Source organism: Variovorax sp. MHTC-1, from assembly GCF_003984645.1.
Classification (GTDB): domain Bacteria; phylum Pseudomonadota; class Gammaproteobacteria; order Burkholderiales; family Burkholderiaceae_C; genus Variovorax.
Genome location: NZ_RWKI01000013.1, coordinates 1 through 55,925 on the forward strand (window position 1 = coordinate 1; position 55,925 = coordinate 55,925).

Below are 55,925 nucleotides of genomic sequence, written 5' to 3' on the forward strand. Positions count from 1 at the left end.
CGCGTTCTATTCGAGGCTGGGCTCTGCCCGTTCTTCGGTCTCGACCGTCGCGGCCTCCGCAATCGCCAGCACCGCCGTGGCCGTGCGCTGCGCCGCGCCGCGGTTCGAATTGGCGAAAGCCAGCGCGGCCTCGGCCATCGCTTCGCGCCGCTCGGGTTTCTCGACCAGCTTGAGCGCGGCCGTCACCGCCTGCTCCATGCTGTCCACGCGCAGCGAGGCGCCGGCCGCGAGCGAAAGTTCGGCCGCCTCGGCGAAGTTGAAGGTCGACGGCCCCATGATCACCGGGCAACCGCAGGCCGCGGCCTCGATCAGGTTCTGGCCGCCCAGCGGCTCGAAGCTGCCGCCCAGCAGCGCTGCGTCGGCCAGGCCGTAGTAGAGCGCCATCTCGCCCAAGGAATCGCCGAGCCAGATCTCGCATTCCGCCGGCGCGCCGGCCGCGCTGCGCCGCGCCACCGCGAAGCCGTGCGATTCGACCAGCGCCGCGACCTCGTCGAAGCGTTGCGGATGGCGCGGCACGATCATCCATTGCACGTCGTGCACGCGCTTGGCGATCGAATGCACCGCATCCTGCGCCGGCGGCACCGGCGCCAGCGCACCGAAGCGCTTGAGCACTTCGAGCAGCTGCGCTTCCTCGCCGTCGCGCGAGCTTGCGAGCACCACCACCGGCCTCGGCAGCTGCTCGCGCAGGCGCGCGGCCGCGCCGAGCTGGCGCGCATCGGGCGTGGCGTCGAACTTGAGGTTGCCGAACACGCCCGCCACCTTGGCGCCGAGCGAAACCAGCCGGTGCGAATCGGCCTCGGTCTGCGCCCATACCGCGGCCAATGCCGAGTAAGCGGGCCGCGCGAGCCAGCCCAGGCGCTCGGCCGAGGCCAGCGAGTTCTCGTTCAGCCGCGCGTTGGCCAGCACCAGCGGAATGCCGCGTTCGGCGCAGGCTGCCGACATCTGGGGCCAGACCTCGGTTTCCATCAGCACGCCGATGCGCGGCTGGAAGCGATCGAGAAAGCGCGCCACCGGTTCGGGCGCATCCCAGGGCTGCCAGACCTGCAGATCGCCGGGCTCCAGCAGCTTGGCGCCCTCCTCGCGCCCGGTGGCCGTGCCGTTGGTCAGCAGGATCGGAATGCCCGGGTACTGACGCCGCAGCTCGGCGATCAGGATGCCGGCCGCACGCGCCTCGCCGAGCGAGACCGCATGGATCCAGCACCAGCCGGTGCCGCTCGCGGCCTCGTCATAGTGGCCGAAGCGCTCCTCGACTGCATGCGCATAGCCGGGCTCGGCCACGGCCCGGCGCCGCAGCTTGCGCCGCACCAGGGGTTCGGCCAGGGAAGTGAAGACGCCGTAGAGGCGCAGCAGCAACGAACGCACGCTTTGAGCTGGAGTTCAGTGTGCGGCTTCGGCCAGCGTGGCGTCGGGCTTCACGCTCTTCAGGAGCGCGAGCATCTCCTTCTGGATGCGATCCAGCGCCGCCTGCGTCTGGCCCTCGAAGCGCAGCACCAGCACCGGCGTGGTGTTGGAGGCGCGAATGAGGCCGAAGCCGTCGGGCCAGTCGACGCGCACGCCGTCGATGGTCGAGACCTTGGCCGGCGCATCGAACTTCGCGGTCTGCACGAGCTGGTCGACCACGGCGTGGGGCTCGCCCTCGGCGCACTTGACGTTGAGTTCCGGCGTCGAGAAGCTGGTCGGCAGTGCGTTGAGCGTGTCGCTCGCATTCGGCGTCTTGCTCAGGATCTCCAGCAGGCGGCAACCGGCATAGGTGCCGTCGTCGAAGCCGAACCAGCGCTCCTTGAAGAAGATGTGGCCGCTCATCTCGCCGCCCAAGGGCGATGCGATCTCCTTCATCTTGGCCTTGATGAGCGAGTGGCCGGTCTTGTAGATCAGCGGCTTGCCGCCGGCGGCCTCGATCGCGGGGCCGAGGCGCTGCGAACACTTGACGTCGTAGACGATGGTGCCGCCCGGCACGCGCGAGAGCACGTCCTGCGCGAACAGCATCATCTGGCGGTCAGGGTAGATGTTCTGCCCGTCCTTGGTGACGATGCCGAGGCGGTCGCCGTCGCCGTCGAAGGCCAGGCCCAGCTCGGCGTCGCCGGTTTGCAGCGCGGCGATCAGGTCCTTGAGGTTCTCGGGCTTGCTGGGATCGGGGTGGTGGTTCGGAAAATTGCCATCGACCTCGCTGAAGAGCTCGGTCACCTCGCAGCCGATGGCACGCAGGATCGCCGGAGCCGACGCGCCGGCGATGCCGTTGCCCGAATCGACCACGATCTTGAGCGGACGCGCCAGCTTGATGTCGCCGACGATGCGCTGCGTGTAGGCCTCGGTCACGTCCACCTTGCGCACGCTGCCGCCGGGGGCGAGCTTGGCGCTGCCGGCTTCCATCACCTTGTAGAGGCCCTGGATCTCGTCGCCGTAGATCGCGCGGCCGGCCAGTACCATCTTGAAACCGTTGTAGTCCTTCGGGTTGTGGCTCCCGGTGACCTGGATGCCGCTGTTCGACAGCGTGCTGGCCGCGAAATAGAGCATCGGCGTCGTGACCGCGCCGACATCGATCACCTCGATGCCGGTGGCCACCAGGCCGGCAACCAGCGCCTCGACGATGGCCGGGCCCGACAGGCGTCCGTCGCGCCCCACTGCCACCGACTTCTCGCCCGCTGCGCGCGCCGCGCTGCCGAAGGCCTTGCCGAGCGCCTCGGCAACCTCGGCGTCGAGCGTGGTGGGCACGACGCCGCGAATGTCATAGGCCTTGAAGATCGATGCACTGAGCTGCATGGGCTTCCTTTGAATTTGAAAGTTCACAAACTGAGGACCATTGTAGGCATGGCCCTCCTGAGCCAAATGTCCGGAAATGGCTACTCCTGCGCGCCGGGACACCTATCATTCCCCGCATGCTTGCCGCCACCGCACCCACCGCCGGACTCGAGAGCGACGCCTGCTACCTGGCCATGAAGGCTCACGATGCACGCTTCGACGGCTCCTTCTTCACCGGCGTGACTTCCACCGGCGTCTACTGCCGCCCGGTCTGCCGCGTGAAGCTGCCGCGGCGCGAGAACTGCCGCTTCTTCCGCCATGCGGCGCAGGCCGAGGCAGCGGGCTTTCGGCCTTGCCTGCGCTGCCGGCCCGAGCTCGCGCCGCGGGCCGCGAGTTGGTCGACCGAAGACGCATCGCGCATTCTTGCCTTGCAAGCCGCGCGCCTGATCGACGAACCCGATGCCTGGGACGAGGACGGGCCCGGCGCCGCGCGCATCGCCGCACGGCTCGGCGTGAGCGACCGCCACCTGCGCCGCATCTTCGAGACCCAGTTCGGCGTGTCGCCGCTGCAGTACCTGCAGACGCGCCGCCTGCTGGCAGCCAAGCAGCTGATCGCCGACACGCGGCTGCCGATGACGCAGGTCGCGCTGGCCAGCGGCTTCGCGAGCGTGCGCCGCTTCAATGCGGCCTTCGTGACGCACTACGGACTCAATCCGAGCGCGCTGCGGCGCGCCGGCCCTGCCGGCGATGGCCGCGAAGGCGAGGCCGTCAACGTGCGGCTGGGCTTTCGGCCGCCCTACGACGCGGCCGCGATGCTGGGCTTCTTCGCGCGCCGGGCCCTCGGCGGCGTCGAGTCGATCACCGACACCGGCGGCGTGCCGCAACTGGCGCGCACGCTGCGCGTCGTGCAGGGCGAGCACGTGCATGCGGGCTGGCTGCAGCTTCGCTTCGACGCAGAGCGCGAGCAGCTGCTGCTGCGCGTCGGCGATTCGCTGGCCGCGGTGCTGCCGATCGTGATCAGCCGCGTGCGCGCCATGCTCGACCTGGATGCCGAGCCGATGGCGATCAACGGCGCGCTGCATGCAGCCTTTCCGCACGGCGACGGGCTGCGCGTGCCGGGCACGGTCGATGGCTTCGAGCTCGCGGTGCGCGCCGTGCTCGGCCAGCAGATCACGGTGGCCGCAGCGCGCACCATGGGCACGCGGCTGGTGCAGGCCTTCGGCGCACCGGTCGCGACGCCGGTCGCCGGGCTGGACCGCCTGTTCCCCACGCCGGCGGCCATCGCAGCCGCGAGCGGCGACGCGCTGGGCCAGCTCGGCATCGTGCGGCAACGCCAGGCCGCGTTGAGCGCGCTCGCGCGCGAAGTGCAAGCGGGCCGGCTGGCATTGCATGCCGGCGCCGACGTCCCCGCCACCCTCGCGGCCCTGCAGGCCCTGCCCGGCATCGGCGACTGGACCGCGCAGTACATCGCGATGCGCGCACTGCGCTGGCCCGATGCCTTCCCGGCCGGCGACGTCGCGCTGCAGAAGGCGCTCCGCGTCTCCTCGGCACGCGCGGCGACCGAAGCCTCGCAAGCCTGGCGTCCGTGGCGCAGCTACGCTGTGCTGCGGGCCTGGCACAGTCTTCCCCCTGTTTCTCCCGCTGTCGATGCCGCGGCAGCCCTTTCTTCCGATCCGCCATGAAATTCAAGAACACCCCCATTCGCAGCAGCTGTATCGACAGCCCGCTCGGCGGCATCACGCTGGCCGCCACCGACGAAGGCCTGGCCGGCGCCTGGTTCGACCGGCAACGCCACTGGCCCGACACGGGCGGCTGGCAGCCCGATGCAGACCATCCGGTGCTGCGCGAGGCGGCCACGCAGCTCGCCGACTACTTCGCCGGCAGGCGCCGGCATTTCGACCTGCCGCTCGACCTCTCGCACGGCACCGGCTTCCAGCAGGCGGTGTGGCAGGCCCTGCTCGCCATTCCCGCGGGCCGCACCACCAGCTACGGCGCCTTGAGCGCCGGCATCGGCAAGCCGGCCGCCGTACGCGCGGTCGGCGCCGCCGTGGGCCGCAATCCGATCAGCGTGATCGTCCCTTGCCACCGTGTGCTGGGCACCAACGGCTCGCTGACCGGCTATGCAGGCGGACTCGAGCGCAAGAGCGCGCTGCTCGAACTGGAAGGTGCACTGTGAGCGAAGGCGACTGCACGACAACCTCTGCTGCGCTCCCGACCGCCGCGCGTCCCGCCAGCCGACGCTGGCTGGTCGATCTGGTGCTCTTGGGCATGCTCTGGGGCGCGTCCTTCCTGTTCATGCGCGTCGGCGCCGCCGAGTTCGGCGCGCTGCCGACGGCCGCGGTGCGCGTCGCGATCGCGATGTTGTTTCTGCTCCCGCTGCTGTTCATGCGCAGCCAATGGTCCAGCTTCACGCAGTACTGGAAGCCGGCGCTCGGCATCGGCGTGCTCAACTCCGGCCTGCCCTTCGCCTTCTTCTCCTTCGCACTGCTCACCATCAACAGTGGCCTCGCCGCCGTGATCAACGCGACGGTGCCGATGTTCGGCGCGCTGGTGGCCTGGGGCTTCTTCGGCGAGCGGCCCGATCGCTCGCGCACGCTCGGCCTCGTGATCGGCTTCGCCGGCGTCGCGATGTTGGCCGGCCGCAGCGCGGGCTTGCAGTCGGGCGCGGACGAGACTGCTGCACGCTGGGCCATCGGCGCCTGTCTCGCGGCCTGCATCTGCTATGCCTTCGCGGCCAGCCTGACGCGCAAGCACCTGGGCGGCGTGCCGGCGCTCGCCACCGCGACCGGCAGCCAGATCGGCGCCACGCTGGCGCTCGCGCTGCCGGCCCTTTGGTTCTGGCCGGCGACGATGCCGAGCCTGCAGGCCTGGCTCGCGCTGATCGTGCTCGGCACCGCCTGCACCGGCCTGGCCTACATCCTGTTCTTCCGCCTGATCGAGACCGCCGGCCCGGCGCGCGCGCTGACCGTGACTTTCCTGGTGCCGGTTTTCGCGCTGTTCTACGGCGCCGTCTTCCTCGGCGAGGAGATCACGCAGTGGATGCTGATCTGCGCGGTGGTGATCGTCTGCGGCGTGGCCTTGTCGACGGGGCTGGTCAAGCTGGGTCGCCGGCAGCGCGACGTTGCTATTGCATCGCCCCGGCCACCACGTTGATCGACAGCGCAAGCACCAGCATGTTGAAGGCGAAGGACAGCACGCTGTGCACCAGCGTGATGCGCCGCATTTCGCGCGAGCTGACCTGCACGTCGGACACCTGCGAGCACATGCCGACCACGAAGGCGTAGTAGAGAAAGTCGAAGTAGTCGGGGTCCAGCTTGCCGGGGAAATCCAGCCCCGGGTGCTCGCGCCCGCTTTCCACCTGGTAGTAGCGGTGCGCGTAGTGGAAACCGTAGATCGTGTGGATCATGAGCCAGGAGCCCGCCAGCGCGACCAGCCCGAGCGCGATGTGACCGGCGCGCTCCGTGCCGCCCATCTGCTTGACCTGCTGTAGCAGCATCGCGATCGCCACCACGCTGGCGCCGACCACGCCGAGCATGCTTGCGAGGATCAGCGCGCTGGGCTGGTCCAGCGACACCGCACGCAGCCGCGTGCTTTCTGCATCCGAACGCTCGGCCAGCCACCAGGCCGACAGCAGGTACACGGCGGCGCCGAAGCACCAGCCCAGCAGGCCGCGCGCAATGCCGTCCAGCGGCCAGGGCAGCAGGGCCGCCGCCAGGCCGATGATTGCGCAGCACAGCAGGCGCTGCCAGCCGACCATCCAGGAAAAAAGGATGCGCATGCGGGCACTGTAGCGCCCCGCGCCTGCAACTGGCCCGGTCGCCGGCGCGCACACTGAGCCTGTTCTACAGCCCACCATGCGGGGAGAATCGCGCGCAGCATGAACATCCCACGCTTCTGGCGAACCCTGCTGTTCGCCGCCTGCGGCCTCGTGACGCTGCCGCCTGCCACCGCTGCGACAGCCGCGCGCGTCCCCGACACCATCGAGCAGCGCGTGGCCGCCTGCATCGCCTGCCACGGCCGCGAAGGCGCCAGCACCAACGCGGGCTACTTCCCGCGGCTGGCCGGCAAGCCCGAGGGCTACCTCTACAACCAGCTGCTGAGCTTTCGCGACGGGCGGCGCTTCAACAGCGACATGGTCCACATGGTGCGTCACCTCTCGGATGCCTACCTGCGCGAGATCGCAGGCTACTTCGCCCAGCTCGACCTGCCCTACCCGCCCGTGCCCACCCGCACCGACGCGTCGGAGCAAAGCCTGCAGCACGGCAAGACCCTCGCCCTGCAGGGCGATGCGCGCCGCGGCATTCCGGCCTGCGCCCAATGCCATGGCGAAGCGCTCACCGGTGTCGCGCCCGCCATTCCCTCGCTGCTGGGCCTGCCGCGCCTCTACCTCGCGTCGCAGCTCGGCGACTGGCTCAACAACGGCCGCCATGCGCTGCCGCCCGATTGCATGGCGCAGGTAGGGCGCAAGCTGAACTCGGCCGACATCAACGCGGTGGCGAGCTGGCTGGCCGTGCAGCCGGTGCCGGCGAATCCCAAGCCTGCAGCCGCGCTGCCGGGACCGCTGCCGATGCCTTGCAGCGCGATGGGGCGATGAACGCCATGCGACGCTTTCTCTACGCGATCGTCATCGTGTTCGCGCTGCTGGCACTGGCCGCGCTCGCGATCGTCGCGCTCAACCTGCGCGGCGAAGACAAGCTGCCCGACACGCCGGCCGCCTTCACCGCCACGCCGGCCCTGGTCGAACGCGGCCGCTATCTCGCGCTGGCCGGCAACTGCGCCGGCTGCCACACGGCGCGCGGCGGCGCGCCCTATGCCGGTGGGCTTGGCATCGAGACGCCTTTCGGCACGGTGTACGCGAGCAATCTCACGCCGCACGACAACGCCGGCATCGGCCGCTGGAGCGCCGCGCATTTCTGGCGCGCGCTGCACAACGGCCGCTCGATGGACGGGCGCCTGCTCTACCCCGCCTTTCCCTATCCGAGCTTCACGCGCGTCACGCGCGAGGACTCCGACGCGATCTACGCCTACCTGCGCACCGTCCCGCCCGCGGCGACCCCGAACGCGCCGCACAAGCTGCGCTTTCCCTACGACACGCAGGCCGCCCTCGCCGTCTGGCGCGCGCTCTTCTTCACGCCGGGAATCTTCGTCGCCGATCCCGCCAAGCCGGCCGAGTGGAACCGGGGCGCCTACCTGGTCGACGGCCTGGGCCACTGCATCGCCTGCCACGGCACGCGCAACGTGCTGGGCGCCACCGAGGAGAAGCTGGGCCTCGCGGGCGGCCCGGTCGAGAACTGGTATGCGCCATCGCTCAACTCCAGGCGCGAGGCCAGCGTCGCGGACTGGGACACGCAACACGTGGTCGCGCTGCTCAAGAACGGCAGCTCGCCGCGCGGCTCGGTCATGGGGCCGATGGCCGACGTGGTCTACCGCAGCACCCAGCACCTGAGCGAGACAGATCTGCAGGCGATGGCGGTGTTCCTGAAGCAACTGCCAGAACGCGTGCCGACTGCTGCAGCGACAGCACCCGCGGGCCGCGACGCGCGCGTGATGGCGCGCGGCGCGCAGATCTATGACCAGCGCTGCGCGTACTGCCACGGCGACGCCGGCCAGGGCGCCGAGGGTGCCTACCCGCCGCTCGCGGGCAATCGCGTGGTCCGGATGGACTCGACCGTCAACCTGGTGCAGATAGTGCGCCACGGCGGTTTCCTGCCAGCCACGGCGGGCAATCCGCGCCCCTATGGCATGCCGCCTTTCGGCCATGTGCTCGACGACGACGGCATCGCCGCCGTGCTCACCTACATCCGTGGCTCGTGGGGCAACCATGCGCCGCCGGTCACGCGGCAGGAAACGATGCGCCGCTGAGAAGTCCCGCTCAGTACGAGCCCGGCGGCGGCGCCGTCGCCAGCTTGAAGCGCGCGGCCGGCCCGATCCTGCTGACGATCGAGGCGCGCGCCGCGCCGACAAGGCGGCCCATGGGCGCCTTGAGGGCGTCCAGGGCAGACGAATCGCCGGGGTAGGCAGGCGACAGCCCGCACCTGCGCAGGACCCGGTTCACCTGGTGAATGCGCGCGGTGTTGCGCGTGGCCGAGGTGTAGAAGGTCACGCCGACGGAGATCGACACCCGGTCGCCCGGCGAGGTCCAGGCGGTGTCGGAACTCGTCATGTGCGGCGAGGTGCTGGGGAAATAGACGCCGTCTCCCGGATGGGCGTTGAACTCGTGGCTGAGAGGCCGGAACTCCTCCTTGTAGCGCACCTTTCTGAGCGACTGGCTGACGATGAAATCCTCCACCGCCTCGGCCGGCACGATGCTGCGGTCCCTGTGATCCCAGACGTTGAGCGTCTTGCGCCCGTGCAGCTGCAGCCAGAGGTTGTTTTCGCGATCGATGTGGAAGGGGGTGACCGAGGGCGGCACCGTGATGAAGACGAAGCCGTTCACCCGGAAGATGCCGGGCTGCTCGCGCTCGATCTGTGCACGCATCGTGCCCACGATCTCATCGAGCAAGGCCTGGTAGCGTGGAATGACTTCGATGTTGTAGAGGGCGAGCCAGGCGTTCAGCTCTTCGATGCGCTCGAAACACTCGTCAATGCTGCGCCCGTCCGGATGCAGGCTGTCGTGTGCGATCTTGCAAGCCGGCGTGACGTCGCGCCGCATGAACCGGCACTGGCTGAAAGGCACGAGCTCCTTGGCGAGCTTGGCCAGTTCGTGCATCTGGAACAGGGGATGCTCGTGTATGTTGTGATGCAACGCGGCAATCCTGTAGGTGGAAAAGCGCGCAGCGTCGTCTGCCCACACCCGGTAGGTTGCAGGGGGCGCCACGGCAAACTGGCTGCAATCTCCCATTGCGAATCTCCCCGGCGCGCTTCATCGCGTCTAATACTTTCGTTTACTTTCCACAGGCAGATTAAACGGCAACCGGCGAGAACGGGCCACATGTAGACCGCGTACCAAGCAAGGTTGTCGCATGCGATCATTTGACACTCCCATCATGGGAAGGTTGAAGCTCCGTGCCAGCTGCACAACGTCTGGAAATGGGAGATTCGATGAACGACAGCCTGGCGATGCCGTCGCCCGCATCTGCGCTGAGCCTGCAGATCGAAGGCATGACCTGCGCGTCCTGCGTTTCGCGCGTCGAGAAGGCGCTGGCCAAGGTGCCGGGCGTGGCTTCCGCGGCCGTGAACCTGGCCACGGAGAAGGCCGAGGTCGAGCTCGCCGACCGCACGCTCGACGTGCACAGCCTGATCGCCGCCGTGCAGAAGGCAGGCTATGCCGCGCACGAAGCCGAGGAGGAAGCACCGATGGCGCCGGCCACCGCCGCCCGCCGCTGGCCCGACTGGTGGCCGGTCGCCGTGGCGGCCCTGCTCTCGGCGCCGCTCGTGCTGCCGATGTTCGGCTCGCTGTTCGGCAGGACCTGGATGCTCGACGGGTGGCTGCAGCTTGCGCTGGCGGCGCCGGTGCAATTCTGGCTCGGCGCCCGCTTCTACCGCGCCGGATGGAAGGCCTTGAAGGCCGGCACCGGCAACATGGATTTGCTGGTGGCTCTCGGCACCAGCGCCGGCTACGGGCTCAGCGCCTACCTGCTCTATACCCATGTGGACCACGGCATGCCGCCGCATTTGTACTTCGAGGCCTCGGCGGTGGTGATCACGCTGGTGCTGCTGGGCAAATGGCTCGAGACGCGCGCCAAGCGCCAGACCACCGAGGCGATCCGCGCCTTGAATGCGCTGCGCCCCGAGCGCGCGCGCCTGCGCCGCGACGGCGTGGACCGGGAGGTGGCGCTGGGGCAGGTCCAGGTCGGCGACCTGGTGGTGGTGCGGCCCGGCGAGCGCGTGCCGGTGGACGGCCACGTGGTCGAGGGTGCGAGCGAGGTCGACGAATCGCTGATCACCGGCGAGAGCCTGCCGGTCGCCAAGCAGGTGGACGACGCGGTGACCGGCGGCGCCGTCAACGGCCAGGGCCTGCTGGTGGTCCGGACCACCGCCGTGGGCGCGGAATCGACGCTCGCGCGCATCGTGCGGCTGGTCGAATCCGCGCAAGCGAAGAAGGCGCCGATCCAGCGCCTGGTCGACCGCGTCAGCAGCGTGTTCGTGCCGGTCGTCATCGGCATCGCGCTCGTGACCGTGCTCGGCTGGGGGTTCGGCACCGGCGACTGGGAGGCCGCGATCCTCAACGCGGTGGCCGTGCTGGTGATTGCCTGCCCCTGCGCGCTCGGCCTCGCGACGCCGACCGCGATCATGGCGGGCACCGGCGTGGCCGCGCGGCACGGGGTGCTGATCAAGGACGCCGAGGCGCTCGAAGTGGCGCACAGCGTGAAGGTCATCGCTTTCGACAAGACGGGGACGCTGACCGAAGGCCGGCCGGAGCTGGTCGCCTTCGAAGCGGCGGACGGCGACGCGGCCGCCCTGCTGCGCGCGAGCGCGGCGATCCAGGCGGGCAGCGAGCATCCGCTGGCCCGCGCGGTGCTCGCACGGGCCCACGAGATGGGCCTCGAGATCCCGCGCGCCGGCGAGATCCGCGCCGTCGCCGGGCGCGGCATGGCGGCGACTGTCGAGGGCCGCGCGCTGCGCCTGGGCAGCACGCGTTTCATGGGCGAGCTCTCGGTGCCGCTGGGCAAGCTCGATGCACGCGCGTCGCAGCTGCAGGCCGAGGGCCGCACGGTGTCCTGGCTGGCCGACGTGAGCGACCGCCCGAAGCTGATCGGCCTCCTGGCCTTCGGCGATGCACCCAAGCAGAGCGCCGCGGCGGCCATCGCGCAGCTGCACGCGCAAGGCATCCGCACCGCGCTGGTCACCGGCGACAACCGCGGCAGCGCCGAGATGGTGGCGAAGCTGCTGAAGATCGACACCGTGCGCGCCGAGGTGCTGCCCGAAGACAAGGCCGCAATGCTCGCGCAGCTGAAGGCCGAGGGCGGGCGCGTTGCGATGGTAGGCGACGGCATCAACGATGCGCCGGCGCTGGCCGCGGCCGATGTCGGCATCGCGATGTCCACCGGCACCGACGTCGCGATGCATGCGGCCGGCATCACGCTGATGCGCGGCGACCCGGCGTTGGTGAGCGACGCGATCGACATCTCGCGCCGCACCTACGCCAAGATCCGGCAGAACCTGTTCTGGGCCTTCGTCTACAACGTGGTCGGCATCCCGCTCGCGGCCTTCGGCCTGCTGAGCCCGGTGATGGCCGGCGCGGCGATGGCTCTCAGCAGCGTGAGCGTGGTGGGCAATGCGCTGCTCTTGCGGCGCTGGAAAGGAAACGCGCAATGAGCCGCAGCAACAGCCAGGCAGTGCTCGGCATGGAGCCCTTCAACATCGGCGAGGCGTCGGCCCGCTCCGGCGTCTCGGCCAAGATGGTGCGGCACTACGAGTCGCTCGGGCTGGTGCCCAAGGTGAACCGCACCGATGCCGGCTACCGGCAGTACACCGCCAACGACGTGCACACGCTGCGCTTCATCCGGCGCGCGCGCGACCTCGGCTTCAGCATGGCGGAGATCGCCGAGCTCTTGAAGCTGTGGCAAAACAAGCGCCGCGCGAGCGCGGACGTCAAGCGCATCGCGCTGGCCCACGCGGACGACCTGCGCCGGCGCATCGAGGAGATGGAAGCCATGAAGCGCACGCTGGAGCGCCTGGCCGAATGCTGCCACGGCGACCATCGGCCGGATTGCCCGATCCTCGACGAGCTGGCCGAAAAGTAGCGCGTCCGACAGTTCCAATGGATTTGTTCGAGAATCGAGTCTCTCCGGCTCTGGCCCCTCCATCTCCCGCCATTCATGTTTGCCAGTTCAGTCACCGCCCACCCGCTCGCCAGCGCATCTCGCGCTGGCGATGCGCTGCCGCTGGCTTGCCGGGCGGCTCTGGAGGCGAGTCCATGAAGCGCCGATGGCTGCACAGGGTCGGCCGCGCGCTGATCGGCGTGCTGCTCTTTGCGCAAATGGCCGTCGCGGCCTACGCCTGTCCCGGACTCCTTTCGGGTGCTTCGATCGAGATGCAGATGCTCTCGGGCACCGAGGCGGCGCTCGACGTCAGCAACGAAGCCATGCCGATGGCGGCTGACCAGGCCGCCGGTCCCTGCGCCGACATGGCCGGGGCGACGGACCCGTCACCCAATCTTTGCGCCGAACATTGCCGCTACGGCCAGCAGAGCGACCATGCCCCGACGCTGACGGTGCCCGCCGTACTGCTCACGACTCTTCCCATCACTCCCTACGCGACTGACGTCGCGATGCGGCCGCGCCCTGCGGCCGCTGCGTCGAGTGCATTGGCTTCGGTGGATCCGCCGCACGCCATCCTGCACTGCTGTTTCCGAACTTGATCTCTTAGACGACGTTGCGCTGACGACCCTCGACGGGGTCGGCTCGGTGCATCGGTCGTGCTCGCCTGCGCCGATGGGCTCCTGCTCGCCCGGCGCACCGGGCGCTACACGAAGCCGTTGTTTCGTTGTCTGGAGAGTTCATGTTCATCGTTTCATTCCTGGCTGCACCACGAGGAAGGCGAGCTCGCCTGTCGCTCGCCGCAACTGCGTTGTGCCTGGCCCTCGCAACCCTGAGCGCGCACGCCGAGCCCGCGCTGACGCTCGAGCGCGCAGTGGAGCTGGCGCAGCAACGCTCGCGCCAACTTACGGCGCAGGATGCGGCCGCGTCAGCCTCGCGCGAGATGGCAGTCGCCGCCGGGCAGTTGCCCGATCCGACGCTCAAGGCCGGAATCGACAACCTGCCCGTCAACGGCGCCGACCGCTTGAGCTTGACGCGCGACTTCATGACCATGCGCTCCATTGGCGTGATGCAGGAATTGACCCGCGCAGACAAGCGCCAGGCCAGGTCGGCCCGCTTCGAGCGCGAGGCAGAGGCGGCCGAGGCAGGACGTGCCGCGGCACTCGCCAGTCTGCAGCGGGACACTGCAGCCGCCTGGCTGGAGCGCCACTACCGGGAACGTGTGCGTGCCATTCTGGTCGCTCAGCGTGACGAGGCCGGCCTTCAGATCGAGGCTGCCGACGCCGCCTACCGCGGGGGGCGAGGCTCGCAGGCCGACGCGTTCGCCGCGCGCATGGCCGTCGCCCGGATCGACGACACCATCCGGCAGGCCGACAGGCAGATCGCGACGGCCAAGACGAAGCTTGCGCGCTGGCTCGGCGACGACGCCCATCAGGCATTGGGCGCACCACCGGAACTGTCCGATCTCCCCCTCGATGAACGCAATCTGGACGCTCGGATCGCGAACCACCCGCAGATCGCCATGTTGGCCAGGCAAGAGGAAGTCGCGCGCGCCGAGGCCGAGGTGGCCCGAAGCAACAAGCGCTCCGACTGGAGCGTGGAGCTGATGTACAGCCAGCGCGGCTCCGCCTACTCGAACATGGTCTCGCTCAATGTCTCGATCCCACTGCAAGTCGACCCGGCGAAACGACAGGATCGCGAGCTCGCCGCCAAGCTGGCCCTGGCGGATCAGGCACACGACCAGCGCGAGGAAGCCCTTCGCGAGCGCCTGGCAGAAGCGCGCAGCTGGCTGCAAGAGTGGCAGAGCAACCGGGACCGCCTGGCTCACTACGACAACACCTTGATCCCACTGGCCTCGGAGCGCACGCGCGCCGCGATGGCGGCGTATCGGGGAGGCGGGCTGCTCGGCAGCGTGCTCGAGGCCAGGCGCGTGGAGATCGACACGCGCATGGAACGGGTTCGTCTCGAGATGGAGACGGCGGGTCTCTGGGCGCAACTCAACTACCTGATTCCGATCGAGCGCCGATCGGCTCTGCAGGATCGAGCATCTGAAGCGACGGAGAAATGAACATGAAGCTCAAACCCCTCTTGATCGGATCGATCGCCGCCGGCGTCCTCGCCGCGGCGGGCTTCGGCTTGTACATCCTCGGCATGCAGCGCGGCATGGGCCTGGCTGCAGCGCCAGCGCCGGCTTCCGCGACACCGGGGACACCGGCGACACCGGCAGCCCCGAGCAACGAGACGGGCGAGGACGCCACTCGGCGCCATATGGCCGCCGGCCTCAAAGCCGGCGACACCGACCCCGCGAACGGCAAGAAGATCCTCTACTACCACGACCCCATGGTGCCGGGAAACAGGTTCGACAAGCCGGCCAAGTCGCCCTTCATGGACATGATGATGTCGCCGGTCTATGCCGGCGGCGACGGCGACCGGAACAGTGTGACCGTGAGCCCGCGCGTCCAGCAGAACCTGGGCGTGCGCACCGCAGTCGTGTCGGAAGGCACGCTGTCCCCGCAGGTCGCGGCGGTCGGCAGCATCGCTTTCAACGAACGCGACCAGGCCATCGTGCAGGCACGGGCGACCGGCTACGTCGAGCGCCTGCACGTGCGTGCCACGTTCGACCGGGTGGCCAAGGGGCAGGCTCTCGCCCAACTCTATGTTCCCGACTGGATTGCAGCGCAGGAGGAGTTCCTGTCGGTTCAGCGCATGCGTGGCACCGACCTGGCTCCATTGGTCGAGGGTGCCCGCCAGCGCATGCGGCAGGTGGGCATGAGCGAAGGACAGATCGAACTCGTGGCGCGCAGCGGCCGCACGCAGCCCCGCAGCACGCTGCTTGCGCCGATCGGTGGCGTCATCACCGAATTGACGACGAGAGAGGGGATGACGGTGATGCCGGGCGCCACGCTGTTTCGCATCAACGGTCTTTCCACTGTCTGGGCCAACGCCGAGGTGCCGGAAAGCCAAGCGGCGCTCGTGCGACCGGGCGCCAAAGTGCAGGCCAGGAGCCCGGCCGCACCCGGCGAAACCTTCGACGGCAAGGTGCAGGCCATCCTCCCCGACGTCGACCCGGCGACGCGCACCTTGAAGGCGCGGCTGGAGCTGGCGAACCCGGGCGGCCGGCTGGTGCCGGGCATGTTCGTGTCGATGCAATTCATGGACATGCGCGCCGACAAGATGCTGCTGATTCCGACCGAGGCCGTCATCCAGACAGGCAAGCGCACCGTGGTCATGCTGGCCGAGGAGAACGGCCGCTTCAGCCCGGTGGATGTCGAGATCGGCATCGAGAGCGCAGGCCAGACCGAGGTCAAGCGCGGGCTGCAGGCCGGACAGCGCGTTCTGGTGTCTTCCCAGTTCCTGATCGACTCGGAAGCCAGCCTCAAGGGTGTCGAGGCGCGCTTGAACAGCGTGCCCGCGGCGGGCGCTGCGCTTTCCGGCGCCGCGGCGACGAGCGCTCCGAGACATGTCGGCGAAGGCAAGGTGGAAAGCCTGAGCAAGGATGCGATGACCTTGTCCCACGACCCCATCGCCACGATGAAGTGGGGCCCGATGACCATGGACTTCAAGCTGCCCACAGGCGGCGCACCGCGCAATGTACGGACCGGCGACCGGGTGACCTTCGAGTTCTTCATGGACAAGGACGACCTGCCGCAGCTCACCCGAGTGACGCCGATGGCGCCCGAGCCCAAGGCGGCAGCGCCCGCTCCAACGGGAAGCAAGCAATGATCGCCGGGCTCATCCGATGGTCGATCGGCAATCGCTTCCTGGTGTTGCTGGCCACGCTGATGATCAGCGCCTGGGGCGTGTACTCGGTGTCGAAGGCGCCGCTCGACGCGCTGCCGGATCTGTCGGACGTGCAGGTCATCATCCGCACGAGCTATCCGGGGCAGGCGCCGCGCATTGTCGAGAACCAGATCACCTATCCGCTGACGACGACGATGCTGTCGGTGCCGGGCGCGAAGACGGTACGCGGCTATTCGTTCTTCGGCGACTCGTTCGTGTACGTGCTGTTCGACGACGGCACCGACCTGTACTGGGCGCGCTCGCGCGTGCTCGAATACCTGAACCAGGTGCAGTCGCGCCTGCCGGCCGGCGCCAAGGCTGCGCTCGGCCCCGACGCCACCGGCGTGGGCTGGATCTACCAGTACGCGCTGGTCGACCGCAGCGGCACGCAAGACGCCTCGCAGCTGCGCGCCCTGCAGGACTGGTTCCTGAAGTACGAGTTGAAGACCGTGCCCAACGTCGCCGAGGTGGCCTCGGTGGGAGGCATGGTGCGGCAATACCAGGTCGTTCTCGATCCCGACAAGCTCGCGGCCTACAGGATCGCGCACACGAAAGTCGTCGAAGCGATCCAGAAGGCCAACCAGGAAACCGGCGGGTCGGTGCTCGAGCTCGGCGAGGCGGAATACATGGTCCGCGCCTCGGGCTACCTCCAGAGCCTGGATGACTTCCGCAAGGTGCCGCTCATGACGACCGATGCCGGCGTGTCGGTGCGCCTGGGCGACGTGGCGCGCATCCAGGTCGGCCCCGAGATGCGCCGCGGCATCGGCGAGCTCGACGGCGAGGGCGAAGCCGCAGGCGGCGTGATCGTGATGCGCTCGGGCAAGAACGCGCTGGAGACCATTGCCGCGGTGAAGGAAAAGCTCAAGACACTGCAGGCAAGCCTGCCCCGGGGCGTGGAGATCGTGCCGACCTACGACCGGTCGAGCCTGATCGAGCGCGCGGTGCAGAACCTGAGTCACAAGCTGCTGGAGGAGTTCCTCGTCGTCGCGGTGGTGTGCTTCATTTTCCTGTTCCACCTGCGATCGGCCTTCGTTGCCATCGTGTCGCTCCCGATCGGCATCCTGACCGCCTTCATCGTGATGCACTACCAGGGCGTCAACGCCAACATCATGTCGCTCGGCGGCATCGCGATCGCCATCGGCGCGATGGTCGATGCGGCGGTCGTGATGATCGAGAACGCCCACAAGCACATCGAGCGCTGGAACCACGAACATCCGGGCCAGACATTGCGCGGCGAGCCACACTGGCGCGTGATCGCCGATTCGGCGGCCGAGGTGGGTCCCGCGCTGTTCTTCTCGCTGCTCATCATCACGCTGTCCTTCATTCCGGTGTTCACGCTGGAGGCGCAGGAAGGACGGCTGTTCTCGCCGCTGGCCTTCACCAAGACCTACGCGATGGCGGCGGCCGCCGGCCTTTCGGTGACCTTGATCCCGGTGCTGATGGGCTACCTGATCCGCGGCCGGATTCCCGACGAGAAGGCCAATCCCCTGAATCGCTTTCTCATCGCGGCCTATCGGCCGTTGCTGAACGCAGTGCTGCGCTGGCCGAAGCTGACGCTGGTGGGCGCGGCGATCGTGCTGGTGCTGAGCCTGTGGCCGCTGCAGCACATCGGCGGCGAGTTCATGCCGCAACTGGACGAAGGCGATCTGCTCTACATGCCGTCGGCGCTTCCGGGCTTGTCGGCCGGGAAGGCGAGCCAGCTCCTGCAGCAGACCGATCGCCTGATCAAGACCGTGCCCGAGGTGGCCAGCGTGTACGGAAAGGCCGGGCGTGCAGAGACGGCCACCGATCCGGCGCCGATGGAGATGTTCGAGACCACGATCCAGTTCAAGCCCCAGAACGAATGGCGGGCCGGCATGACGCAGGACAAGCTGGTCGAGGAACTCGACCGCATCGTCAAGGTGCCGGGCCTGACCAACATCTGGGTGCCGCCGATCCGCAACCGCATCGACATGCTGGCCACCGGCATCAAGAGTCCTGTCGGCGTGAAGGTCGCAGGCACCGACCTCGTCACCATCGACCGCCTGACGGGCGAGATCGAGCGTGCGCTCAAGGATGTTCCGGGCGTGTCGAGCGCGCTCGCCGAGCGGCTTACCGGCGGCCGCTACGTGGACGTGAACATCAAGCGCGACGAGGCCGCGCGCTTTGGCATGAACATCGCAGACGTGCAGTCGGTGATCGCCTCGGCGGTGGGTGGCGAGAACATCGGCGAGACGGTCGAAGGCCTGCAACGCTTCCCGATCAACATGCGCTACCCGCGCGAGATCCGCGATTCGCTGGAGAAGCTGCGAACCTTGCCGATCGTCACGGAGCGCGGCGCGCGGCTGCTGCTCTCCGACGTGGCGGATGTCCGCATCACCGACGGCCCGCCGATGCTGCGCAGCGAGAACGCGCGGCTGTCGGGCTGGGTGTATGTGGACATTCGTGGGCGCGACCTTCGCTCGGCGGTCCAGGACATGCAGCGCGTGGTCGTGAAAGAGGTGAGGCTGCCGCCGGGCTATTCGATCTCCTGGTCGGGGCAGTTCGAGTTCCTGGAGCGCGCCACTGCGAAGCTGAAAGTGGTCGTGCCCTTCACGCTGCTGATCATCTTCGTGCTGCTGTACCTGAGCTTCAAGCGCTTCGACGAGGCGCTGCTGATCATGGTCGCCCTGCCCTTTGCCCTGGTCGGTGGCATCTGGCTGCTGTACCTGCTCGGCTACAACCTGTCCGTCGCCGGCGCGGTCGGATTCATCGCGCTCGCCGGGGTGTCCGCAGAGTTCGGCGTGATCATGCTGCTGTACCTCAAACACGCCTGGCAAAACCGCATCGACGACGGACGCACCGGAGATGCCGATCTGCTGGACGCGATCCGCGAAGGCGCGGTGCTGCGCGTGCGGCCCAAGGCGATGACGGTCGCCGTCGTCCTGGCCGGCCTGTTCCCGATCATGTGGGGCAGCGGCACCGGCTCGGAGCTCATGCAGCGCATCGCCGCGCCGATGATTGGCGGGATGATCACTGCGCCGCTGCTGTCGATGTTCGTGATTCCGGCGGCGTACTTGCTGATGCGCCGGCCGCGTGAGCAACGCGCACCTGGGCTTGCGTTCTGGAGAAGGCGCCATGGCACGAGCTGAATGCCTCCGACGATGGCGTGCACGCTTTGGCGTTGCGCTGTTGCTGTGTCTGGCGCTGCTCGGCGTAAGAGCGCGGGCGTCGATCTCTGTGATGCAGGAGGCCGGGCCGCAAGCGATCTCGGTCATGGCCTCGGGGTCGATGCCGATGGCCTCCGAGCGCATGCCCTGCGCGCGCTGCTACGTCGCTCCGGCACCAGCGTCGCACGGGTTCAGTGGCGAGTGCAAGGAGCATGAAGCGCCGATTTGGCGGGTTCATGCTTCGCATACACGTCCAGCAGGGCTGCTTAACCCTGAAAGAAGGTGGGGTTCGTACATGCTGGATTGACCTTCCCATGATGGAAGAGTTGATATTTCCTGAATCGGAAATCTAAAGACAGGAGATGTCGATGAGCAACAGCATGCGACGCGGCGCTGGAGAGGAGGTGCGTGATGTGCAGCACCTTTGATGGGCCGTTCAATATCGGCGAGGCATCCGCCCGTTGCGGGGTCAATGCCAAGATGATCCGTCACTACGAATCGCTTGGACTGTTGCCCAAGGTCGGCCGCACGGATTCGGGCTACCGCCAGTACGCCGAGAAGGATGTGCATACGCTGCGGTTCATTCGGCGCGGACGCTCTCTCGGCTTCAATATGGCCGAGATTTCCGAGCTGTTGAAGCTGTGGCAGAACAAGCGCCGCGCAAGCTCCGACGTCAAACGCATTGCTCTGACGCATGCCGAGGACCTCAGCCGCCGCATCGAAGAGATGGAAAGCATGAAGCGCACGCTTGAGCGGCTGGCGGACTGCTGCCAGGGAGACCAGCGGCCGGATTGCCCCATCATCGACGAACTCGCCGAGCTCAGCGGGTTCGCAGACTGCCATCACACATCCAAGGCTCAAGTCCTTGAGACCTAGCCTGCGGCCGATACCAGAAACCTGTCGGCCTTCCCATGGTTGGAGGGTCAAGACTGGCGATACAGGAGATCTCAATGAATCCACATCCCTACCCTCCCGCCGCGCCCATCGCGACTCCCGAGAAAGCTTCGCAAGGACACGATCATCGAGATCACGGTGCTGCTGGCCGGGATGCCGGAGGTGGGCATGGTGGTGACCGCGGCGCCGCGGTAAAGACGGGCGGCGGTGCCAACGTCGAGTACACCTGCCCCATGCACCCACAGGTCCGCCAGATGGGGCCTGGAAGTTGCTCCATTTGTGGGATGGCGCTGGAGCCTGTCGTCGCGACCGAGGCGACCGGGGAGAGCGCGGAGTTGCGGGACATGAACCGCCGGTTCTGGATTGGATTGGCGCTCAGCCTGCCCGTGGTACTTCTTGAAATGGGTGGGCACCTCATCGACCTGCATGGCCTCCTGGGTCAGCAGACATCCAACTGGGTGCAGATGCTGTTCGGCACGCCCGTGGTCTTGTGGGCCGGTTGGCCCTTCTTCGTGCGAGGCTGGGTCTCGGTGAAAAATCGCAGCCTCAACATGTTCAGCCTCATTGCACTGGGTACAGGCGTCGCATGGGCGTACAGCATCGTGGCAACCGTGGCACCCGTTCTATTCCCCGCGGAACTGCGCACGACGGATGGCGCGGTCGCTGTCTACTTCGAGGCTGCGGCCGTCATCACCGTCCTGGTGCTGCTCGGGCAGGTCCTGGAGTTGCGCGCGCGCGAAAAGACATCGGGAGCGATCCGCGCCTTGCTCGATCTGGCGCCGAAGACCGCGGTACGGGTGAAGGACGGCGAATCCGACGAAACGGTCGAGCTCGACACGATCGGCGTGGGCGACAAGCTGCGCGTTCGACCGGGCGAAAAGGTGCCGGTTGACGGCGAGGTCGTGGAGGGCAAGGCCACGGTAGACGAATCGATGATCACCGGCGAGCCGATTCCCGTCGCCAAGGCGACCGGCTCCAAGGTGACGGCGGGAACTCTGAACCAGACCGGCGGCTTCGTGATGCGCGCCCAAAAGGTGGGTGCGGACACCTTGCTGGCGCAAATCGTCCATATGGTCGCGTCGGCGCAGCGCAGCCGTGCGCCGATTCAGCGCATGGCCGATCAGGTTGCCGGTTGGTTCGTCCCGGTGGTGGTGATCGTGGCGGTCCTGACCTTCGTTGCCTGGCTCGTCTGGGGGCCCAATCCGGCCTTGTCATACGCGCTGGTGTCGGCGGTGGCAGTCCTCATCATCGCCTGCCCCTGTGCCCTCGGCCTGGCCACTCCGATGTCGATCATGGTTGGGGTCGGCAAGGGGGCGCAGCACGGTGTTCTGATCCGCGACGCCGAGGCACTGGAACGCATGGAAAAGGTGGACACGCTGGTGGTCGACAAGACCGGTACATTGACCGAAGGCAAGCCGAAGGTCGTGCATGTCGAGGCAACGGAAGACTTTGACGCCGCTACCGTTCTTCAGAAGCTCGCCAGCGTGGAAAGAGCGAGCGAACATCCCCTGGCCGCCGCCATCGTTGCGGAAGCCCAGAATCGCCGGTTGCCGCTGCTGCCCATCACGGACTTCGACTCTCCCGTTGGCAAGGGCGTGGTGGGGACCGTGGAGGGCGCACGTGTGATCTCGGGCAGCGCGAAGTTCCTGGCCGAGCAAGGCATCGAAGCCGGGGCCATGCACGCGGTCGCCGAAGGCGTGCGGGCGAAGGCCGCGACGGTCATCTTCGTGGGCATCGATGGGCGCATCGCCGGCTTTGTCGGCATCGCGGACCCGATCAAGGACAGCACGCCCCAGGCCATCTCCGCATTGCGCAAGGAAGGCATCCGGGTCGTCATGCTTACCGGCGACGGGCGAACCACGGCACAGGCCGTCGGGCGTCAGCTCGGCATCGACGAGGTAATCGCCGAGGTGCTGCCGCAAGACAAGTCGTCGGTGGTCGAGAAGCTGAAGGCCGAAGGTCGCGTCGTGGCCATGGCCGGCGATGGCGTCAACGACGCCCCCGCCCTGGCTGCCGCGGACGTCGGCATCGCCATGGGAACCGGCACCGACGTGGCGATGGAGAGTTCAGGCGTGACGCTGCTGCACGGCGATCTCATGGGCATTGCGCGAGCTCGTCGCCTCTCCCAGGCTACGATGAAGAATATCCGAACGAATCTCTTCTTCGCCTTCGTCTACAACGCGGCGGGCATACCTCTGGCGGCGGGCGTGCTCTACCCGTTCTTCGGCATCCTGCTGTCGCCGGTGATTGCAGCGGCGGCTATGGCGCTTTCTTCTGTCAGCGTCATTGCCAACTCGCTGCGTCTGCGCACAAGCAGAGTGATCGACTGAACCGGTGGCGGCACCGAACAACACACTCGAAAGAGTCCACATGAAAAGACGTTCACTCCTCCTCGCGATCGCAGCGACTCCCATCCTGCACCCCGGCCTGTCCTATGCGGCTGCTCCGATCCATGTTTACAAGAATCCAGATTGCGGCTGCTGCAGCGCCTGGGTCGACCACCTGAAGGCTGCCGGCTTTGCCGTGCAAGTGACCGAAACTCCAGATACCTCGAGCGTACGCAAGCGCTTCGGGATGCCGGAACGCTTTGCAGGCTGCCACACCGCGACGCTGGAAGGCTATGTCCTGGAGGGTCATGTGCCTGCGGACGATATCAAGCGCTTGCTGGCCATGAAGCCGCAGGCCATCGGCCTTTCCGTACCTGGCATGCCGGTGGGTTCGCCAGGCATGGAGTACGGCGACCGCCGCGACCCTTACAAAGTGCTCCTCAACGATCGCCGCGGCGGGGAGCGTGTCTTTGCAAGTTATGCGGGCAGCTCGACCACCGGAGCAGCAAAGTGAGATGGCCTCGCGTGTTGATCGCGGGACTGGTTCTCGCGACCGCCGGCGCTCAGGCACAGACATCCCTGAATTCCCCCCCGGCGCCCAAGAAGTCCGCCAGAGCCGGCCAGGCGGCCTCGCTACCCCTGGCCGACGCAACGGTCGAGCGTGTCCTTCGTGAATCCGGTGAAATCGTCCTGGACCATGGGGATCTGCCCAATCTCGCGATGCCGGCGATGACCATGGCTTTCGACGTGGGAAACAAGAAGATGCTCGATGCGGTGAAGCCTGGCGACAAGATCCGGTTTCAAGCGGAAATCGTCAAAGGCAGGCCGACCATCACGCACCTGGAACGTGCTCGCTAGCGAGTGCCGGCGCGGTCGCAGCCGGTCTCTGGCGGAGGCGAATAGGCAAGGCCAAGTAAGCCCTCTACAATTTCGGCGATGGTCAGTCTTCGCGCAATGCTGCTGTGGCTCATGATGCTCGCGGTGCCCTTTCAGGGCTACGCGGCAGCGGCCATGGCGTTTTGCGCACCTGAGCCGGCGCAGATGAGTGCCGGCGCGGCGCACGATCACAGCCAGCACGATCACGCCTCGCCGAAGGGCGCCGCGCATCATCATGCGAATGTGAGCGGCGACGATGGCGAGGACCATCACGTCGCTCAGAACGCGCAGGACGACGCCTCCGACACGTTCCACAAATGTGGCAACTGCGCGGCCTGCCATTCGGTCGGGATGATGCCGACGCTCGTGACATCCCTTCTTCACGGTCTCCCGCAGGCCGACCTCGCAGAGCCCTTCCTCGCGATGGCGACCGTCTCGCCTCGCGTTCCTCACAAACCACCTCGCGCGTAACCGCGTCCAGCGTCCGGCAGCTCGGCTGCCGGCGCGCGGACGCCCATGCATCGCTCGTATCGTCATGCCCTTCTTGGGGCTCGCTGACGGCACGCCGTTCATGAACATCGCGAGGATCCCATGTTCACTTTCCTGCCCGCCCGTTGGCTGGCTACTTTGCCCGCCCTGGCTGCCTTGGCTGCCTTGGCAGCGGGCGCCCAGACCGGCCCTGCGCCGGCTCCCGCTGCCGCCGCCGAACCCGCGGCAACTCTTTCCTTCCGATCGGCGATGGACGGCTACAAGCCTTTCGCCGACGAAAAGCCCATTCCCTGGAAGGAGGCCATCGAGACCGTTCATCAGCGCGGCGGCTGGCGCGCCTATGCCAAGGAGAGCGCTGGCGAGGCCGATGACAAACCATCCGGCACCGCCGATCCGCATGCCGGCCATTCGATGTCCGCGCCGAAGGCGAAATCGCCAAAGGACAAGCCATGAGGCGGCCTCTGCAGATCGCCGCGATCGCGCTGGCCGCTGCATTCCTCGCCGGCTGTGCTTCCGTCGGGATCGACGATGCGTTGAAGCAGACGAATTCCTCCGCCTCGCAGTTCACCGGGGGGAAGCTCGAACTGAGCCGGACCACGGAGCAGAGAGATGCCCGCACGGCGCTTTCCGAGGCGCTGCTCGGCAAGCCGCTTTCCCGGGATGATGCAGTCCGGCTGGCGCTCGCGAACAGCCCTTCGGTCCAGGCGCTGATCGCGCAGAGCTGGGCCGACATTGCCGCGGCCAATCAGACGAGCCGGCTCACCAACCCCGTGTTCAGCTTCGAGCGCCTGCGCCTGGGCGACGAGCTGGAAGTGGGACGGTTGCTGTCCTTCGGCCTCGTCGATCTCATCCTGCTGCCGCAGCGGCTTTCGATCTCCCGAAGCCAGGCCGCTCAGGCGCAGGTGCAGCTGAGCGGCGCGGTGGTGGACCAGGTCACGCAGGTGCGGCAAGCCTGGGTGCGCGCCGTCGCGGCCGGGCAGTCGCTGCAGTACGCCGAGCAGGTCAAGGAATCGGCCGAGGCCAGCGCGGAACTCGCGCGGCGCATGCAACTCGTCGGCAACTTCAGCAAGCTGCAGCGCGCGCGGCAGCAGGTGTTCTATGCCGATGCCACGACGCAGCTCGCGTCCGCACGCCACAACGCTACGGCCGCTCGCGAAGAGCTGGTCCGCGCCCTCGGCCTGGACGATGCGCAGGCCGCCCGGCTGAAGCTGCCTGCGCGCCTGCCGGATCTGCCCAAGTCGCCTCGCGAAGCAAGCGAGGTTGCAACCACCGCCGGCGAGCAGCGCCTGGACGTGCAGCAAGCCCGCGCGCAGCTCGACGTCGCCGGCAAGTCGCAAGGCATCAACCTGTTGTCGACCTTCATCGATGTCGAGGCCGGGGTGCGCCGGGACACCGTATTCGATGGCGGCAGCCGTGACACGCGCCGCGGATTCGAGCTTGACATCCGGCTGCCTCTCTTCGACTGGGGGTCCGCCCAGCGCGATGCGCTGAACGCGCAGGCGCTTGCGGCGGCGAATCGCTACGACGCGACAGTTCGTGGCGCGACCTCTCAGCTGCGCGAGGGCTATTCCGCCTATCGCACGGCCTACGACATCGCGCGCCACTATCGCGACGAGATCGTGCCGCTGCGCCAGACCATGCAGGACGAGAACGTGCTGCGCTACAACGGAATGCTGATCGGCGTCTTCGAGCTGCTCGCAGAAGCCCGGGATCAGATCACGAGTGTGAACAACGCCATCAACGCCCAGCAGCAGTTCTGGCTGGCTGATGCCGCCCTGGCGGCATCGGTGATCGGCAAGCCTGTCGCCGCATCCTCCCCGATGACTAGCTCGAGTCCGCAGGCTGCCTCCGGTGCCGCCCACTGATCGGCCCTTCCACGCACAACCATCATGACAAACAGACGCAACTTTCTCAGCGGTGCCGGTGCCATCACGGGTGCCATTGCCGCCGCTTCGGTCGGCAAGGTGGCCATGGCGGCCTTGCCCGAACCGGCGCTGCAGACCAGGCCCGACACCATGCCGCCGCTCTCGCCGCCGACCGGGCGGCCGTACAACCCCGTCGTCACCCTCAACGGCTGGACGCTGCCCTGGCGCATGAACAACGGCATCAAGGAATTCCACCTGGTAGCCGAGCCCGTGGTGCGCGAGATGGCGCCCGGCTTCAAGGCCCACCTGTGGGGCTACAACGGCCAGTCGCCGGGGCCCACCATCGAAGTGGTCGAAGGCGACCGCGTGCGCATCTTCGTCACCAACAAGCTGCCCGAGCACACCAGCATCCACTGGCACGGCCAGCGCCTGCCCAACGGCATGGACGGCGTGACCGGCCTGACGCAGCCGGGAATCCAGCCAGGCAAGACCTTCGTCTACGAGTTCGTGGCGCGGCGGCCGGGCACCTTCATGTACCACCCGCATGCGGACGAGATGACGCAGATGGCGATGGGGATGATGGGCTTCTGGGTCACGCATCCGAAGGCCAGGCACCCGCTGATCGACGAGGTGGATCGCGACTTCGTCTTCCTGCTCAATGCCTACGACATCGAGCCCGGCAGCGCGACGCCCAAGATCATGACCATGCTGGACTTCAACCTGTGGTCCTGGAACAGCCGGGTTTTTCCAGGCATCGATTCGCTCAACGTGCGGCTGAACGACAAGGTGCGCATCCGCTTCGGCAACCTGACGATGACGAACCATCCGATGCATCTGCACGGGCATGAATTCGTGGTCACGGGGACCGACGGCGGGCCGACCCCGAAGAGCACCCGCTGGCACGAGGTGACGACCGACGTGGCGGTCGGCCAGATGCGCCAGGTCGAATTCCTCGCCAACGAGGAAGGGGACTGGGCCTTCCACTGCCACAAGAGCCATCACACGATGAACGCGATGGGCCACGATGTGCCCACCATGATCGGCGTCGACCACAAGGACGTGGTGAGGAAGATCACCAAACTCGTGCCCGACTACATGGTGATGGGCGAGCGCGGCATGGCCGACATGGCCGAGATGGAGATGCCGCTGCCCGACAACACCGCGCCGATGATGGGCGGCGAAGGGCCCTTCGGCTCGGTCGAGATGGGCGGCATGTTCAGCGTCGTCAAGGTGCGCAAGGGCCAGAAGCCCGGCGACTACTCGAACCCGGGATGGTTCAAGCACCCGCAAGGCACGGTGGCCTACGAACTGGATGGGCAGCTGCCCGAGCCGCCTCGAGAGCGCAGCGCCGGCGCGGCCGCCATGCCTGCGCAGAACATGCCGGCCAAGAACATCGAAGTCCGCGTCCGCAAACCCGCCAACGGCCACTCCGGCCATTGAGATTCAAAAGGAAGCTCCATGAAAAATTCCGTTCGCAACACCACTTTCGCCGCACTGATCGCCCTCGCGGCAACGAGTGTTCTTGCAGCCGGCACCCATGCCGGTGGACACAGCCATGACGACGCGATCGGCAAGCCCGGCGTCTTGGCGAAGGCGACACGCACCGTGAGCGTCGACATGACCGACGACATGCGCTTCAACCCTGCGAGCATCAACGTGAAGCAGAACGAGACCGTGCGCTTCGTGGTCACCAATTCCGGCAAGCTCAAGCACGAGCTGGTGCTCGGCACCGAGAAGGAGTTGAAGGCGCACTACGAAGTCATGAAGAAGAACCCGGAGATGGAACACGCCGATCCGAACATGGTGACGCTCGCCGCCGGCAAGACCGGCGAGATCGTCTGGCAATTCACCAAGGCCGGGAAAGTCGACTTCGCGTGCCTGCAGCCGGGTCACTACGACGCCGGAATGAAAGGCGCCGTGAACGTGACCAAGGCCACCCGCAAGTAATCGACCTCGACCCACTCCATGGAAGGAACTCACATGATCGACATTCGTACCGCTCTCGCCGCAATCGTTGCTGCATTCGCGTTCTCCGGTTCGGCCTCCGCCGGCGATCTCGCCGAGGGTGAGGTGCGCAAGGTGGACAAGGAAGGCAAGAAGCTCACGCTCAAGCATGGTCCTCTGAAGAATCTCGACATGCCTAGCATGACGATGGTCTTCCAGGTGAAGGAAGATGCCCTGCTGGACAAGGTCCAGGCCGGGGACAAGGTCCGTTTCCAGGCCGAAAAGATCGACGGCAAGTTCACCGTCACAAGGCTCGAAGCGGCGCGCTAGGTTCCAGTTCGCCGGCTTGTCCGGCACTTCCACCCAAGGAGAACGCCATGCCACATGAGAAATACGTCCAGTGCATCGATGCCTGCAACGATTGCGCGACGGCGTGCAATCACTGCGCCGCGTCTTGCCTGGCCGAGGACGACGTGAAGATGATGGCCAAGTGCATCGCGCTGGACATCGATTGCGCTGCCTTCTGCCAGTTGGCCGCTGCAGCGATGGCGCGCGGCAGCGCCTACGCCGGCGCCATCTGCAAGCTGTGCGCCGAGATCTGCAAGGCTTGCGGCGACGAGTGCGCGAAGCACAAGGCGAAGCATTGCAAGGACTGCGCAAAAGCTTGCCATCGCTGTGCCGAAGAGTGCCTGAAAATGGCCCAGTAGGCCGCCTGCCGGCTCGAAGTCACCTGGCAAACGGCGTATCCCGGAACGCCGCACCGATCTGCTCGCGAAGCGCCAGCAGCGGCGCACTCAGCGCGAGCGCCACCTCGTTCGCCGGGTCGGTGGTGGAGACGCTGGCATTCAGCACATGCACGCGCTCGTTCTCGAGCGAGAGCGGCGTGGCCAGTGCGACGATCTCGGGCTGCCAGGAGGCCGCGCACCAGCCGCGCCGGCGCACGCTGTCGATGGCCTTGTCTATCTCCTTGCGAAGCCGAGGCCAGTCGCTGCGGCGCGCCTCGAATTCCTTCAGCAATTCAGCGCGCCGCGTCTCGGGCGCCACGGCCAGCCAGGCGCGGCCGAGCGAGGTGAGTTCGATCGGCACGCGCTGGCCGCTCACCACGCTGCGCAGCGACGCCTTCGTGTTGTAGCGGAACGATTCGAGATACAGCATCTCGCTGCAATCGGCGACCGCGAGCCCGACGTTGATGCGCAGCTTCTCGGCCACCGCCCGCATCCGCGGCGCAGCCACCTGCAGCACGGCGGAGCCGGTACGCATGGCATGCGCGAAGCTCAGCACCGGCGCCGCCAACCGGTAGGCGCGCGCCGAGCGGTCATGCTCGAGCAGGCCGGCGCCGACCAGCGTCTGCGTGAGGCGGCTCACGGTGGCAGGCGCCAGCCCGGTGCGCTCCGCCAGCTCGCCGTTGCCGAGCAGCGTGGAGCCGGGCCGGAAGGCCCGCAGGATCTCGATGCCGCGTTCGAGCGAGCGGTTGGGTGGGGTCGCCATGCGATGTCTCCTTGCGCCACTCATCTCCAATTCCATCCAGTGGAATGAGGCGGGTGCGCTCGCGAAGTATGCGTCCTAAGCTTCGGACCCATCGAGCCACCCAGAAAGAGAGACATCCATGCGTGCATTCCTCCGCCTCGCCGCGACGCTCGCGTTCGCGGCGCTGACTGCGTCACCGGCCCTCGCGGCCTTCCCGGACAAGCCGCTTCGCATCATCGTCCCATTCGCGCCCGGCGGCGGCACCGACGCCATCACGCGCTCGCTCGGCGTCAGCCTGGCCGAGGCGCTGGGCCAGCCCGTCATCGTCGACAACAAGCCGGGCGCCGGCACCATCATCGGCACCGACGCCGTCGCCAAGAGCGCGCCCGACGGCTACACGCTGGTGATGGCCACCTTCGCGCACGCAGTCAATCCCGCGCTGCAACCCAAGCTGCCCTACGACACCGACAAGGCCTTCGCACCGGTCGCGCTGATCGGCGTCTCGCCCAACGTGCTGGTGGTGCGCGCGGACCGGCCCTACAAGACGGTGGCGGAAGTGGTGGCCGCAGCCAAGGCCAAGCCCGGCACGCTGACCTTCGCCTCGCAGGGCAACGGCACCTCGGCGCACCTGGCGGGCGAGCTCTTCAAGAGCCTGGCCAAGGTGGACATCACGCACGTGCCCTACCGCGGCGCGGGACCGGCGATGACCGACCTGCTCGGCGGCCAGGTCGACATGATGTTCGCCACCGCGGCCGCCGCGCGGCCCTTCGTCAGCGCAGGAAAGATGCGCGCGCTCGCAGTGACCACGGCGCATCGTTCGCCGGCCTATGCCGACGTGCCTACGCTGGCCGAATCCGGCGTGCCGGGCTACGCGGCGGAGAGCTGGTACGGCCTCTATGCGGCGGCCGGCACGCCCAAGGACGTGATCGCGCGCCTCAACGATGCGGTGCGCCGTGCCGTGAAGGCCGAGGCCTTCGTGAAGCAGACCCAGTCGGAAGGCCTGGCGGTCAACGTCGGCACGCCGCAGGAACTCGACCGCTACGTGCGGGCCGAGGAAGTGCGTTGGCGCAAGGTCGTCAAGGACGGAAACATCACCGTCGATTGAAGAGCCCATCATGAACACCGCACCCATCCAGATCGAACTCGAAGTGGCGGACGGCATCGCCGTCCTCACGCTCAACCGTCCCGAGAAGCGCAATGCCATCAGCGATGCGATGCGCAGCGAGCTCATCGCCGCGCTCGAACAGGTGGCCGGCGATGCCAAGATCCGCGCGCTCGTGCTGACCGGCAACGGCAAGGGCTTCTGCGCCGGCGGAGACGTGGCCGGCATGCAGCGGCGCATGGACGCGCCGGCCGGCGAAGTCGGCTTCAACGGCTGGACACGGCAGCAGCGCGTGCATCACTCCATCGCTTTGCTGCACACCATGCCGAAACCGGTGATCGCGGCGGTGAACGGCTCGGCCAACGGCCTGGGCGCCGACATGGCGCTGGCCTGCGACTTCGTCATCGCTTCCGAAGAAGCCAGCTTCGCCTGGAGCTATATCAAGCGCGGCCTGATCCCCGACGGCGGCGGCATGTACTTCCTGCCGCGGCGCGTCGGCCTGTCGCGCGCCAAGCAGTTGATCTTCACCGGGCGCAAGGTCGAAGCCGCCGAAGCGCTGCAGCTCGGCATCGCCGATCGCCTGTGCCGGCCCGATGCGCTGTTGGCCGATGCGCAGGCCTGGGCACGCGAACTGTCGCAGGGCTCGGCGGCCGCGCTCGCGCTCGGCAAGTCCATCATCGACCAGAGCTTCGAGCTGCCGGCCGAGCAGGTCTTTGCGCAAGGCAGCCAGGCACAGGGCATCTGCTACACGACACAGGCGCATCGCGATGCGGTGCTGGCCTTTCTGAACGCCGGCACCAGGGAGAAGTCGGCATGAACGACGCGATCTCGCGCCTGCTCAAGCCCCGCAGCGTGGCGGTGATCGGCGCGTCGGCCGATCCGGCCAAGACTGCCGGCCGGCCTGTCGCCTATTTGACGAAGCACGGCTTCACCGGCGCGATCTACCCCGTGAATCCGCGCGCCGCCGAGATCGGCGGCCTGAAGAGCTACCCCGACGTGCAGTCGCTGCCCGAGGCGCCCGACGTCGGCATCGTCCTCCTGGGTGCGGAGCGCGCGCATGAAGCAGTGCGCGAGCTCGCCGCGCGCGGCACCTCGGCCGCGATCGTGCTGGCGAGCGGCTACACCGAGGTCGGCGAAGAAGGCGCGCGCCGCCAGCAGCAGTTGCTAGATGCCGCGGGCCGCATGCGCATCCTCGGCCCCAACACGATCGGCCTGGTCAACCTGACCGACAACATCACGCTGTCGGCGACCGGTGCGCTCGAGATGGAAGGCTTTCAGGCCGGCCACATCGGCGTCGTCTCGCAAAGCGGCGGCATCCTCGGCGCCCTGCTCTCGCGTGCGGCGGCGCGCGGCATCGGCCTGTCGAAGCTCGTCTCGACCAGTAACGAAGTCGACCTGGACCTGGCCGATTTCGTCGACCATCTCGCGGACGACGAAGCGACCTCGGTGATCGCGCTCTACATGGAAGGCCTGCGCCATCCCGCGAAGTTCCGTGCGGCGGCATTGAAGGCGGCGCGCCGGGGCAAGCCGGTGGTGGTATTCAAGGTCGGCCGCTCGGAAGCCGGCGCCACGGCAGCCGTGTCGCACACCGGTGCGCTGGCGGGCGCGGACCGCATGTACGACGCGCTGTTCCGCGAGGTCGGCGTAATCCGCGCGCAGAGCTTTGCCGACCTGCTCGACATTCCCGCGACGCTGGCCACGGCGCGCGCGCTGCGCGGACAGCGCGTGGCGGTGCTCACCTCGACCGGCGGCGCCGGCACGCTGGTGGCCGACAGCCTCGGCAGCGCGGGCTTCGAAACGCCGGCGCCGGATGCGCAGACCGCCGCGACCCTGCGCGCGCTGCAGTCGGGCGAGCATGCGGTGCTCGACCGCAATCCGATCGACGTCACCCTCGCCGGGCTGCAGCCGGCGCTGCTGCGCGGCGCGATCAAGGCGCTGCTAGCGAGTCTCTCCTACGACGCGGTGGTCGTGATCGTGGGCTCCTCGGGGCTCGCGATGCCGGATTTGATGGCCGACGCCATCCACGACAGCCTGCCGGGCAGCGACAAGCCCTTGCTGGCCTACGTGAGCCCGCACGCGCCCGGCATCGCGAGCCTGTTGAACCAGCGCGGCGTGCCGGCCTTCATGGCGCCCGAGAGCTGCACCAGCGCGCTGGCCGCGATGCGCGAGCGCGCGCTGTGGGCCGCGCCCGCAGCGGACTGCGCGCTTCCGGCACCGGTACGCATCGACGACCTGCCGCGCGGATCGCTCGACGAAGCGCAAGCCAAGCAGCTGTTCGCCCGCTTCGGTGTGCCTTGCGTGCGCGAACGTGTCGTTTCCAATGCGCAAGAGGCAGCGCATGCAGCGCGCGAACTCGGCGGCGCGGTGGTGCTGAAGATCCTGTCGTCCGAGATCACGCACAAGAGCGATGTCGGCGGTGTGGCCGTCAATGTCGATGCCGAGCTGGTGGGCGCGCGGCTCGATCGCATGACGCACGAAGTGGAATCGCACTCGGGCGTGCGGCCGCGGCAGTTCCTGGTGCAGGAAATGGTGAGCGGCGGCGTCGAACTCATCCTGGGTTTTCATCGCGACCCGCTCGGTGGCGCCGTGCTGCTCGGCATGGGCGGCGTCACCGCGGAGCTGCTGAAGGACACCACGCTCAGGATGCTGCCGACCCAGGGCCTGTCGCGCGAGCAAGCCGGCGCGCTGGTGCGCGAACTCAAGACCTGGCCGCTGCTCGACGGCTTTCGCGGGCGGCCGGTGTGCGATATCGATGCGCTGGTCTCGGCCATCGTGTGCTTCTCGCAGATGGCGGCAGCGCTCGGCGAGCGCCTCGTCGAAGCGGAGATCAACCCGATCTTCGTGTTGCCGCAGGGGCAAGGCGTGCGCGCCGCCGACGGCGTGGCCGTTCTCGCGCCCTGATTCGATCCACGGCAAAAACGAGACACCATGACCGCGAACTTCATCTCGCGCCGACATTTCAACCATGCCATCGGCTCGGCGCTGGCGGCCTTGCCGCTGCTGTCGAACGCACAGGCCTTTCCTTCCAAGCCGATCCGCATCGTCGTGCCCTTCGCGGCCGGTGGCCCGACCGACCTGATGGCACGCGCCATCGCCAAGACCATGTCGGCCAGCCTGGGGCAGCCGGTGATCGTCGACAACAAGCCGGGCGGCGGCGGCGTGATCGGCATGAGCGAGGTCGCGCGCGGGCCGGCCGACGGCTACACGATGGTCTTTCCCTCGATCCTCGCGGTCACCAATCCGGCGCTGATGCCCAACTACCCCTTCGATACGCTGCGCGACTTCGCGCCACTCACGGTGGTGGGCTTCATTCCGCATGCGGTGGTCGTGAAGCCGGACTTCCCGGCCAAGACATTGCAGGACCTGGTGGCGATGGCCAAGGCCAAACCCGACAGCCTCTCCTACGGCTCTTCGGGCAACGGCACGTCGGCACACCTGGGCGCCGCGCTGTTCGCGCAGCGCGCGGGCATCCGCGCGACCCATGTGCCCTACCGCGGCGCGGGCCCGGCTGTGCAGGACCTGCTGGGCGGCCAGATCCAGTTCATGTTTCTCGACATGAGCTCGGCGCTGGCGCAGATCAAGGCCGGCAAGCTGCGCGCGCTTGCGGTGGCACCCAAGTCGCGCTTCGCCGGCCTGCCAGAGGTGCCGACCGTGGCCGAGCAGGGCTATCCGGGCTTCGACGTGCATGGCTGGTACGGACTGCTGCTGAAGGCCGGCACACCGGCGCCGGTCATGCAGCGGCTCTATACCGAGGTCAAGGGCGCGCTCGATACGCAGGAGATGCGCGAGATCTTCCGGGCCCAGGGCATCGAGCCCGGTGGCATGCCGCCGGCCGAGTTCACGGCACTGGTGCGCGACGACCTGGCGTTGTGGAAGCGCACGGTCGAGCAACTCAACATCACGCTTCAATGAACATCGTCATCCCCGACGACTACCAGGACTGCGTCCGCACGCTCGACTGCTTCGGCAAGCTGGCGAGGCACGAGGTCCGCATCTTCAATGACACGGTGAAGAGCACCCACGAACTCGCGGCGCGCTTCGTCGATGCCGAGGCCATCGTGCTCACGCGCGAGCGCACGCGCATCGACGCGGCGCTCCTCAACCGGTTGCCGAAGCTGCGCCTGATCAGCCAGACCGGCAAGCTGGCGGGCCACGTCGATCTCGCGGCCTGCACGGCTCGCGGCGTCGTGGTGACGGAAGGCAGCGGCGCAGGCTCGGCCACGGCTGAACTGACCTGGGCGCTGGCGCTGGCGAGCCGCCGGCACCTGGTCGAGGAGGCCACGCGCCTGCGCCAGGGCCGGTGGCAAGGCTACCTGGGCCAGCAGCTCGGCGGCCAGCGTCTCGGCGTGTGGAGCTACGGGCGCATCGGCCGCCAGGTGGCTGCCTACGGTCGCGTGTTCGGCATGAAGGTCTGGATGTGGGGGCGGGAAGGCTCGACTTCAGCGGCCCGCGCGGATGGTTTCGAGGTAGCCCCGTCGCGCGAAGCCTTCTTCGCCGACAGCGACGTGGTCAGCCTACATGTGAGGCTCAACGAGCACACCTGGGGCCTGGTCACGGACGACGACCTCGGCCGCATGAAGACCAGCGCCCTGCTCGTGAACACAAGCCGTGCCGAGCTGATCGCCGCCGGCGCGCTGGAGCGCGCGCTGATGCTGGGGCGGCCCGGCTTCGCAGCCATCGACGTGTTCGAGGAAGAACCCGTGCGCGGTGCCGCGCACCCGCTCGTGCACTTGCCCAACGCGCTGTGCACGCCGCATATCGGCTACGTCGAGCGCGACAACTACGAGCGCTACTTCGGCATCGCCTTCGACCACATCAACCAGTTTGCCGAAGGAAGATTGAACGAGGCGCTCAATCCCTCGGCCTTGCCGGCGGCCTAGGACTTGTCCTCGGGCTGTTGGCCGAAGCGCTGAAACATGGCCGATCCGAGCCGCTTGATCTCCATCATGGCATCGGTCTTCGGTGCTTCTTCGCCGGCAAGGACGGCCGCCGCGTGCGATGCGGAGGCGCTTGCCCTTCGAGCGCGGTTCGCGCACTTGGCGAGTTCCTGCTTGCGCTCGCTCAGCGTGAAGTAGGCGGCGTCCCTCAGCAGGGTCTCGGCAACCCGCAGCGCGGCCTCTGCGGCACTCAGGCTCATGTGGATGCCGGCACGTACGCGATTGCCGTAGTCATTCTCTTCCTTGAGCCGAAGCTCCGCCTCCTGCTGGGATGAAGGGAGGACGCCCAGATCGGTGGGCGCAAAGTAGGGCACGGCCTGCACCCCGAGGCTTCGTCCTGCGATCACCTCTTCTATGGCGGTCCTTGCTTTCTCGATCGTTTCCAGATCCAGATTTTCCATGGCAGCCTCTTTTTGCGACAGGCTCAAGTGTGGGGCCGCAGCGCCGACGCGCACGTCTTCTGCACTCGAAACTCAGGCAACCCGTCAATTTTTGGCAACAGAAGAATCGCGCAGCCGCGACCGAAAGATGCTCGGCCGGGCAAAGGTAGAACTTAACTACTGATTCAACGAATCTCGAAACGGCACTCACGCGAAAGAGCGTTTCCTTCTTGGAATCCGAACCCGCGCATCGACCAGCCGCATGAAGCGCTGCCGAATCGAATTCCAAAACAAAAATGGGTCACAGCGATGAAGCTGCAACCCATTGATCTCGTCGAGGAATCTGGCGGAGTGGACGGGACTCGAACCCGCGACCCCCGGCGTGACAGGCCGGTATTCTAACCAACTGAACTACCACTCCTGGTAGACAACGTTCGCTCCATATGGAGCCAAGTGCTGCGACTTGTGCCTGCTTCACCACTCGGTGAGAACTGGCGACCCTACGGGGATTCGAACCCCGGTAGCCACCGTGAAAGGGTGGTGTCCTAGGCCTCTAGACGATAGGGTCAAAACCTTCGGAACCGCGTTGCGATCAACGCTTGTTTTCTCGACGCCCTGATGGTGGAGGTAAGCGGGATCGAACCGCTGACCTCTTGCATGCCATGCAAGCGCTCTCCCAGCTGAGCTATACCCCCTTGGGTGTCGAGCCTCAAATTATAGCCTGAAAAATCAGGCCGCCTTCAATCTCGTGACGACTGTTTCACGAGAAAAGAGCGCGAGCACTGCATCGAGCGAAGGCGTCTGCGGCGTTCCCATCACGAGCACGCGCACCGGCATCGCGAGCGCGGGCATCTTGATGCCGTGCGCGGCCAGCACTTCCTTGATGGCGGCTGCGATCGCCGCCTTGTCCCAGGCGGCGACGCTCGCGAGCTTGTCGGCCAGCGTCGCGATCGCGGGGCGCACGGCCTCGGTCACATGCTGCGCACGATCGGCTTCGCTCGGCGCGACGTCGGCGTAGAAGGCCGCGGCCCAGTTCGCGAGCGCGACCGTGGTGTCGCAGCGGTCCTTGAAGAGGCCGCAGATGGCAGGCAACCGATCGTCGGCCGCGATGTCGCGCTTCTGCAGCTGCGCCGCGACCAGCGGCGCCAGCGCATCGTCGGCCATCGCCTTCAGATGCTGCGCATTGACCCAGCGCAGCTTGGCCTCGTCGAACTGCGCCGCACTGCGCCCCAAGTGGTCGAGATTGAACCACTCGATGAACTGGGCGCGCGTGAAGATCTCGTCGTCGCCATGGCTCCAGCCGAGCCGCGCGAGGTAGTTGACCATCGCATCCGGCAGGAAGCCTTCGTCGCGGAACTGCGTGACGGGCTTGGCGCCGTTGCGCTTGCTCATCTTCTCGCCCTGCTCGTTGAGCACGGTCGGCAGATGTGCGTAGACCGGCGGCTCCTTGCCGAGCGCGCGGAAGATGTTGATCTGGCGCGGCGTGTTGTTGACGTGGTCGTCGCCGCGGATCACGTGCGTGATGGCCATGTCGATGTCGTCGACCACGACGCAGAAGTTGTAGGTGGGCGTTCCGTCGGGGCGTGCGATCACGAGGTCGTCGAGCTCGTCGTTGCCGATCTCGATGCGGCCCTTGACCTTGTCGTCCCAGGCCACCGCGCCGCCCTGCGGATTGCGAAAGCGCAGCACCGGCTGCACGCCTTCGGGGACAGGCGGCAGCGTCTTGCCGGGCTCCGGACGCCAGGTGCCGTCGTAGCGCGGCTTCTGCTTGGCCTCCATCTGCTTCTCGCGCAGCGCGTCGAGCTCGGCCACGCTCATGTAGCAGGGGTAGACCTGGTCTGCCGCCTGCAGTTCGGCCAGCACCGCCTTGTAGCGGTCCATGCGCTGCATCTGGTAGTACGGGCCCTCGTCGTGGTCGAGGCCCAGCCACTGCATGCCTTCGAGGATCACGTCCACGGCGGCCTGCGAAGAGCGCTCGAGGTCGGTGTCCTCGATGCGCAGGATGAAGTCGCCGCCTGTTGAGCGTGCGAAGGCCCATGGGTAGAGGGCGGAGCGGATGTTGCCGAGGTGGATGAAACCGGTCGGCGAGGGAGCGAAGCGGGTGCGGGTCTTTTGCGTCATGCGAGGGTGCTCAAGCCGCGCAGCAGGTCGGCCTTGATGTCGTCGATGTGGTCCAGCCCGACCGCCACGCGGACCAGGCCCTGGCCGATGCCGGCCGACTGGCGCTGCGCCTCGGTGAGGCGGCCGTGCGAGGTGGTGGCTGGATGGGTGATGGTGGTCTTGGTGTCGCCGAGGTTGGCGGTGATGGAGAGCACGCGCGTGCTGTCGATCACGTGGAAGGCGTTGGCGCGCGCCGCTTCGGGCCCATCGCCCTGCACGTCGAAGGAGACCACCGCGCCGCCCTGCCCCGACTGCTGGCGCATCGCGAGCTCGTGCTGCGGATGCGAGGCGAGTCCGGGGTAGTAGACGCGCGTGATGCCCGGCTGCGTTTCGAGCCATTGCGCTAGCGCGAGCGCCGCGGCGCAATGCGCCTGCATGCGGATGCCCAGCGTCTCGAGCCCCTTGAGCACGATCCAGGCATTGAAGGGCGACAGTGCCATGCCCGCGGTGCGCACCACCGGGCCGAACACTTCGTTGACGAGCTTCGCGGGGCCGCAGATGGCACCGGCCAGCACGCGGCCCTGCCCTTCGAGGTACTTGGTGCCCGAATGGATCACGAGGTCGGCTCCGAACTCGGCCGGCCGCTGCAGCGCCGGCGAGCAGAAGCAGTTGTCGACCGCCAGCAGCGCGCCCGCGTCGTGCGCGAGATCGGCCAGCGCGCGAATGTCGCACACGTCGGTCAGCGGGTTGGTCGGCGTCTCGGCGAAGAGCAGCTTGGTAGTCGGCCGCATGGCCGCCTTCCACTCCGCCACGTCGGTCTGCGATACGAATGTGGTCTCGACGCCGAACTTGCCGAACTCGCGCCCGATCAGGTTGAGCGTCGAGCCGAACACCGAGCGCGAGCACACCACGTGATCGCCTGCCTTGAGCAAGCCCATGCACATCATGAGGATCGCGCCCATGCCGCTGGACGCGCCGATCGCGGCTTCGGTGCCTTCGAGCGCGGCCAGGCGCTGCTCGAAACTCGCGACCGTCGGGTTCGAGGTGCGCGTGTAGGTGAAGCCTTCCTCGGTGCCCGCGAAGCGGCGCGCCGAGGTCTCGGCATCGGGCTGCACGAAGCTGCTCGTGAGGAACAGGGCCTCCGAGTTCTCGCCGTACTGGCTTCGTTCGAGCGCAGTACGGACTGCGAGCGTGTCGCGGTGCAGGCCGGGAGGCAGGGATCGGTCGGTCACGTCTGGGTTCTTCTTCTATTCGCTCAGATTGGGCAGCGCGAGGCGCGAGGAGTCTTCCTCGGTTTCTTCGATGCGGGGACGGTTGCCGTTCATGCGCGTGATGGCCTCGGTGTCGATGTCGCCGGTGACATAGACGCCGTCGAAGCACGAGGCATCGAAACCGTCGAGCTTCAGCGTCCCCACCGTGCCCGGCATGGCCTTAAGGATGGCGCGCTTCATGCCTTCGACGTCCTGGTAGATCAGCGCGTCGCAGCCGATCAGCTCGCGCACCTCTTCGATGCTGCGGTCGTGCGCGACCAACTCGTCCTTGGTCGGCATGTCGATGCCGTAGACGTTGGGGTAGCGCACCGGCGGCGCTGCGCTCGCGAGATAGACCTTGCGCGCACCGGCCTCGCGCGCCATCTGCACGATCTCGCGGCTGGTGGTGCCGCGCACGATCGAGTCGTCGACCAAGAGCACGTTGCGGCCCTTGAACTCGCTCGCGATCACGTTGAGCTTCTGGCGCACCGACTTCTTGCGCACGCCCTGCCCCGGCATGATGAAGGTACGGCCCACGTAGCGATTCTTCACGAAGCCTTCGCGGTACGGAACACCCAGCAGGTGCGCGAGCTGCGTCGCGCTCGGGCGGCTCGATTCGGGGATCGGGATGATCACGTCGATCTCGTTCGGCGGCACCGTCGAGACCACGCGCTTGGCCAGCGTTTCGCCCAAATTCAGCCGCGCCTGGTAGACCGAGATGCCGTCGAGCACGGAATCCGGCCGCGCCAGGTAGACGAATTCGAAGATGCATGGATTCAGGGTCGGCGCGTCGGCGCACTGCGCGGCATGCACCTGGCCCTGCAGGTCGACGAACACGGCTTCGCCCGGCGCGATGTTGCGTTCGAACACGTGGCCCGAGCCTTCGAGCGCGACCGACTCACTGGCCACCATCACGGTGCCGTCGGCGTTGCGGCCCATCGCCAGCGGACGGATGCCGTAGGGGTCGCGGAAGGCGAGCAGGCCGTGGCCGGAGATCAGCGCCACCACGGCGTAGGAACCGCGCAGCCGGCGGTGCACGCTGCGCACTGCGGCGAACAGGGTCTCGGAAGTGAGCATGCGGTCGCGCGTCGCGCGATCGATCTCGTGCGCCAGCACGTTGAGCAGCACTTCGGAATCGCTCTCCGTATTGGTGTGGCGATGGTCGGTGGAGAACAGTTCGGCACGCAGCGCATGCGCATTGGTGAGGTTGCCGTTGTGCACCAGCACGATGCCGAAGGGCGCGTTCACGTAGAAGGGCTGCGCCTCTTCCTCGCTGTAGGCGTTGCCCGCGGTCGGATAGCGCACCTGCCCCAGCCCGACGCTGCCAGGCAGCGCCCGCATGTTGCGCGTGCGGAACACGTCGCGCACCATGCCCTTGGCCTTGTGCATGAAGAACTTGCGCTCCAGCAGGGTGACGATGCCGGCCGCGTCCTGGCCGCGGTGCTGCAGCAGCAGCAGTGCGTCATAGAGCAGCTGGTTGACGGGTGCGTTGCTGACAACGCCGACGATTCCACACATGAAGCGATCCTCTCAGGGCAGGTAGCTTGCCAACTTTTCAGGCAGCGCGGGTTTCAGGCCCTGCAATGCCGCATCGAGAACAATGGCGCTGCGCGATTCGTGCCACCAGGCACTGTCGCTCAACGCCAGCAAATGGACCACGACCGCCATGGCCAGCAGGGCGACCGCCCCGCGCGCCACGCCGAAGGCCGCGCCCAGCACGCGGTCCACCGGCCGTAGCCCCACGGCCGCGATGAGCTTGCGCGTGATCGCTGCCACCAGCCCCACGCCAAAGGCCACCGCCACGAACACCAGCACGAATCCCGCCGCATAGCGCCAGGTGGCCGCCGGGTCGCCGAAGGGCAGCCAGGCCCCTGCATCGTCCGCCAGCCACTGCGCGCAGAAGAAGGCGGCCACCCAGCCCGCCAGTGATATCACCTCGAACACCAGGCCGCGCACCAGGCCGAACAGCATCGACACCACCAGCAGCGCGATGGCGATCCAGTCGAAGAGCGCCACGCCAGTTCTACAAGCTGAGGACGGAGGCCGACAAAGACAAGCCCTTGACGCGGCTCGCCGCCTTGTCCGCCTCGGCGCGCGTGCCGAAGGGGCCGACGCGCACACGCGTGCGCTCGCCGCCGGCCGTCTTCGCGACGCTGGTGTAAGTCTTGAGCCCGGCCTTTTCCAGCCTCTGCCGCACCTCGCGCGCCTTGTCGGCATCGGCGAAGGCGCCGACCTGGACGACAAAGCGGCCGTTTTCGTCGGCTGCGACGGCAGGCTTGGCTGCTGCTGCGGCAGCGGCTTTGCCTTCGAGCAAGGCGCGGGCGCGGTTGCCGTCGTCGGCCGGCTTGGCCGGTGTCGGTTTTTCGGGCTTGGCCTCGGCCCGTGCTTCGGGCTTGGCCTCCGGCTCCGGCTTCGGCTTGGGTTCGGGCTTGGGTTCCGGTCTGGCTTCGGCGACCGGTGCTGCCGGCTTGGTTTCGGCGACCGGTGCTGCCGGCTTGGTTTCGGCGGGCGGGGCCGCAGGTGCCGGCCTGGATGGCGGAATTTCGGCGCCGTCTGCCGACTCGGTGATCATTCCGCTCCCGGAGGGCGCTGTGGCAGCCGTGCTCGCGCCGGTCGATGGCGTGGGGGTCGTCGCGGGCGCGGGCGTCGGAGGGAGGGCCAGCGGCTTCGTCTTGCTGCGGTCCGGAATCTCGATCGGGATGTCGACCGACACGGGACGCGGCTGGGTGTCGAACAGCAGGGGGAAGCCGATCACGCCGATGAGCACCAGCACCGCGGCGCCCAGAAGCCGGTGCCGAGCGCGGCGGCGCATCGCCTCGACACTTTCTGCCGGCGCCGCTGCGACGCCGGCGTTTCGCCCTTCGTTGGCCTGCGGACCGCGGCTGCGGAACTTGAAGAACGCCATGAAATTCGTTTCCCTGATGGAGTGCAGCGTGAGGTAGAGAAAAGGCGCCGGAGATCAGGCCAATCAAGAGCCCGGCGACAAGTGCCTGGCCCCGAGACGAGGTGTTCCGTGCTCGAGCACACCACCCACTGTGAAGAACGATCCGAAGACGACGATTCTATCAGCGGGGTCCGCGCGATCGATGGCCGCCTGCAGGGCTTCCATCGGTGCCGCGTGCACGCTGGCCGAGGCATCGGCGCGCGTGTTCTGCGCCTGCCACCGGGCCAGCAGATCGGCCGCCTTGGCCGCGCGCGCGGTCGGCAGATCGGTGAAGTACCAGCGGTCGATCAGGGGTCCGATGCGGGCGAACATGGGCGCCAGGTCCTTGTCCGCCATCACGCCGAACACGCCATGGGTGCTCGGATAGAAGCCCATCGCGTCGAGGTTTTCCGCCAGCGCCGCGACCGCATGCGGGTTGTGCGCGACGTCGAGCACCAGTGCCGGCTCGCCCGGGACGATCTGGAAGCGCCCCGGCAGCTCGACCATCGCAAGACCGGTGCGCACGGCCTGCGCCGTGACCGGCAACCGCTGCCGCAGTGCTTCCAGCGCAGCCAGCACGCCGGCGGCGTTGACCAGCTGGTTGGCGCCGCGCAGCGCCGGGTAGGCCAGCCCGCTGTAGCGCCGGCCGCGGCCGCTCCAGCCCCACTGCTGCTTGTCGCCCGAGATGTTGAAATCGCGGCCCACGCGCCAGAGATCGGCGCCGATGGCCTCCGCGTGATCGATCACGCTTTGCGGCGGCATCGGGTCGCTGACGATGGCGGGGCGGCCGGCGCGCATGATGCCGGCCTTCTCGAAGCCGATGCTCTCGCGATCGGGCCCGAGAAAATCCATGTGGTCCAGGTCGATGCTGGTGATCACGGCGCAGTCGGCATCGACGATGTTGACCGCATCCAGCCGGCCGCCGAGGCCCACTTCGAGGATCGCGACATCGGGCTTGCTCGCCGCCGTGCACAGCAGGATGGCCAGCGTCGTGAATTCGAAATAGGTCAGCGCGACCTCCCCGCGGGCCTGCTCCACCGCCTCGAAATGCGCCGACAGCGCGTTGCCGTCGACCGCCTCGCCCGAAAGCCGCAACCGCTCCTCGAAGCGGATCAGGTGCGGCGAGGTGAATACCGCCGTGCGGTAGCCCGCATGCGTGAGGATCGACTCGAGCATCGCGCAGGTCGAGCCCTTGCCATTGGTGCCGGCCACGGTGATCACCGGGCAGTCGAATGCGAGGCCGAGCTTCTGGGCGACCGCGCGCACGCGATCGAGCCCGAGCTCGATGTTCTTGGGATGCAGGCGCTCGGCGTGCGCGAGCCATTCGGCGAGGCTTTTCATGGAGGCCGGAATTGTCGCCGACCGGCCGCGCGGGCATCATCGCGGGCATGACAACGCTCTATGGCATCACGAATTGCGACACCGTCAAACGCGCCCGCGCCTGGCTCGACGAGCACGGCGTGGCCTACCGCTTTCACGATTTCAAAAAGGAAGGCGTGCCCGAGGCCGAACTCGACCAGTGGCTGCGCGCGCCCGGCTGGGAGGCCCTGGTCAACCGCCGCGGCACGACCTGGCGTCGCCTCGACGATGCGACGCGCGCCTCGGTGGTCGATGCCGCCTCGGCGCGCGCGGCGCTGCTCGCCAATCCGAGCCTGATCAAGCGCCCGGTGGTCAACTGGGGCCCGCAACACGGCGTTAGCACAGGGTTCGACGCCGCCCAATGGGAGAAAGACCACGCCGTGTAAACGGTTGAACCCTGGTCATCGGCTCGCGTCCAACCGGCTCAGGGGGCTTGCGCCCCACCTTCAGGAGTTTCGACATGCGCACGCACAAAACCATTCGCAACATCACGGCCCTGTCGCTGCTGGCAGCCCTGGCCGGCACCGCCAGCCTGGCCCAGGCCGAGCAGGTCTGGGCCCGCGTGATCTCGGCCACGCCCCAGCACGAGGCGACCGGCACCACCCGCTATAACGTCACCTACGAGTACGGTGGCCGGCAATACACCACGATCACCGACACCCGCCCGGGCGCCAGCATCCCGATCGAGGTCGGCGACTACGGCGTCGCCACCACCTCGCCGGTGGCACCGCAGCCGCAACTCGCCCCGCAGCCCGACGAGTCAGACCGGCCCGCGGCCCAGGCAGGCCGCCCCGACTGGAACAACGTGGTGCCCGAGCCTGGCGTGGTGGTCTCGGGCAGCGGCGCTCCGGCACCGGTCTACGGCCAGCCGGTCCCGGTCTACACGCAGCCGGCGCCCGTCTACTATGCCCCGGCCCCGATGTATGTGGCGCCCGCCTACTATCCGCAGCCCTACATCTACCCGCCGGTGGGCATCTCGCTCAATCTCGGGTACTCGCGCGGATGGGGCCGCGGCTGGCACGGCCACGGGCACGGCCGCTGGCGCTGAGCGGCGCCCGGACGGCCTGCGCGCAAAGCCTAAAATCATGGGCTTTCACCGGCGCCAGGCCATTCTTTTCACATGACAACAACCGAATCCCTTCACAGCGCCGCGGTGTCGACCAAAGCGAACGTGTATTTCGACGGCAAGTGCGTGAGCCATAGCCTCACGCTCGCCGACGGCAGCAAGAAATCGGTGGGCGTGATCCTGCCGTCCACGCTCACTTTCAACACCGGCGCGCCCGAAGTCATGGAAGGCACCGGGGGCCGCTGCGAATACCTGCTCTCCGGAAGCAGCGAATGGGCAAGCTCGGGACCGGGCGAAAAGTTCAGCGTGCCGGGCAACTCGAGCTTCCAGATCCGCGTGAGCGGCGAGCCCTACAGCTACATCTGCCACTTCGGCTGAACCGGGATTCCTGCATGTCGACCATTCTTCAGAACGTTCCCGCCGGCCAGAAGGTCGGCATCGCCTTTTCCGGCGGCCTCGACACCAGCGCTGCGCTGCACTGGATGCGCAACAAGGGCGCCATTCCCTACGCCTACACCGCCAACCTCGGGCAGCCCGACGAGCCGGACTACGACGAGATCCCGCGCAAGGCCATGCTCTACGGCGCCGAAAAGGCCCGCCTGGTCGACTGCCGCACGCAGCTCGCCGCCGAAGGCCTTGCCGCGCTGCAGGCCGGCGCCTTCCACGTGACCACGGCCGGCGTCACCTACTTCAACACCACGCCGCTGGGACGCGCGGTCACCGGCACCATGCTGGTGTCGGCCATGAAGGAAGACGACGTCCACATCTGGGGCGACGGCAGCACCTACAAGGGCAACGACATCGAGCGCTTCTACCGCTACGGCCTGCTCACCAACCCGGCGCTGAAGATCTACAAGCCCTGGCTGGACCAGGTCTTCATCGACGAGCTGGGCGGCCGCGCCGAGATGTCCGAATTCATGCAGAAGGCCGGCTTCGCCTACAAGATGTCTGCCGAGAAGGCGTATTCGACCGACTCCAACATGCTCGGCGCGACGCACGAGGCGAAAGACCTGGAACACCTGAACAGCGGCATGAAGATCGTGCAGCCGATCATGGGCGTCGCGTTCTGGAAAGACGAGGTGGAAGTCAAGCGCGAGGAGGTCACCGTTCGCTTCGAGGAGGGCCGCCCGGTCGCCATCAACGGGGTCGAATACCCGAGCCTGGTCGAGCTGCTGCTGGAAGCCAACCGCGTCGGCGGCCGCCACGGCCTGGGCATGAGCGACCAGATCGAGAACCGCATCATCGAGGCCAAGAGCCGCGGCATCTACGAGGCCCCCGGCCTGGCGCTGCTGTTCATCGCCTACGAGCGCCTGGTGACCGGCATCCACAACGAGGACACCATCGAGCAGTACCGCGACCACGGCCGCCGCCTGGGCCGCCTGCTCTACCAGGGCCGCTGGTTCGACCCGCAGGCCATCATGCTGCGCGAGACCGCGCAGCGCTGGGTGGCCCGCGCGGTGACGGGCGAAGTCACGGTCGAGCTGCGCCGCGGCAACGACTACTCGATCCTCGATACCCAGTCGCCCAACCTCACCTACAAGCCCGAGCGGTTGACGATGGAAAAAGGCGAATCGAGCTTCTCGCCGGCCGACCGCATCGGCCAGCTCACGATGCGCAACCTCGACATCGTCGACACGCGCGACAAGCTGGCGATCTACACGCAGGCCGGGCTGCTGTCTTCGGGCCAGGGCGCTTCGCTGCCGCAGCTCAAGAACGACGAGAAGAACTGAGCCGCGTCAGACGACGACGGGTTCCGGCTCCAGCCGGATCCCGAAGCGCTCGTAGACGCTGGTCTGGATCGCCTTGGCCAAGGTCATGACCTCGCCGCCAGTCACCGGATGGGCGGTGCCGCCGCGGTTGACCAGCACCAGCGCCTGCTTTTCGTAGACGCCGGCATTGCCGACCGATTTGCCCTTCCAGCCGCAGGCATCGATCAGCCAGCCGGCCGCCAGCTTGATGCTGCCGTCGGCCATCGGGTAGTGCACGATCTTCGGATCGCGCGCAATGATGTCGGCGCACTGCTCGGGCGTGACGGTCGGGTTCTTGAAGAAGCTGCCGGCATTGCCGAGCACGCGCCAGTCGGGCAGCTTCGCCGTGCGGATGGCGCAGACCCAGTCGAAGATCTCGGTTGCGCTGGGCGTGAAGTTGCCGGTTTCGGCCATCTTGCGCTCCAGGTCGAGGTAGCCGAGCACCGGCTTCCACGGCTTGGGCAGCCGAAAGCGCACGCGCGTGATCAGCGCCCGCCCGCTCAGGCCGAAATCGTTCTCGCCGCTGGCCGTGTGCTTGAACACCGAGTCGCGGTAGCCGAAGGCGCATTGCGCGGCGTCGAGGGTGAAGGTGCGGCCTGTTTCCAGGTCGATGGCATCGAGCGCATCGAAGCGGTCCTGCAGCTCGACGCCGTAGGCGCCGATGTTCTGCACCGGCGCGCCGCCCACCGTGCCGGGGATCAACGCCAGGTTTTCGAGGCCGGGGAATCCCTGCTCCAGGGACCAGCGCACGAGCTCGTGCCAGGTTTCGCCGGCGCCCGCCTCCACGATCCAGGCGCGCGGCGTCTCTTCGACCAGCCGCCGGCCCTTGATTTCGACCTTGAGCACCAGCGGCTTGACGTCGCCGGTCAGCACGATGTTGCTGCCGCCGCCGAGCACGAACTTGGGCGCGCCGCGCCACTCTGCATCCGCCAGGACCGCGGCCACGTCGGCTTCGCCCGCGACGCGCACCAGGTGCTGGGCGCGCGCGATGATGCCGAAGCTGTTGTGCTGCTGCAGCGGTACGTTGTGCTCCACGATCATGGGAGAATTGTCGCATTCACACAGAGCGAAGCCGAGGAGAGTCCATGCCGTCTTTCGATACCGTCTGCGAGCCCAACCTGCCCGAGGTCAAGAATGCCGTCGAGAACACGGCCAAGGAAATCGCCACGCGTTTCGACTTCAAGGGCACCGCGGCCGCCGTCGAACTCAAGGACAAGGAAATCACCCTGATCGGCGACGCCGAATTCCAGCTGGTGCAGGTCGAGGACATCCTGCGCAGCAAGCTCACCAAGCGCAGCGTCGACGTGCGCTTCCTCGACAAGGGCGACGTGCAGAAGATCGGCGGCGACAAGGTCAAGCAGGTGATCAAGGTCAAGAACGGCATCGAGAGCGAGACCGCCAAGAAGATCCAACGCCTGATCAAGGACAGCAAGCTCAAGGTCCAGGCCGCGATCCAGGGCGACGCGGTGCGCGTGACCGGTGCCAAGCGCGACGACCTTCAGGCCGCGATGGCGCTGATCAAGAAGGACGTGCCGGACATGCCGCTGTCCTTCAATAACTTCAGAGACTGAGCCTTTTCATGAAGGCGCTCCTCCCGCTGCTGCTGGCCGCAGCCTGCACTTTCGCGCACGCCCAATCGGTCATGCTCACCGGCACCATCGGCAGCCGCGCCATCCTGATCGTCAATGGCGGCGCACCGAAGACCGTCGCCGTCGGCGAAACCTTCCAGGGCGTCAAGCTGCTCTCGCTGGGCGCCGAGCAGGCGACGGTGGAGGCCGAAGGCAAGCGCGTGCTGCTGCGCATGGACACGCCGGTCAGCATCGGGGGCAGTGGCCCCGGTGGTGGCGGCGGCAACCGCATCGTGCTGCCCGCCGACAGCCGCGGCCATTTCATGACGCAGGGCACGATCAACGGCCGCACGGTCAACTTCATGCTCGACACCGGCGCCACAAGCGTCGCCCTGTCTGCCGCCGACGCGCAGCGCATCGGCCTCGATTTCAGCAAGGGGCAACTGATCCGCATGAACACGGCCAATGGCGTCGCGCAGGCCTACCGACTGCGGCTCAATTCGGTGCGCGTGGGCGACGTCGAGGTCTACGACGTCGAGGCGGTGGTCTCGCAGCAGCCGATGCCTTATGTGCTGCTGGGCAACAGCTTCATCAACCGCTTCTCGATGCGGCGCGATGCGGACCAGATGGTTCTCGAAAAACGCTACTGAACTAAGGCCCCCGGCTTTTCACGCGCTTCGCGCGTGTAACTCCACCCCCGAGGGGCTGAGGTCCGCGGCTCCAAGGCTGCCTGCGCAGCCTTGGACGGACCGAAGGGTTGCCGCATCTGGCGGCAACGCGTGGGCTCGGCTGCCTTGGGGCGGCCCGGCGGCGGCCGAATCAGCTTGCAGCCGCCGTCACGACGATCTCGATCTTGTAGGCCGGCTTGGCCATGGCCGCCTGCACCGTCGCGCGCGGCGGCGTGTGGCCGGCGGGGATCCATGCGTCCCACACCTCGTTCATCGCCGCGATGTCGGTGATGTCGGCCAGGAAGATCTGTGTCATGAGAATGCGCGACTTGTCGCTGCCGGCCTCGGCCAGCAGCCGATCGACCATCGCAAGCACCTGCGAGGTCTGGCCGCGAATGTCCTGCGTCGTGTCGTCGGGCACCTGGCCCGCGAGGTAGATGGTGCCGTTGTGAACCGCCGTCTCGCTGAGGCGCGGACCGACGTGAAAGCGTTGAATGGTGCTCATGCCGACTACTCCTGTGTCCTTGTCTTCGATCCGAGCCGGGACTCGGTGCCGGCCACGAGCCGGCGGATGTTTTCGCGATGGCGCCAGAACAGGAGCAGGCTGATCGCGACCAGCGCCACCAGCACCGTGGGATGCCGCGGCCAGGCGATGCCGCCGCCGATCAGGTAGTAGGCCGGCGCGAAGAAGGCCGCCACCAGCGAGGCCAGCGACGAATAGCGGAAGAAAACGGCGATGATCAGCCAGGTGGTGCCGGTTGCCAGCCCCAGCAGCCAGTCGATACCGACCAGCGCACCGGCCGCCGTCGCGACGCCCTTCCCGCCCTGGAAACCGAAGAACACCGGGTAGAGATGCCCCAGAAAAGCCGCCAACCCGGCCAGCGCCGCCGTGCCAGGCCCCATGCCGAAATCGGCGCCGAAGCGATGGACCAGGAACACCGGCACCCAGCCCTTGAGCGCATCGAGCAGCAGCGTCGCGAGCGCCGCCCCCTTGTTGCCCGAGCGCAGCACATTGGTGGCGCCCGGGTTCTTGCTGCCGTAGCTGCGGGGGTCGGCCATGCCGAGCGACTTGCTGACGATCACCGCGAAGGACAGCGATCCGAGCAGATAGGACAGAACGATCGCGATGAGCGAGGGAAGGTAGGAACTCACGGTGTCTCCAGGCGGCCGGCTATTCTGCCAGCGCGCACTGCACCGGTTTTGCGTCGAGCAGCCGGACGCAGACCTGCGGATCGATGCCGACCAGGTAGCCCCGCCGCCCGCCGTTGATCGCGATCTTCGGCAGATCGAGGATCGTCGACTCCACATAGACGGGCATCGCGCGCCGCGTGCCGAAGGGCGAAGTGCCGCCGACCAGGTAGCCGCTGTGCCGGTTCGCGACCTCCGGCTTGCAGGGCTCCACCGACTTGGCGCCGATCTGGCGCGCCAGGTTCTTGGTCGACACCGTGCGGTTGCCGTGCATCAGCACGATCAGCGGCTTGGCATCCTGGTCCTGCATCACCAGCGTCTTGACGACCGTGAACGGATCGAGCCCCAGCACCTCGGCGCTGTGCTGCGCGCCGCCGTGCTCGAGGTACTCGTACGGGTGTTCGGTGAAGGCGATGCCGTTCGCCCGCAGCATCTGCGTGGCGGGCGTTTCGCTGACGTGGGTCTTCTTGCTCATACGGCCGGCGCCGGGCCGCCCCAAGGCGGCCGAGCCTCTCCCTCGGGGGGTGGAGTTACACGCGCGCAGCGCGTGAAAAGCCGGGGGGCTGCCATCAGATCGCTGGATCCCTCATTTCCCAACGCAGCTTGTCGACTTCGGCCATCACTTCCGGCGTCAGCGTGCTGCCCCAGGCATCGATGTTCTCGTCGAGCTGCGCCACCGAGGTCACCCCGATGATGGTGCTCGCCACCAGCCACTTGGTGTAGCAGAAGGCCAGTGCGAACTGCGTCGGCGTCATGCCGAGCTCGCGTGCCAGGGCGTTGTAGCGGCGCGCCGCGTTCAGCGACTCGGGCCGGCCCCAGCGCTGCTTGCGCACCGATTCGTAGCGCGTGATGCGCGCCTCCTCGGGCGCATCGGGGCCGAGGATGCCGCTCTTGTCGTACTTGCCGGTCAGAAGCCCGAAGGCAAGCGGCGAATAGGCCAGGAAGGAAACGCCGAGCCGGTGGATGGTCTCGTCCAGCCCGTTCTCGGCCGCGCGGCTCAGCAGGTTGTAGACGTTCTGCACCGTCGCCACGCGCGGCAGGCCATGCTCTTCGGCCAGCCGCACGAATTCGTGCACGCCGTAGGGCGTTTCGTTGGAGAGGCCGATGGCGCGCACCTTGCCAGCCTTCACCAGCCCCGTCAGCGCGTCGAGCTGCTCGCGGATGGAGGTTTGCGACCGCTCCTTGGCCGGGTCGTAGTAGATGTTGCCGAAGGCCGGCACGTGCCGCTCCGGCCAGTGGATCTGGTAGAGGTCGATCACATCGGTCTGCAGGCGCCGCAGGCTGCCCTCGCAGGAGGCGACGATATCGGCCGCCGTCATGCCGCCACCCTCGCGCACCCAGGGCGTCGCGCGCGAAGGGCCGGCAGCCTTGGTGGCGAGCACGGTCCTGGCGCGCGTGCCGGGGTTTTTGGCATACCAGTTGCCGATGATGGTTTCGGTCGCGCCGTAGGTCTCCTCGCGCGTCGGCACGGCGTACATCTCGGCGGTGTCGATGAAATCGACGCCGCGCTCGAGCGAGCGGTGGAGGATGGCGTGGGCGGTGGCTTCGTCCACCTGTTCGCCGAATGTCATGGTGCCGAGGCAGATCGGCGTGACGCGGAGGTCGCTCTGACCGAGTTGGATTTTTTGCATGCGCGAAATGCTACAGCGCTCGCGTGTCCTGCGCCGGACTGCGCGGCTTGCGGTGCGTCCGGCCGCCGCCGGGCCGCCCCAAGGCGGCCGAGCCACCCCCTCGGGGGTGGCGAAGCACGCGAAGTGGCAAGCTGGGGGCCTGTCTATCATCGACTGGATGTACCAAGCCCTCCGCCCCTTCGTCAGCGAATTCATCCCCGTGCGCAACCTGCGCTACCACGTGCGCGTCTGGGGCACGCCTTCGCCGAATCGACCGCCGCTGGTCATGCTGCATGGCTGGATGGACGTTGCCGCCTCCTGGCAGTTCGTGGTCGACGCGCTGGCCGAGGAGCGCCATGTGATCGCGCCCGACTGGCGCGGCTTCGGCCTCACCGAGGGCGGCGGCGTCGACAACTACTGGATGCCAGATTACCTGGCCGACCTGGACTGGCTGCTCGACCACTACGCCGGCGACACGCCCATCGACCTCGTCGGCCACAGCATGGGCGGCAACATCGCAATGCAGTACGGCGGCGTGCGGCCGCAGCGGGTGCGCCGGCTGGTCAACCTCGAAGGCTTCGGCATGCCGCTGCTGCAGCCGGACGAAGCGCCGCAGCGCTACGGCAAGTGGATCGACGAACTGAAGCGCCTGCACCGCGGCGAGATGGCCCTGGCCAGCTACCCGGCGCCCGAGGGCGTCGCGCGGCGCCTCATGAAGACCAACCCGCGCCTCACGCAGGACAAGGCCGACTGGCTGGCCGGCCAGTGGTCCGCCGCCCGGCACCTGCCCGAGGGCGGCGAGCGCTGGGAGATCCTCGGCGATCCGGCGCACAAGATCGTCAACGCCAACATCTTCCGCGTCGACGAGGCGCTCGCGCTCTACGCCGGCATCGCCGCGCCGGTGCTGGCGGTAGTGGCCTCGGACGACAGCCTCGGCAAATGGTGGAAGGGCCGCTACACGCTGGCCGACTTCCAGGAACGGCTGAAATCCGTGTCCGACGCGCGCCTGGCCCGCGTCGAGGAGGCCGGCCACATGCTGCACCACGACCAGCCCGCGCGGGTGGCCGCCTTGATCGAAGACTTCCTGGCTGAAACCGGGGCTTGACGGGCATGAGAAAATGCCCGGTTTCCCCCGAACACCGTCAGGACACCCCCATGGATGCAGAGCAAATCAACCAAATCGGCGCAACCCTCGCGGACCTGAGCGCACGGACCGTGGATTTACGGAGGTATCTTTGACTACGATGCCAAAGCCGAACGTCTGAGGACTGTCAACGCATCGCTCGAAGATCCCACGGTCTGGAACGACCCGAAGAAGGCCCAGGAACTGGGCCGCGAGAAGAAGTCGCTCGACGACGTGGTCGTCACGCTCGACCGGCTCACCAGCGGCCTCTCGGACAACACCGAGCTCTTCGAAATGTCGAAGGAAGAAGGCGACATGGACGGCCTGCAGTCCATCGCCGATGACGCCGCCAAGCTCGAAGCCGACATCAAGCAGCTCGAGTTCCGCCGGATGTTCAACAACCCGGCCGATCCGCTGAACGCCTTCGTCGACATCCAGGCCGGCGCCGGCGGCACCGAGGCCTGCGACTGGGCCAGCATGCTGCTGCGCCAGTACCTGAAGTACGCCGAGCGCAAGGGCTTCAAGACCCAGATCGAGGACGAGACGCCCGGCGACACGGCCGGCATCAAGGGCGCCACCATCAAGGTCGAGGGCGACTACGCCTTCGGATTGCTGCGCACCGAAACCGGCGTGCACCGCCTGGTGCGCAAGTCGCCCTTCGACTCCTCGGGCGGACGCCATACAAGCTTTGCCAGCATCTTCGTCTACCCCGAGATCGACGACTCGATCGAGATCGAGATCAATCCGGCGGACGTGCGCACCGACACCTTCCGCGCCAGCGGCGCCGGCGGCCAGCACATCAACAAGACCGACTCGGCCGTGCGGCTCACGCACATCCCGACCGGCATCGTGGTCCAGTGCCAGGACGGCCGCAGCCAGCACAGCAACCGCGACGTGGCCTGGAAGCGCCTGCGCTCGCGCCTGTACGACCACGAGATGCGCAAGCGCCAGGAAGAGCAGCAGAAGCTGGAAGACAGCAAGACCGACGTCGGCTGGGGCCACCAGATCCGCAGCTACGTGCTGGACAACAGCCGCATCAAGGACCTGCGCACCAACGTCGAGATCAGCAATACGCAGAAGGTGCTCGACGGCGACCTCGACCCCTTCATCGAAGCCTCGTTGAAGCAAGGCGTCTGATGCAGGGCGCTTCGCACAAGGCGGAAGCCCTGATCTTCGACATGGACGGCACCATGGTCGACTCCATGCCCTGGCACGCCAAGGCATGGATCGAATACGGCCGCCGCAAGGGCCTCGCGATCGACATCCCGGACTTCATGCGCCGCACCACCGGCCGCACCGCCTTCGAATGCGCCTGCGAGCTCATGGGCCGCGAGGTGAGCGAGGCCGAGAGCATGGAGATCACGCACGCCAAGGAGTCGATCTACCGCGAGCTCTTCGGTGCGGCCTTCCGCGAAGTGACCGGCTTCAGCGACTTTGCCAAGGCTGCGGCCGCACGCGGCCTCAAGATCGCGGTCGGCACGGCGGGCGACAAGCACAACATCGCCTTCACCATGTCGCAGCTCAAGCTGGACCCGGCGCCGCTCGCCATCGTGGGCGGCGACGAGGGCCTGCCCGGCAAGCCGCAGCCCGCGATCTTTCTTGAAGCCGCGCGCCGCATCGGCGTGCCGCCGGCGCGCTGCGTCGTGTTCGAAGACGCGCCCTTCGGCATCGAGGCCGCGCGTCGCGGCGGCATGCGCGCGGTGGCGGTCTGCAGCACCCACTCTGCCTCCGAACTCGCAGGGCCGCATGTGATCGCGGCCGTGCGCGACTACAACGAACTCGCAAAATCAAACTTTCTGGAGACGCTCGATGCACTTGCGTGATGCCCAAGGCGAACCCGTCGCGATCCGCCGCGAGGACTACCGTGCCCCCGCCTACTGGATCGACACCGTCGACCTGACCTTCGACCTCGACCCGGCCAAGACGCGCGTGCTCAACTGCATGCGCCTGCGCCGCAACCCCGACGTGCCGGCCGAGCCGCTGCGCCTGGACGGCGACGAGCTCAACCTGGCGCGGGTGCTGGTCGACGGCCAGGGCGCGTCCTTTCGCATGGAGGCCGAGCAGCTCATCCTGGACAACCTGCCGTCCGCCGAACATGGGGCCTTCGAGCTCGAGCTCTTCACCACCTGCGCGCCCGCGAAGAACACCAAGCTCATGGGCCTGTTCGTGAGCGAGGACACCTTCTTCACGCAGTGCGAGGCCGAGGGCTTCCGCCGCATCACCTACTTCCTCGACCGTCCCGACGTGATGGCGAGCTACACGGTGACGATCCGCGCCGCCAAGGCCGCCTACCCGGTGCTGCTGTCCAACGGCAATCTGGTCGAACAGGGCGAGCTGCCCGAGGGCCGCCACTTCGCGAAGTGGGTCGATCCTTTCCGCAAGCCCTGCTATCTCTTCGCGCTGGTGGCCGGCAAGCTGGTGGCGCGCGAGCAGCGCATCAAGGCGCGCAACGGCAAGGAGCACCTGCTGCAGGTCTACGTGCGCGCCGGCGACCTCGACAAGACCGAGCACGCGATGAACTCGCTCATCAACTCGGTGACGTGGGACGAAGCCCGCTTCGGCCTGCCGCTGGACCTGGACCGCTTCATGATCGTCGCCACCAGCGACTTCAACATGGGCGCGATGGAGAACAAGGGCCTCAACATCTTCAACACGAAGTACGTTCTGGCCAACCAGGCCACCGCCACCGACGCCGACTACAGCAACATCGAGAGCGTGGTCGGCCACGAATATTTCCACAACTGGAGCGGCGACCGCGTGACCTGCCGCGACTGGTTCCAGCTCTCGCTGAAGGAAGGCCTCACCGTCTTCCGCGACCAGGAGTTCAGCCAAGACCTGTGCGCCGACGCCTCGGCGCGCGCCGTCAAGCGCATCGAGGACGTGCGCGTGCTGCGCACCGCCCAGTTCCCCGAAGACGCGGGCCCGATGGCGCATCCGGTGCGGCCCGACAGCTACATCGAGATCAGCAACTTCTACACCGTCACCATCTACGAGAAGGGTGCCGAGGTGGTGCGCATGATGCAGACGCTGGTCGGCCGCAGGGGCTTCGAGCGCGGCATCACGCTGTACTTCGAGCGCCACGACGGCCAGGCTGTGACCTGCGACGACTTCGCGCAGGCCATTGCCGACGCCAACCCCGAGTCCGAGCTCGCGCGCCTCTTGCCGCAGTTCAAGCGCTGGTACAGCCAGGCCGGCACGCCGCGCCTGGCAGCCCACGGCGTGTACGACGCCGCCACGCGCAGCTACACGCTGAGCTTCGTGCAGAGCTGCGCGCCGACGCCGGGGCAGCCGGTGAAGGAACCTTTCGTGATCCCGGTGAACGTCGGCCTCCTCGGCGCCGACGGCCGCGAGCTGCCGCTGCAGCTGGCCGGCGAAGAGAATGCGACGCAAGGCACGCGCACGCTGGTGCTCACGCGCCCCGGCGAGCAGTTCACCTTCACCAACATCGACGCCGAGCCGGTGCCTTCGATCCTGCGCGGCTTCAGCGCGCCGGTGATCCTCGACCACGAATACAGCGATGCCCAGCTGCTCACGCTGCTGGCCAACGACCCCGACCCCTTCAACCGCTGGGAAGCCGGCCAGCGCCTGGCGCTGCGCGCCGCGATCCACGCGATCGACACGGCCGCCGTCAGCACCAGCAGCGAAACGCCGCTCAACGAGGCGTACCTCGAAGCCATGCGCCGCGTGCTGCGC

54 protein-coding genes and 3 tRNA genes (1 of these 57 running past the window's edge) are annotated in these 55,925 nt (G+C 67.5%); 37 read left to right on the forward strand and 20 right to left on the reverse strand.

What is annotated here, in order from left to right:
* Positions 1-6 precede the first annotated feature (6 nt).
* Positions 7-1,362, reverse strand: coding sequence for a 3-deoxy-D-manno-octulosonic acid transferase (locus EJI01_RS19755; protein ID WP_126838837.1), 1,356 nt, complete (start codon positions 1,360-1,362; stop codon positions 7-9).
* A gap of 15 nt (positions 1,363-1,377) precedes the next feature.
* A complete protein-coding gene (locus tag EJI01_RS19760) occupies positions 1,378-2,760 on the reverse strand; it encodes a phosphomannomutase/phosphoglucomutase (protein ID WP_126838838.1) in 1,383 nt (460 codons plus the stop codon).
* 116 nt (positions 2,761-2,876) lie between these two features.
* On the opposite strand from EJI01_RS19760, the gene EJI01_RS19765 reads away from it, so the two are divergent.
* From EJI01_RS19765 to EJI01_RS19775, 3 genes are read left to right on the forward strand one after another with little or no spacing between them, the layout of a single operon-like run.
* On the forward strand, positions 2,877-4,421 hold the full coding sequence (locus EJI01_RS19765) for a DNA-3-methyladenine glycosylase 2 family protein (RefSeq protein ID WP_126838839.1): 1,545 nt from the start codon (positions 2,877-2,879) through the stop codon (positions 4,419-4,421).
* Complete coding sequence (locus EJI01_RS19770; protein ID WP_126838840.1) at positions 4,418-4,915, forward strand: methylated-DNA--[protein]-cysteine S-methyltransferase; 498 nt, start codon at positions 4,418-4,420, stop codon at positions 4,913-4,915. The genes EJI01_RS19765 and EJI01_RS19770 overlap by 4 nt, the downstream gene beginning before the upstream one ends.
* A complete protein-coding gene (locus EJI01_RS19775) occupies positions 4,912-5,892 on the forward strand; it encodes a DMT family transporter (protein WP_260602529.1) in 981 nt (326 codons plus the stop codon). Before EJI01_RS19770 ends, EJI01_RS19775 begins: the two co-directional genes overlap by 4 nt.
* Here the strand turns inward: EJI01_RS19775 and EJI01_RS19780 are convergent.
* Entirely contained in the window at positions 5,864-6,517 is a 654-nt protein-coding gene (locus tag EJI01_RS19780; RefSeq protein ID WP_126838841.1) for a DUF1345 domain-containing protein, read from the reverse strand. The two genes, EJI01_RS19775 and EJI01_RS19780, sit on opposite strands and share 29 nt — an antisense overlap.
* Before the next feature lie 99 nt (positions 6,518-6,616).
* Here EJI01_RS19780 and EJI01_RS19785 point away from each other — a divergent pair, with 99 nt between their 5' ends.
* On the forward strand, positions 6,617-7,333 hold the full coding sequence (locus EJI01_RS19785; RefSeq protein WP_126838842.1) for a c-type cytochrome: 717 nt from the start codon (positions 6,617-6,619) through the stop codon (positions 7,331-7,333).
* A gap of 5 nt (positions 7,334-7,338) precedes the next feature.
* Positions 7,339-8,601 carry a c-type cytochrome gene (locus EJI01_RS19790; RefSeq protein ID WP_126838937.1) on the forward strand — a complete coding sequence of 421 codons (1,263 nt, stop codon included), beginning with the start codon at positions 7,339-7,341 and terminating at the stop codon, positions 8,599-8,601.
* Positions 8,602-8,611: 10 nt separating this feature from the next.
* Here the strand turns inward: EJI01_RS19790 and EJI01_RS19795 are convergent, their stop codons facing one another.
* Positions 8,612-9,484 (reverse strand): cupin domain-containing protein, encoded by an 873-nt coding sequence (locus EJI01_RS19795; RefSeq protein WP_260602531.1) that lies wholly within the window; start codon positions 9,482-9,484, stop codon positions 8,612-8,614.
* A 296-nt stretch (positions 9,485-9,780) separates the two neighbouring features.
* Here EJI01_RS19795 and EJI01_RS19800 point away from each other — a divergent pair, with 296 nt between their 5' ends.
* The 17 genes from EJI01_RS19800 to EJI01_RS19880 all read left to right on the forward strand — a co-directional run bounded on the left by EJI01_RS19800 (position 9,781) and on the right by EJI01_RS19880 (position 28,450).
* The gene (locus EJI01_RS19800; RefSeq protein ID WP_312846069.1) at positions 9,781-11,997 is read left to right on the forward strand and encodes a heavy metal translocating P-type ATPase; all 2,217 of its coding nucleotides are present in this window, start codon (positions 9,781-9,783) and stop codon (positions 11,995-11,997) included.
* Complete coding sequence (cueR, locus tag EJI01_RS19805) at positions 11,994-12,425, forward strand: Cu(I)-responsive transcriptional regulator (protein ID WP_260602532.1); 432 nt, start codon at positions 11,994-11,996, stop codon at positions 12,423-12,425. Before EJI01_RS19800 ends, cueR (EJI01_RS19805) begins: the two co-directional genes overlap by 4 nt.
* 173 nt (positions 12,426-12,598) lie before the next feature.
* The gene (locus tag EJI01_RS19810) at positions 12,599-13,042 is read left to right on the forward strand and encodes a hypothetical protein (RefSeq protein WP_126838845.1); all 444 of its coding nucleotides are present in this window, start codon (positions 12,599-12,601) and stop codon (positions 13,040-13,042) included.
* A 140-nt stretch (positions 13,043-13,182) separates the two neighbouring features.
* Positions 13,183-14,508 (forward strand): TolC family protein, encoded by a 1,326-nt coding sequence (locus EJI01_RS19815; protein ID WP_126838846.1) that lies wholly within the window; start codon positions 13,183-13,185, stop codon positions 14,506-14,508.
* A 2-nt stretch (positions 14,509-14,510) separates the two neighbouring features.
* The gene (locus tag EJI01_RS19820; protein ID WP_126838847.1) at positions 14,511-16,163 is read left to right on the forward strand and encodes an efflux RND transporter periplasmic adaptor subunit; all 1,653 of its coding nucleotides are present in this window, start codon (positions 14,511-14,513) and stop codon (positions 16,161-16,163) included.
* Positions 16,160-19,330 carry an efflux RND transporter permease subunit gene (locus tag EJI01_RS19825; protein ID WP_126838848.1) on the forward strand — a complete coding sequence of 1,057 codons (3,171 nt, stop codon included), beginning with the start codon at positions 16,160-16,162 and terminating at the stop codon, positions 19,328-19,330. The genes EJI01_RS19820 and EJI01_RS19825 overlap by 4 nt, the downstream gene beginning before the upstream one ends.
* 429 nt (positions 19,331-19,759) lie before the next feature.
* The gene (gene cueR / locus EJI01_RS19830) at positions 19,760-20,224 is read left to right on the forward strand and encodes a Cu(I)-responsive transcriptional regulator (RefSeq protein ID WP_126838849.1); all 465 of its coding nucleotides are present in this window, start codon (positions 19,760-19,762) and stop codon (positions 20,222-20,224) included.
* Between the two features lie 74 nt (positions 20,225-20,298).
* Complete coding sequence (locus EJI01_RS19835) at positions 20,299-22,572, forward strand: copper-transporting P-type ATPase (RefSeq protein ID WP_126838850.1); 2,274 nt, start codon at positions 20,299-20,301, stop codon at positions 22,570-22,572.
* A 40-nt stretch (positions 22,573-22,612) separates the two neighbouring features.
* Positions 22,613-23,083 carry a DUF411 domain-containing protein gene (locus tag EJI01_RS19840; RefSeq protein ID WP_126838851.1) on the forward strand — a complete coding sequence of 157 codons (471 nt, stop codon included), beginning with the start codon at positions 22,613-22,615 and terminating at the stop codon, positions 23,081-23,083.
* 11 nt (positions 23,084-23,094) lie between these two features.
* On the forward strand, positions 23,095-23,427 hold the full coding sequence (locus EJI01_RS19845) for a copper-binding protein (RefSeq protein ID WP_260602533.1): 333 nt from the start codon (positions 23,095-23,097) through the stop codon (positions 23,425-23,427).
* A 96-nt stretch (positions 23,428-23,523) separates the two neighbouring features.
* Positions 23,524-23,916: a hypothetical protein gene (locus tag EJI01_RS19850; protein WP_185878981.1), complete on the forward strand. Its 393-nt coding sequence runs from the start codon at positions 23,524-23,526 to the stop codon at positions 23,914-23,916.
* A 120-nt stretch (positions 23,917-24,036) separates the two neighbouring features.
* Positions 24,037-24,387 (forward strand): hypothetical protein, encoded by a 351-nt coding sequence (locus EJI01_RS19855; protein ID WP_260602534.1) that lies wholly within the window; start codon positions 24,037-24,039, stop codon positions 24,385-24,387.
* A complete protein-coding gene (locus EJI01_RS19860) occupies positions 24,384-25,799 on the forward strand; it encodes a TolC family protein (protein WP_126838853.1) in 1,416 nt (471 codons plus the stop codon). The genes EJI01_RS19855 and EJI01_RS19860 overlap by 4 nt, the downstream gene beginning before the upstream one ends.
* 24 nt (positions 25,800-25,823) lie before the next feature.
* Positions 25,824-27,239 (forward strand): multicopper oxidase family protein, encoded by a 1,416-nt coding sequence (locus tag EJI01_RS19865; protein WP_126838854.1) that lies wholly within the window; start codon positions 25,824-25,826, stop codon positions 27,237-27,239.
* Positions 27,240-27,257: 18 nt separating this feature from the next.
* Positions 27,258-27,746, forward strand: coding sequence for a plastocyanin/azurin family copper-binding protein (locus tag EJI01_RS19870; protein ID WP_126838855.1), 489 nt, complete (start codon positions 27,258-27,260; stop codon positions 27,744-27,746).
* Positions 27,747-27,779: 33 nt separating this feature from the next.
* A complete protein-coding gene (locus tag EJI01_RS19875; RefSeq protein ID WP_126838856.1) occupies positions 27,780-28,073 on the forward strand; it encodes a copper-binding protein in 294 nt (97 codons plus the stop codon).
* Positions 28,074-28,120: 47 nt separating this feature from the next.
* On the forward strand, positions 28,121-28,450 hold the full coding sequence (locus EJI01_RS19880; protein WP_126838857.1) for a four-helix bundle copper-binding protein: 330 nt from the start codon (positions 28,121-28,123) through the stop codon (positions 28,448-28,450).
* A 19-nt stretch (positions 28,451-28,469) separates the two neighbouring features.
* On the opposite strand, the gene EJI01_RS19885 is transcribed toward EJI01_RS19880, so the two are convergent.
* Positions 28,470-29,231 carry an IclR family transcriptional regulator gene (locus tag EJI01_RS19885; protein WP_126838858.1) on the reverse strand — a complete coding sequence of 254 codons (762 nt, stop codon included), beginning with the start codon at positions 29,229-29,231 and terminating at the stop codon, positions 28,470-28,472.
* A 118-nt stretch (positions 29,232-29,349) separates the two neighbouring features.
* Here EJI01_RS19885 and EJI01_RS19890 point away from each other — a divergent pair, with 118 nt between their 5' ends.
* Genes EJI01_RS19890 through EJI01_RS19910 form a run of 5 tightly spaced genes read left to right on the forward strand, consistent with a single transcriptional unit; the run spans position 29,350 to position 35,192 of the window.
* Complete coding sequence (locus EJI01_RS19890; protein WP_126838859.1) at positions 29,350-30,315, forward strand: tripartite tricarboxylate transporter substrate binding protein; 966 nt, start codon at positions 29,350-29,352, stop codon at positions 30,313-30,315.
* A gap of 10 nt (positions 30,316-30,325) precedes the next feature.
* Positions 30,326-31,129 (forward strand): enoyl-CoA hydratase/isomerase family protein, encoded by an 804-nt coding sequence (locus EJI01_RS19895; protein ID WP_126838860.1) that lies wholly within the window; start codon positions 30,326-30,328, stop codon positions 31,127-31,129.
* Complete coding sequence (locus EJI01_RS19900; protein WP_126838861.1) at positions 31,126-33,213, forward strand: acetate--CoA ligase family protein; 2,088 nt, start codon at positions 31,126-31,128, stop codon at positions 33,211-33,213. Before EJI01_RS19895 ends, EJI01_RS19900 begins: the two co-directional genes overlap by 4 nt.
* A 27-nt stretch (positions 33,214-33,240) precedes the next feature.
* Positions 33,241-34,224: a Bug family tripartite tricarboxylate transporter substrate binding protein gene (locus EJI01_RS19905; protein ID WP_126838862.1), complete on the forward strand. Its 984-nt coding sequence runs from the start codon at positions 33,241-33,243 to the stop codon at positions 34,222-34,224.
* Complete coding sequence (locus tag EJI01_RS19910) at positions 34,221-35,192, forward strand: D-2-hydroxyacid dehydrogenase family protein (protein WP_126838863.1); 972 nt, start codon at positions 34,221-34,223, stop codon at positions 35,190-35,192. Before EJI01_RS19905 ends, EJI01_RS19910 begins: the two co-directional genes overlap by 4 nt.
* Here the strand turns inward: EJI01_RS19910 and EJI01_RS19915 are convergent.
* From EJI01_RS19915 to folC, 10 genes are all read right to left on the reverse strand, one after another.
* Complete coding sequence (locus tag EJI01_RS19915; protein ID WP_126838864.1) at positions 35,189-35,650, reverse strand: hypothetical protein; 462 nt, start codon at positions 35,648-35,650, stop codon at positions 35,189-35,191. The genes EJI01_RS19910 and EJI01_RS19915 overlap by 4 nt on opposite strands.
* A 323-nt stretch (positions 35,651-35,973) precedes the next feature.
* A tRNA-Asp gene (locus EJI01_RS19920) sits at positions 35,974-36,050 on the reverse strand.
* A 71-nt stretch (positions 36,051-36,121) separates the two neighbouring features.
* Positions 36,122-36,197 (reverse strand) — tRNA-Glu (locus EJI01_RS19925).
* A 51-nt stretch (positions 36,198-36,248) separates the two neighbouring features.
* Positions 36,249-36,324 (reverse strand) — tRNA-Ala (locus EJI01_RS19930).
* Positions 36,325-36,358: 34 nt separating this feature from the next.
* Positions 36,359-37,750, reverse strand: a complete 1,392-nt coding sequence (gltX, locus tag EJI01_RS19935; RefSeq protein ID WP_126838865.1) for a glutamate--tRNA ligase — start codon at positions 37,748-37,750, stop codon at positions 36,359-36,361.
* Positions 37,747-38,961 carry an O-succinylhomoserine sulfhydrylase gene (locus EJI01_RS19940; protein ID WP_126838866.1) on the reverse strand — a complete coding sequence of 405 codons (1,215 nt, stop codon included), beginning with the start codon at positions 38,959-38,961 and terminating at the stop codon, positions 37,747-37,749. The genes gltX and EJI01_RS19940 overlap by 4 nt, the downstream gene beginning before the upstream one ends.
* Before the next feature lie 15 nt (positions 38,962-38,976).
* On the reverse strand, positions 38,977-40,497 hold the full coding sequence (gene purF / locus EJI01_RS19945) for an amidophosphoribosyltransferase (protein ID WP_126838867.1): 1,521 nt from the start codon (positions 40,495-40,497) through the stop codon (positions 38,977-38,979).
* Between the two features lie 12 nt (positions 40,498-40,509).
* Positions 40,510-40,995: a CvpA family protein gene (locus EJI01_RS19950; RefSeq protein WP_126838868.1), complete on the reverse strand. Its 486-nt coding sequence runs from the start codon at positions 40,993-40,995 to the stop codon at positions 40,510-40,512.
* 7 nt (positions 40,996-41,002) lie between these two features.
* Positions 41,003-41,884: an SPOR domain-containing protein gene (locus tag EJI01_RS19955; protein ID WP_126838869.1), complete on the reverse strand. Its 882-nt coding sequence runs from the start codon at positions 41,882-41,884 to the stop codon at positions 41,003-41,005.
* 63 nt (positions 41,885-41,947) lie between these two features.
* Positions 41,948-43,243, reverse strand: coding sequence for a bifunctional tetrahydrofolate synthase/dihydrofolate synthase (gene folC, locus EJI01_RS19960; RefSeq protein WP_409513971.1), 1,296 nt, complete (start codon positions 43,241-43,243; stop codon positions 41,948-41,950).
* Between the two features lie 47 nt (positions 43,244-43,290).
* Between folC and EJI01_RS19965 the strand changes: the two genes are divergently transcribed.
* From EJI01_RS19965 to argG, 4 genes are all read left to right on the forward strand, one after another.
* Positions 43,291-43,647 (forward strand): ArsC family reductase, encoded by a 357-nt coding sequence (locus tag EJI01_RS19965; protein WP_126838871.1) that lies wholly within the window; start codon positions 43,291-43,293, stop codon positions 43,645-43,647.
* Between the two features lie 74 nt (positions 43,648-43,721).
* Positions 43,722-44,309 carry a hypothetical protein gene (locus EJI01_RS19970; RefSeq protein ID WP_126838872.1) on the forward strand — a complete coding sequence of 196 codons (588 nt, stop codon included), beginning with the start codon at positions 43,722-43,724 and terminating at the stop codon, positions 44,307-44,309.
* A 72-nt stretch (positions 44,310-44,381) separates the two neighbouring features.
* Positions 44,382-44,705 carry a pyrimidine/purine nucleoside phosphorylase gene (locus tag EJI01_RS19975; protein ID WP_126838873.1) on the forward strand — a complete coding sequence of 108 codons (324 nt, stop codon included), beginning with the start codon at positions 44,382-44,384 and terminating at the stop codon, positions 44,703-44,705.
* Positions 44,706-44,719: 14 nt separating this feature from the next.
* Positions 44,720-46,057, forward strand: a complete 1,338-nt coding sequence (argG, locus tag EJI01_RS19980; RefSeq protein ID WP_126838874.1) for an argininosuccinate synthase — start codon at positions 44,720-44,722, stop codon at positions 46,055-46,057.
* A 6-nt stretch (positions 46,058-46,063) separates the two neighbouring features.
* Here the strand turns inward: argG and murB are convergent, their stop codons facing one another.
* Positions 46,064-47,116 (reverse strand): UDP-N-acetylmuramate dehydrogenase, encoded by a 1,053-nt coding sequence (murB, locus tag EJI01_RS19985; RefSeq protein WP_126838875.1) that lies wholly within the window; start codon positions 47,114-47,116, stop codon positions 46,064-46,066.
* Positions 47,117-47,160: 44 nt separating this feature from the next.
* Between murB and EJI01_RS19990 the strand changes: the two genes are divergently transcribed.
* Together EJI01_RS19990 and EJI01_RS19995 are read left to right on the forward strand one after the other, a co-directional pair.
* Positions 47,161-47,646, forward strand: coding sequence for a YajQ family cyclic di-GMP-binding protein (locus EJI01_RS19990; protein WP_126838876.1), 486 nt, complete (start codon positions 47,161-47,163; stop codon positions 47,644-47,646).
* A gap of 8 nt (positions 47,647-47,654) precedes the next feature.
* Complete coding sequence (locus EJI01_RS19995; protein WP_126838877.1) at positions 47,655-48,293, forward strand: TIGR02281 family clan AA aspartic protease; 639 nt, start codon at positions 47,655-47,657, stop codon at positions 48,291-48,293.
* 169 nt (positions 48,294-48,462) lie between these two features.
* Here EJI01_RS19995 and EJI01_RS20000 read toward each other — a convergent pair whose 3' ends face one another.
* The 4 genes from EJI01_RS20000 to EJI01_RS20015 all read right to left on the reverse strand — a co-directional run bounded on the left by EJI01_RS20000 (position 48,463) and on the right by EJI01_RS20015 (position 51,130).
* Positions 48,463-48,816 (reverse strand): RidA family protein, encoded by a 354-nt coding sequence (locus EJI01_RS20000; protein ID WP_126838878.1) that lies wholly within the window; start codon positions 48,814-48,816, stop codon positions 48,463-48,465.
* Between the two features lie 5 nt (positions 48,817-48,821).
* Positions 48,822-49,463, reverse strand: a complete 642-nt coding sequence (plsY, locus tag EJI01_RS20005; protein ID WP_126838879.1) for a glycerol-3-phosphate 1-O-acyltransferase PlsY — start codon at positions 49,461-49,463, stop codon at positions 48,822-48,824.
* Positions 49,464-49,482: 19 nt separating this feature from the next.
* Complete coding sequence (gene ybaK / locus EJI01_RS20010; RefSeq protein ID WP_126838880.1) at positions 49,483-49,974, reverse strand: Cys-tRNA(Pro) deacylase; 492 nt, start codon at positions 49,972-49,974, stop codon at positions 49,483-49,485.
* A 94-nt stretch (positions 49,975-50,068) separates the two neighbouring features.
* Complete coding sequence (locus EJI01_RS20015) at positions 50,069-51,130, reverse strand: aldo/keto reductase (protein WP_126838881.1); 1,062 nt, start codon at positions 51,128-51,130, stop codon at positions 50,069-50,071.
* Between the two features lie 157 nt (positions 51,131-51,287).
* On the opposite strand from EJI01_RS20015, the gene EJI01_RS20020 reads away from it, so the two are divergent.
* The 4 genes from EJI01_RS20020 to pepN form a co-directional block, all read left to right on the forward strand.
* Positions 51,288-52,214 carry an alpha/beta fold hydrolase gene (locus EJI01_RS20020; protein WP_126838882.1) on the forward strand — a complete coding sequence of 309 codons (927 nt, stop codon included), beginning with the start codon at positions 51,288-51,290 and terminating at the stop codon, positions 52,212-52,214.
* A 50-nt stretch (positions 52,215-52,264) separates the two neighbouring features.
* Positions 52,265-53,369 (forward strand): peptide chain release factor 2 gene (gene prfB, locus EJI01_RS20025; RefSeq protein ID WP_126838883.1). Its coding sequence is split into 2 segments (ribosomal slippage): positions 52,265-52,345 and positions 52,347-53,369, totalling 1,104 coding nucleotides; the frame shifts between segments, so codons are not numbered across the junction.
* A complete protein-coding gene (locus EJI01_RS20030) occupies positions 53,369-54,055 on the forward strand; it encodes an HAD family hydrolase (RefSeq protein ID WP_126838884.1) in 687 nt (228 codons plus the stop codon). Before prfB ends, EJI01_RS20030 begins: the two co-directional genes overlap by 1 nt.
* Positions 54,042-55,925, forward strand: partial view of an aminopeptidase N gene (pepN, locus tag EJI01_RS20035; protein WP_126838885.1) — the 5' portion only. Its footprint extends 825 nt past the window's final position; only the first 1,884 of its 2,709 coding nucleotides appear in the window; its start codon is at positions 54,042-54,044; its stop codon lies off the right edge, out of view. Before EJI01_RS20030 ends, pepN begins: the two co-directional genes overlap by 14 nt.

Excerpts from the sequence above, each read along its gene's own strand:
- EJI01_RS19760 (WP_126838838.1), bottom strand. The coding sequence starts at position 2,760 with ATGCAGCTCAGTGCATCGATCTTCAAGGCCTATGACATTCGCGGCGTC.
- EJI01_RS19765 (WP_126838839.1), top strand. The coding sequence starts at position 2,877 with ATGCTTGCCGCCACCGCACCCACCGCCGGACTCGAGAGCGACGCCTGC.
- EJI01_RS19770 (WP_126838840.1), top strand. The coding sequence starts at position 4,418 with ATGAAATTCAAGAACACCCCCATTCGCAGCAGCTGTATCGACAGCCCG.
- EJI01_RS19780 (WP_126838841.1), bottom strand. The coding sequence starts at position 6,517 with ATGCGCATCCTTTTTTCCTGGATGGTCGGCTGGCAGCGCCTGCTGTGC.
- EJI01_RS19785 (WP_126838842.1), top strand. The coding sequence starts at position 6,617 with ATGAACATCCCACGCTTCTGGCGAACCCTGCTGTTCGCCGCCTGCGGC.
- EJI01_RS19790 (WP_126838937.1), top strand. The coding sequence starts at position 7,339 with ATGCGACGCTTTCTCTACGCGATCGTCATCGTGTTCGCGCTGCTGGCA.
- EJI01_RS19800 (WP_312846069.1), top strand. The coding sequence starts at position 9,781 with ATGAACGACAGCCTGGCGATGCCGTCGCCCGCATCTGCGCTGAGCCTG.
- cueR (WP_260602532.1), top strand. The coding sequence starts at position 11,994 with ATGAGCCGCAGCAACAGCCAGGCAGTGCTCGGCATGGAGCCCTTCAAC.
- EJI01_RS19810 (WP_126838845.1), top strand. The coding sequence starts at position 12,599 with ATGAAGCGCCGATGGCTGCACAGGGTCGGCCGCGCGCTGATCGGCGTG.
- EJI01_RS19815 (WP_126838846.1), top strand. The coding sequence starts at position 13,183 with ATGTTCATCGTTTCATTCCTGGCTGCACCACGAGGAAGGCGAGCTCGC.
- EJI01_RS19820 (WP_126838847.1), top strand. The coding sequence starts at position 14,511 with ATGAAGCTCAAACCCCTCTTGATCGGATCGATCGCCGCCGGCGTCCTC.
- EJI01_RS19825 (WP_126838848.1), top strand. The coding sequence starts at position 16,160 with ATGATCGCCGGGCTCATCCGATGGTCGATCGGCAATCGCTTCCTGGTG.
- cueR (WP_126838849.1), top strand. The coding sequence starts at position 19,760 with ATGTGCAGCACCTTTGATGGGCCGTTCAATATCGGCGAGGCATCCGCC.
- EJI01_RS19835 (WP_126838850.1), top strand. The coding sequence starts at position 20,299 with ATGAATCCACATCCCTACCCTCCCGCCGCGCCCATCGCGACTCCCGAG.
- EJI01_RS19840 (WP_126838851.1), top strand. The coding sequence starts at position 22,613 with ATGAAAAGACGTTCACTCCTCCTCGCGATCGCAGCGACTCCCATCCTG.
- EJI01_RS19850 (WP_185878981.1), top strand. The coding sequence starts at position 23,524 with ATGCTGCTGTGGCTCATGATGCTCGCGGTGCCCTTTCAGGGCTACGCG.
- EJI01_RS19855 (WP_260602534.1), top strand. The coding sequence starts at position 24,037 with ATGTTCACTTTCCTGCCCGCCCGTTGGCTGGCTACTTTGCCCGCCCTG.
- EJI01_RS19860 (WP_126838853.1), top strand. The coding sequence starts at position 24,384 with ATGAGGCGGCCTCTGCAGATCGCCGCGATCGCGCTGGCCGCTGCATTC.
- EJI01_RS19865 (WP_126838854.1), top strand. The coding sequence starts at position 25,824 with ATGACAAACAGACGCAACTTTCTCAGCGGTGCCGGTGCCATCACGGGT.
- EJI01_RS19870 (WP_126838855.1), top strand. The coding sequence starts at position 27,258 with ATGAAAAATTCCGTTCGCAACACCACTTTCGCCGCACTGATCGCCCTC.
- EJI01_RS19875 (WP_126838856.1), top strand. The coding sequence starts at position 27,780 with ATGATCGACATTCGTACCGCTCTCGCCGCAATCGTTGCTGCATTCGCG.
- EJI01_RS19880 (WP_126838857.1), top strand. The coding sequence starts at position 28,121 with ATGCCACATGAGAAATACGTCCAGTGCATCGATGCCTGCAACGATTGC.
- EJI01_RS19885 (WP_126838858.1), bottom strand. The coding sequence starts at position 29,231 with ATGGCGACCCCACCCAACCGCTCGCTCGAACGCGGCATCGAGATCCTG.
- EJI01_RS19890 (WP_126838859.1), top strand. The coding sequence starts at position 29,350 with ATGCGTGCATTCCTCCGCCTCGCCGCGACGCTCGCGTTCGCGGCGCTG.
- EJI01_RS19895 (WP_126838860.1), top strand. The coding sequence starts at position 30,326 with ATGAACACCGCACCCATCCAGATCGAACTCGAAGTGGCGGACGGCATC.
- EJI01_RS19900 (WP_126838861.1), top strand. The coding sequence starts at position 31,126 with ATGAACGACGCGATCTCGCGCCTGCTCAAGCCCCGCAGCGTGGCGGTG.
- EJI01_RS19905 (WP_126838862.1), top strand. The coding sequence starts at position 33,241 with ATGACCGCGAACTTCATCTCGCGCCGACATTTCAACCATGCCATCGGC.
- EJI01_RS19910 (WP_126838863.1), top strand. The coding sequence starts at position 34,221 with ATGAACATCGTCATCCCCGACGACTACCAGGACTGCGTCCGCACGCTC.
- EJI01_RS19915 (WP_126838864.1), bottom strand. The coding sequence starts at position 35,650 with ATGGAAAATCTGGATCTGGAAACGATCGAGAAAGCAAGGACCGCCATA.
- gltX (WP_126838865.1), bottom strand. The coding sequence starts at position 37,750 with ATGACGCAAAAGACCCGCACCCGCTTCGCTCCCTCGCCGACCGGTTTC.
- purF (WP_126838867.1), bottom strand. The coding sequence starts at position 40,497 with ATGTGTGGAATCGTCGGCGTTGTCAGCAACGCACCCGTCAACCAGCTG.
- EJI01_RS19955 (WP_126838869.1), bottom strand. The coding sequence starts at position 41,884 with ATGGCGTTCTTCAAGTTCCGCAGCCGCGGTCCGCAGGCCAACGAAGGG.
- folC (WP_409513971.1), bottom strand. The coding sequence starts at position 43,243 with ATGAAAAGCCTCGCCGAATGGCTCGCGCACGCCGAGCGCCTGCATCCC.
- EJI01_RS19965 (WP_126838871.1), top strand. The coding sequence starts at position 43,291 with ATGACAACGCTCTATGGCATCACGAATTGCGACACCGTCAAACGCGCC.
- EJI01_RS19970 (WP_126838872.1), top strand. The coding sequence starts at position 43,722 with ATGCGCACGCACAAAACCATTCGCAACATCACGGCCCTGTCGCTGCTG.
- EJI01_RS19975 (WP_126838873.1), top strand. The coding sequence starts at position 44,382 with ATGACAACAACCGAATCCCTTCACAGCGCCGCGGTGTCGACCAAAGCG.
- argG (WP_126838874.1), top strand. The coding sequence starts at position 44,720 with ATGTCGACCATTCTTCAGAACGTTCCCGCCGGCCAGAAGGTCGGCATC.
- murB (WP_126838875.1), bottom strand. The coding sequence starts at position 47,116 with ATGATCGTGGAGCACAACGTACCGCTGCAGCAGCACAACAGCTTCGGC.
- EJI01_RS19990 (WP_126838876.1), top strand. The coding sequence starts at position 47,161 with ATGCCGTCTTTCGATACCGTCTGCGAGCCCAACCTGCCCGAGGTCAAG.
- EJI01_RS19995 (WP_126838877.1), top strand. The coding sequence starts at position 47,655 with ATGAAGGCGCTCCTCCCGCTGCTGCTGGCCGCAGCCTGCACTTTCGCG.
- EJI01_RS20000 (WP_126838878.1), bottom strand. The coding sequence starts at position 48,816 with ATGAGCACCATTCAACGCTTTCACGTCGGTCCGCGCCTCAGCGAGACG.
- ybaK (WP_126838880.1), bottom strand. The coding sequence starts at position 49,974 with ATGAGCAAGAAGACCCACGTCAGCGAAACGCCCGCCACGCAGATGCTG.
- EJI01_RS20015 (WP_126838881.1), bottom strand. The coding sequence starts at position 51,130 with ATGCAAAAAATCCAACTCGGTCAGAGCGACCTCCGCGTCACGCCGATC.
- EJI01_RS20020 (WP_126838882.1), top strand. The coding sequence starts at position 51,288 with ATGTACCAAGCCCTCCGCCCCTTCGTCAGCGAATTCATCCCCGTGCGC.
- EJI01_RS20030 (WP_126838884.1), top strand. The coding sequence starts at position 53,369 with ATGCAGGGCGCTTCGCACAAGGCGGAAGCCCTGATCTTCGACATGGAC.